Source organism: Phreatobacter sp. (assembly GCF_027532945.1).
Lineage (GTDB): Bacteria > Pseudomonadota > Alphaproteobacteria > Rhizobiales > Phreatobacteraceae > Phreatobacter.
The window spans coordinates 57,672-114,059 of the sequence record NZ_JAPZTZ010000015.1 but is presented as its reverse complement, the minus strand read 5'-3'; the positions used below and the strand labels follow the sequence as shown (position 1 = coordinate 114,059).

At 69.4% G+C, this 56,388-nt stretch carries 54 protein-coding genes (2 of these 54 running past the window's edge); 28 read left to right on the top strand and 26 right to left on the bottom strand.

Translation table 11 applies throughout. The features are described 5' to 3' along the window. From O9344_RS12310 to O9344_RS12275, 8 genes are all read right to left on the bottom strand, one after another. Positions 1-2,950, bottom strand: partial view of a formate dehydrogenase subunit alpha gene (locus tag O9344_RS12310; RefSeq protein ID WP_298477382.1) — the 5' portion only. The gene continues 2 nt to the left of window position 1, outside the view; the window shows 2,950 of its 2,952 coding nt (coding positions 1-2,950); it begins with the start codon at positions 2,948-2,950; the stop codon is cut by the window's left edge — 1 of its three bases falls inside, at position 1. Between the two features lie 14 nt (positions 2,951-2,964). Beyond that, positions 2,965-3,186, bottom strand: a complete 222-nt coding sequence (locus tag O9344_RS12305) for a formate dehydrogenase (protein WP_298477379.1) — start codon at positions 3,184-3,186, stop codon at positions 2,965-2,967. A gap of 31 nt (positions 3,187-3,217) precedes the next feature. Next, positions 3,218-4,036 carry a Cro/CI family transcriptional regulator gene (locus tag O9344_RS12300; protein WP_298477377.1) on the bottom strand — a complete coding sequence of 273 codons (819 nt, stop codon included), beginning with the start codon at positions 4,034-4,036 and terminating at the stop codon, positions 3,218-3,220. A gap of 128 nt (positions 4,037-4,164) precedes the next feature. After that, complete coding sequence (locus O9344_RS12295) at positions 4,165-4,836, bottom strand: DUF3306 domain-containing protein (RefSeq protein WP_298477374.1); 672 nt, start codon at positions 4,834-4,836, stop codon at positions 4,165-4,167. Next, the gene (locus tag O9344_RS12290) at positions 4,833-5,351 is read right to left on the bottom strand and encodes a DUF3305 domain-containing protein (RefSeq protein WP_298477372.1); all 519 of its coding nucleotides are present in this window, start codon (positions 5,349-5,351) and stop codon (positions 4,833-4,835) included. Before O9344_RS12290 ends, O9344_RS12295 begins: the two co-directional genes overlap by 4 nt. A gap of 11 nt (positions 5,352-5,362) precedes the next feature. Further along, entirely contained in the window at positions 5,363-6,382 is a 1,020-nt protein-coding gene (locus tag O9344_RS12285; protein WP_298477485.1) for a DUF6352 family protein, read from the bottom strand. Between the two features lie 17 nt (positions 6,383-6,399). Then, positions 6,400-6,948, bottom strand: coding sequence for a DUF6505 family protein (locus tag O9344_RS12280; RefSeq protein WP_298477368.1), 549 nt, complete (start codon positions 6,946-6,948; stop codon positions 6,400-6,402). Then, complete coding sequence (locus O9344_RS12275; RefSeq protein ID WP_298477365.1) at positions 6,948-7,697, bottom strand: biotin/lipoate--protein ligase family protein; 750 nt, start codon at positions 7,695-7,697, stop codon at positions 6,948-6,950. The genes O9344_RS12280 and O9344_RS12275 overlap by 1 nt, the downstream gene beginning before the upstream one ends. 109 nt (positions 7,698-7,806) lie before the next feature. Between O9344_RS12275 and O9344_RS12270 the strand changes: the two genes are divergently transcribed. After that, positions 7,807-9,831 (top strand): 4Fe-4S binding protein, encoded by a 2,025-nt coding sequence (locus O9344_RS12270; RefSeq protein WP_298477361.1) that lies wholly within the window; start codon positions 7,807-7,809, stop codon positions 9,829-9,831. A 6-nt stretch (positions 9,832-9,837) separates the two neighbouring features. On the opposite strand, the gene O9344_RS12265 is transcribed toward O9344_RS12270, so the two are convergent. Then, positions 9,838-11,145 (bottom strand): c-type cytochrome, encoded by a 1,308-nt coding sequence (locus O9344_RS12265; protein ID WP_298477358.1) that lies wholly within the window; start codon positions 11,143-11,145, stop codon positions 9,838-9,840. A gap of 146 nt (positions 11,146-11,291) precedes the next feature. Between O9344_RS12265 and O9344_RS12260 the strand changes: the two genes are divergently transcribed. Beyond that, entirely contained in the window at positions 11,292-12,917 is a 1,626-nt protein-coding gene (locus O9344_RS12260) for a GMC family oxidoreductase N-terminal domain-containing protein (RefSeq protein WP_298477355.1), read from the top strand. A gap of 310 nt (positions 12,918-13,227) precedes the next feature. On the opposite strand, the gene O9344_RS12255 is transcribed toward O9344_RS12260, so the two are convergent. The 5 genes from O9344_RS12255 to O9344_RS12235 all read right to left on the bottom strand — a co-directional run bounded on the left by O9344_RS12255 (position 13,228) and on the right by O9344_RS12235 (position 19,281). Further along, a complete protein-coding gene (locus O9344_RS12255) occupies positions 13,228-14,214 on the bottom strand; it encodes a Gfo/Idh/MocA family oxidoreductase (protein WP_298477352.1) in 987 nt (328 codons plus the stop codon). 10 nt (positions 14,215-14,224) lie between these two features. Next, complete coding sequence (locus O9344_RS12250; protein ID WP_298477350.1) at positions 14,225-15,391, bottom strand: M20 aminoacylase family protein; 1,167 nt, start codon at positions 15,389-15,391, stop codon at positions 14,225-14,227. A gap of 306 nt (positions 15,392-15,697) precedes the next feature. Further along, positions 15,698-16,864, bottom strand: coding sequence for a M20 aminoacylase family protein (locus tag O9344_RS12245; RefSeq protein ID WP_298477347.1), 1,167 nt, complete (start codon positions 16,862-16,864; stop codon positions 15,698-15,700). Positions 16,865-16,923: 59 nt separating this feature from the next. Further along, positions 16,924-18,090, bottom strand: coding sequence for a M20 aminoacylase family protein (locus O9344_RS12240; protein WP_298477343.1), 1,167 nt, complete (start codon positions 18,088-18,090; stop codon positions 16,924-16,926). Positions 18,091-18,117: 27 nt separating this feature from the next. Further along, positions 18,118-19,281 carry a M20 aminoacylase family protein gene (locus tag O9344_RS12235; protein WP_298477340.1) on the bottom strand — a complete coding sequence of 388 codons (1,164 nt, stop codon included), beginning with the start codon at positions 19,279-19,281 and terminating at the stop codon, positions 18,118-18,120. A 116-nt stretch (positions 19,282-19,397) separates the two neighbouring features. Between O9344_RS12235 and argE the strand changes: the two genes are divergently transcribed. Then, positions 19,398-20,561, top strand: coding sequence for an acetylornithine deacetylase (argE, locus tag O9344_RS12230; RefSeq protein WP_298477337.1), 1,164 nt, complete (start codon positions 19,398-19,400; stop codon positions 20,559-20,561). 72 nt (positions 20,562-20,633) lie between these two features. Here argE and O9344_RS12225 read toward each other — a convergent pair whose 3' ends face one another. Beyond that, positions 20,634-21,005, bottom strand: a complete 372-nt coding sequence (locus O9344_RS12225) for a helix-hairpin-helix domain-containing protein (protein ID WP_298477334.1) — start codon at positions 21,003-21,005, stop codon at positions 20,634-20,636. Positions 21,006-21,255: 250 nt separating this feature from the next. Here O9344_RS12225 and O9344_RS12220 point away from each other — a divergent pair, with 250 nt between their 5' ends. The 3 genes from O9344_RS12220 to O9344_RS12210 are packed head-to-tail and all read left to right on the top strand — an operon-like array spanning position 21,256 to position 26,227. Beyond that, a complete protein-coding gene (locus O9344_RS12220) occupies positions 21,256-21,882 on the top strand; it encodes a TetR/AcrR family transcriptional regulator (RefSeq protein WP_298477331.1) in 627 nt (208 codons plus the stop codon). Continuing rightward, positions 21,879-23,042, top strand: coding sequence for an efflux RND transporter periplasmic adaptor subunit (locus tag O9344_RS12215; RefSeq protein ID WP_298477328.1), 1,164 nt, complete (start codon positions 21,879-21,881; stop codon positions 23,040-23,042). Before O9344_RS12220 ends, O9344_RS12215 begins: the two co-directional genes overlap by 4 nt. A gap of 11 nt (positions 23,043-23,053) precedes the next feature. Continuing rightward, the gene (locus O9344_RS12210) at positions 23,054-26,227 is read left to right on the top strand and encodes an efflux RND transporter permease subunit (protein WP_298477324.1); all 3,174 of its coding nucleotides are present in this window, start codon (positions 23,054-23,056) and stop codon (positions 26,225-26,227) included. A 117-nt stretch (positions 26,228-26,344) separates the two neighbouring features. Here O9344_RS12210 and O9344_RS12205 read toward each other — a convergent pair whose 3' ends face one another. After that, the gene (locus tag O9344_RS12205) at positions 26,345-27,232 is read right to left on the bottom strand and encodes a LysR family transcriptional regulator (protein ID WP_298477321.1); all 888 of its coding nucleotides are present in this window, start codon (positions 27,230-27,232) and stop codon (positions 26,345-26,347) included. Between the two features lie 122 nt (positions 27,233-27,354). Between O9344_RS12205 and O9344_RS12200 the strand changes: the two genes are divergently transcribed. Then, positions 27,355-28,851, top strand: coding sequence for a CoA-acylating methylmalonate-semialdehyde dehydrogenase (locus tag O9344_RS12200; RefSeq protein ID WP_298477318.1), 1,497 nt, complete (start codon positions 27,355-27,357; stop codon positions 28,849-28,851). A 55-nt stretch (positions 28,852-28,906) separates the two neighbouring features. Here O9344_RS12200 and O9344_RS12195 read toward each other — a convergent pair whose 3' ends face one another. Together O9344_RS12195 and O9344_RS12190 are read right to left on the bottom strand one after the other, a co-directional pair. Then, entirely contained in the window at positions 28,907-29,308 is a 402-nt protein-coding gene (locus O9344_RS12195) for a type II toxin-antitoxin system VapC family toxin (protein WP_298477315.1), read from the bottom strand. Beyond that, positions 29,305-29,547: an Arc family DNA-binding protein gene (locus O9344_RS12190; RefSeq protein ID WP_298477312.1), complete on the bottom strand. Its 243-nt coding sequence runs from the start codon at positions 29,545-29,547 to the stop codon at positions 29,305-29,307. Before O9344_RS12190 ends, O9344_RS12195 begins: the two co-directional genes overlap by 4 nt. Before the next feature lie 182 nt (positions 29,548-29,729). On the opposite strand from O9344_RS12190, the gene O9344_RS12185 reads away from it, so the two are divergent. Beyond that, entirely contained in the window at positions 29,730-31,217 is a 1,488-nt protein-coding gene (locus tag O9344_RS12185) for a M81 family metallopeptidase (protein ID WP_298477309.1), read from the top strand. Between the two features lie 18 nt (positions 31,218-31,235). On the opposite strand, the gene O9344_RS12180 is transcribed toward O9344_RS12185, so the two are convergent. Continuing rightward, on the bottom strand, positions 31,236-32,228 hold the full coding sequence (locus O9344_RS12180) for a 2-dehydropantoate 2-reductase (protein WP_298477306.1): 993 nt from the start codon (positions 32,226-32,228) through the stop codon (positions 31,236-31,238). A 14-nt stretch (positions 32,229-32,242) separates the two neighbouring features. Further along, positions 32,243-33,415 carry an FAD-binding oxidoreductase gene (locus O9344_RS12175; RefSeq protein ID WP_298477304.1) on the bottom strand — a complete coding sequence of 391 codons (1,173 nt, stop codon included), beginning with the start codon at positions 33,413-33,415 and terminating at the stop codon, positions 32,243-32,245. A 112-nt stretch (positions 33,416-33,527) separates the two neighbouring features. On the opposite strand from O9344_RS12175, the gene O9344_RS12170 reads away from it, so the two are divergent. From O9344_RS12170 to O9344_RS12135, 8 genes are all read left to right on the top strand, one after another. Beyond that, positions 33,528-34,412: a CoA ester lyase gene (locus O9344_RS12170; RefSeq protein ID WP_298477300.1), complete on the top strand. Its 885-nt coding sequence runs from the start codon at positions 33,528-33,530 to the stop codon at positions 34,410-34,412. 56 nt (positions 34,413-34,468) lie between these two features. Then, on the top strand, positions 34,469-35,074 hold the full coding sequence (locus O9344_RS12165; RefSeq protein WP_298477298.1) for a shikimate kinase: 606 nt from the start codon (positions 34,469-34,471) through the stop codon (positions 35,072-35,074). Next, positions 35,071-36,201: a 3-dehydroquinate synthase gene (aroB, locus tag O9344_RS12160; protein ID WP_298477296.1), complete on the top strand. Its 1,131-nt coding sequence runs from the start codon at positions 35,071-35,073 to the stop codon at positions 36,199-36,201. The genes O9344_RS12165 and aroB overlap by 4 nt, the downstream gene beginning before the upstream one ends. Positions 36,202-36,209: 8 nt before the next feature. After that, entirely contained in the window at positions 36,210-36,689 is a 480-nt protein-coding gene (locus O9344_RS12155; RefSeq protein ID WP_298477293.1) for a GNAT family N-acetyltransferase, read from the top strand. Positions 36,690-36,784: 95 nt separating this feature from the next. Continuing rightward, complete coding sequence (locus tag O9344_RS12150; RefSeq protein ID WP_298477290.1) at positions 36,785-38,068, top strand: HlyC/CorC family transporter; 1,284 nt, start codon at positions 36,785-36,787, stop codon at positions 38,066-38,068. A 149-nt stretch (positions 38,069-38,217) separates the two neighbouring features. Further along, the gene (locus tag O9344_RS12145; protein WP_298477287.1) at positions 38,218-39,360 is read left to right on the top strand and encodes a glycosyltransferase family 1 protein; all 1,143 of its coding nucleotides are present in this window, start codon (positions 38,218-38,220) and stop codon (positions 39,358-39,360) included. A 21-nt stretch (positions 39,361-39,381) separates the two neighbouring features. Further along, positions 39,382-40,608, top strand: coding sequence for a glycosyltransferase family 2 protein (locus O9344_RS12140; RefSeq protein ID WP_298477286.1), 1,227 nt, complete (start codon positions 39,382-39,384; stop codon positions 40,606-40,608). A 5-nt stretch (positions 40,609-40,613) separates the two neighbouring features. Beyond that, the gene (locus O9344_RS12135) at positions 40,614-40,985 is read left to right on the top strand and encodes a methylglyoxal synthase (protein WP_298477482.1); all 372 of its coding nucleotides are present in this window, start codon (positions 40,614-40,616) and stop codon (positions 40,983-40,985) included. Between the two features lie 3 nt (positions 40,986-40,988). Here O9344_RS12135 and O9344_RS12130 read toward each other — a convergent pair whose 3' ends face one another. Beyond that, positions 40,989-41,255: a BolA family protein gene (locus tag O9344_RS12130; protein ID WP_298477283.1), complete on the bottom strand. Its 267-nt coding sequence runs from the start codon at positions 41,253-41,255 to the stop codon at positions 40,989-40,991. Positions 41,256-41,385: 130 nt separating this feature from the next. On the opposite strand from O9344_RS12130, the gene leuD reads away from it, so the two are divergent. Beyond that, positions 41,386-41,991, top strand: coding sequence for a 3-isopropylmalate dehydratase small subunit (gene leuD, locus O9344_RS12125; protein WP_298477280.1), 606 nt, complete (start codon positions 41,386-41,388; stop codon positions 41,989-41,991). An 85-nt stretch (positions 41,992-42,076) separates the two neighbouring features. On the opposite strand, the gene O9344_RS12120 is transcribed toward leuD, so the two are convergent. Next, the gene (locus O9344_RS12120) at positions 42,077-42,640 is read right to left on the bottom strand and encodes a hypothetical protein (RefSeq protein WP_298477277.1); all 564 of its coding nucleotides are present in this window, start codon (positions 42,638-42,640) and stop codon (positions 42,077-42,079) included. Positions 42,641-42,775: 135 nt separating this feature from the next. On the opposite strand from O9344_RS12120, the gene O9344_RS12115 reads away from it, so the two are divergent. The 8 genes from O9344_RS12115 to O9344_RS12080 all read left to right on the top strand — a co-directional run bounded on the left by O9344_RS12115 (position 42,776) and on the right by O9344_RS12080 (position 49,787). Beyond that, positions 42,776-44,416: a HAMP domain-containing sensor histidine kinase gene (locus O9344_RS12115; protein WP_298477274.1), complete on the top strand. Its 1,641-nt coding sequence runs from the start codon at positions 42,776-42,778 to the stop codon at positions 44,414-44,416. Further along, positions 44,413-45,135: a response regulator transcription factor gene (locus O9344_RS12110; RefSeq protein ID WP_298477272.1), complete on the top strand. Its 723-nt coding sequence runs from the start codon at positions 44,413-44,415 to the stop codon at positions 45,133-45,135. The genes O9344_RS12115 and O9344_RS12110 overlap by 4 nt, the downstream gene beginning before the upstream one ends. A gap of 121 nt (positions 45,136-45,256) precedes the next feature. After that, positions 45,257-45,667 (top strand): RidA family protein, encoded by a 411-nt coding sequence (locus tag O9344_RS12105; RefSeq protein WP_298477269.1) that lies wholly within the window; start codon positions 45,257-45,259, stop codon positions 45,665-45,667. A 30-nt stretch (positions 45,668-45,697) separates the two neighbouring features. Beyond that, a complete protein-coding gene (locus tag O9344_RS12100; protein WP_298477266.1) occupies positions 45,698-46,495 on the top strand; it encodes a chorismate mutase in 798 nt (265 codons plus the stop codon). Between the two features lie 39 nt (positions 46,496-46,534). After that, entirely contained in the window at positions 46,535-47,638 is a 1,104-nt protein-coding gene (hisC, locus tag O9344_RS12095; protein ID WP_298477264.1) for a histidinol-phosphate transaminase, read from the top strand. Beyond that, positions 47,635-48,555: a prephenate/arogenate dehydrogenase family protein gene (locus O9344_RS12090; protein ID WP_298477261.1), complete on the top strand. Its 921-nt coding sequence runs from the start codon at positions 47,635-47,637 to the stop codon at positions 48,553-48,555. The genes hisC and O9344_RS12090 overlap by 4 nt, the downstream gene beginning before the upstream one ends. Positions 48,556-48,559: 4 nt before the next feature. Next, a complete protein-coding gene (locus tag O9344_RS12085; protein WP_298477256.1) occupies positions 48,560-49,000 on the top strand; it encodes a cupin domain-containing protein in 441 nt (146 codons plus the stop codon). A 25-nt stretch (positions 49,001-49,025) separates the two neighbouring features. Then, the gene (locus O9344_RS12080; protein ID WP_298477253.1) at positions 49,026-49,787 is read left to right on the top strand and encodes a GNAT family N-acetyltransferase; all 762 of its coding nucleotides are present in this window, start codon (positions 49,026-49,028) and stop codon (positions 49,785-49,787) included. A 225-nt stretch (positions 49,788-50,012) separates the two neighbouring features. Here O9344_RS12080 and O9344_RS12075 read toward each other — a convergent pair whose 3' ends face one another. After that, a complete protein-coding gene (locus O9344_RS12075) occupies positions 50,013-50,927 on the bottom strand; it encodes a DMT family transporter (protein ID WP_298477251.1) in 915 nt (304 codons plus the stop codon). A gap of 93 nt (positions 50,928-51,020) precedes the next feature. Further along, positions 51,021-51,305: a translation initiation factor IF-1 gene (gene infA, locus O9344_RS12070; RefSeq protein WP_106750684.1), complete on the bottom strand. Its 285-nt coding sequence runs from the start codon at positions 51,303-51,305 to the stop codon at positions 51,021-51,023. A gap of 444 nt (positions 51,306-51,749) precedes the next feature. On the opposite strand from infA, the gene O9344_RS12065 reads away from it, so the two are divergent. Then, positions 51,750-53,936, top strand: a complete 2,187-nt coding sequence (locus tag O9344_RS12065) for an ATP-dependent RecD-like DNA helicase (protein WP_298477247.1) — start codon at positions 51,750-51,752, stop codon at positions 53,934-53,936. Between the two features lie 34 nt (positions 53,937-53,970). Here O9344_RS12065 and O9344_RS12060 read toward each other — a convergent pair whose 3' ends face one another. Beyond that, positions 53,971-54,705, bottom strand: coding sequence for a sulfite exporter TauE/SafE family protein (locus O9344_RS12060; protein ID WP_298477245.1), 735 nt, complete (start codon positions 54,703-54,705; stop codon positions 53,971-53,973). A 158-nt stretch (positions 54,706-54,863) separates the two neighbouring features. Between O9344_RS12060 and O9344_RS12055 the strand changes: the two genes are divergently transcribed. Both O9344_RS12055 and O9344_RS12050 read left to right on the top strand, forming a co-directional pair. Then, positions 54,864-55,586, top strand: coding sequence for a winged helix-turn-helix domain-containing protein (locus O9344_RS12055; protein WP_298477479.1), 723 nt, complete (start codon positions 54,864-54,866; stop codon positions 55,584-55,586). An 81-nt stretch (positions 55,587-55,667) separates the two neighbouring features. Next, complete coding sequence (locus tag O9344_RS12050; protein ID WP_298477243.1) at positions 55,668-56,267, top strand: hypothetical protein; 600 nt, start codon at positions 55,668-55,670, stop codon at positions 56,265-56,267. A 6-nt stretch (positions 56,268-56,273) separates the two neighbouring features. Here the strand turns inward: O9344_RS12050 and O9344_RS12045 are convergent, their stop codons facing one another. Then, positions 56,274-56,388, bottom strand: partial view of a DUF3772 domain-containing protein gene (locus O9344_RS12045; protein WP_298477241.1) — the 3' end only. It continues 2,315 nt past the right edge of the window; the window shows 115 of its 2,430 coding nt (coding positions 2,316-2,430); the start codon falls outside the window, past its right edge; it ends in the stop codon at positions 56,274-56,276.

Here is a 56,388-nt window from a genome sequence, read left to right as displayed (position 1 = left end):
ACGCCGCCTGGATCTGGCAGAGCGTGGCCTTGCCTTCGTGCATGCCCGTCACCGGGTCATAGCCATAGGTGGTCACGGTGTTGACGCTCTCGCCGAGGACGATCGGATCGGTCCCCTGCGGGTAGTTCTTGCGCTGGTCTTCGCCCTGGTACCAGCCACCGAAGTGGAACGGCATCCAGGCGACACCCGGTCCGACGCGCTCGGTGACGAGCGCCTTCATGCGGGCACGGCCACCCTCGGGACCGGCAACCCAGACCCAACCGCCATCGGCGATGTTGCGCTGGGCCGCGTCACGCGGGTTGATCTCGACGAACATGTCCTGCTGCAGCTCGGCGAGCCACTTGTTGGACCGCGTCTCCTCGCCGCCGCCTTCGTACTCCACGAGACGACCGGAGGTGAGGATGATCGGGAACTGCCGTGCAATGCCCTTGTCCACCGCGCCCTTCTGGTAGGTCGTGTGGAGGTTGGGCATGCGCAGCGTGCGCTCGTCGGCGCGGGCCGGATACTTGGCCACGAGGTCGACGCGCGGCGTGTAGATCGGCTCGCGATGGACCGGAACCGGATCAGGCAGGTTCCAGGCGATGGCGCGGGCCTTGCCGTTGCCGTAGGGGCAGACGTTCTTCTCGAGGCAGACGCGCTGGATGCCGCCCGACAGGTCGGTAGCCCAGGAGATCGCGCCCGGATTGGCACCGCCGATCCGCTCGATCGTCGCCTTCTCGGCCGGCGTCAGGTCGGCGTCCCAGCCAAGGCGCTGGAACATCGCATAGGTGAACTCCGGATAGCCGTCCTGGATCATGGAGTCCTTGCTCCAGGAACCCTGCGCCAGCAGCGTCTCGCCGTTGCGCTCCAGACCGAAGCGCGGGCGGAAGGTGCCGCCGCCGTCCATCATCCGCTCATTGGTGTTGTAGAGGATGTGGGTGCCGGGGTGGCGGAGCTCCGGGGTGCCCCAGCACGGCCAGGGCAGGCCGTAGAAGTCGCCGCCGACGCCCGCCACGTCCTTCGAGGCGCGCAGCGTCACGATGTCGAACTTGTCCTGGTTCGCCATGTGGGCCTTGATGCGCTCCGGCGACTGGCCGGTATAGCCGGTCGACCAGCCACCGCGATTGATCTCGCGCAGGATCGACTCGGCCTCCGGCTCGTCACCGAACTTGCCCTTCACCATCTTGATGTTCTTGAACATCTCGTTGGCGAAGCCGAGCTTCTGGGCGAACTTGTAGATGATCCAGTAGTCGGTGGCCGACTCGAAGATCGGCTCGACCACCTTCTCACCCCACTGGATGGAGCGGTTGGAGGCCGTGCGCGAGCCGTCGCACTCGAAGTTGGTGCAGGCCGGCAGCACATAGGTTCCGTCACGCCGGTTGTGCAGCGAGACGAAGTTGGTCGGATGCGGGTCGACCACGACCAGGAGGTCGAGCTTGCCGAGGCCCTCGACCGCACCGGGCACGCGCGGGATCGTGTTGCCGCCATGGCCCATGACGAACATGGCCTTGACGTTGTCCTTCTGGTCCACCTGCTCGTTCGGCAGCAGGGCCGCGTCGAACCAGCGGGTCGACGGGATGCCCGAGACCTCCATGTTCTGGCGGGCCGTGCGGGCGGCGCGGCCGCCCTTGGCCGGAACCTCGTCGAAGCGCGACACGAAGTAGTCGTAGGGGACCTCCCAGACGCGCGACCAATGGCGCCAGGCGCCCTCGACCAGGCCGTAATAAAGCGGCAGGTTGCCGACATCGAGGCCCATGTCGGTCGCGCCCTGCACGTTGGTGTGGCCGCGGAAGATGTTGGCGCCGGTGCCGGGCGCACCGACGTTACCGGTGAGCAGCAGCAGGTTGCAGTAGGCACGCACGTTGGCGGTGCCGACCGTGTGCTGGGTGGCGCCCATGCACCAGATCAGCGTCGAGGGCTTCTCGGTGGCGAAGAGCTTGGCGACCTTCTCGAGCTGGGCGCCGGGAACGCCCGACACGTCCTCGACGGTCTTCGGATCCCACTTCTCGACTTCCTTCAGCACCTCGTTCATGCCGTAGACGCGCTGGGCGAGGAATTCCTTGTCCTCCCAGCCGTTCTTCACGATGTGCCACATGATGCCCCACATCACCGGAATGTCGGTGCCGGAGCGGATGCGGACATATTCGGTGGCATGAGCCGCAGTGCGGGTCATGCGCGGGTCGATGACGATCAGGTTGGCGCGGTTCAGTTCCTTGCCGCTGAGCACGTGCTGCAGCGACACGGGGTGCGCCTCCGCCGGGTTGCCGCCCATGATGATCATGGTCTTGGCGACGCGGATGTCATTGTAGGAGTTGGTCTGGGCGCCGTAGCCCCAGGTGTTGGCGACGCCGGCCACGGTGGTGGAGTGGCAGATGCGGGCCTGGTGGTCGACGTTGTTGGTGCCCCAGAAGGCGCCGAACTTGCGGAACAGGTAGGCCGCCTCGTTGGTGAACTTCGCCGAGCCGAGCATGTAGACGCTGTCGGCGCCCGACTTGGCGCGGATCTCCAGCATCTTGTCGCCGATCTCGTTGAAGGCCTGCTCCCACGTGATGCGGCGCCACTGGCCGCCGACCAGCTTCATCGGGTACTTCACGCGGCGCTCGCCGAACACCAGCTCACGCGAGGAAGCGCCCTTGGCGCAGTGGGTGCCGCGGTTGATCGGGCTCTCCCAGGCCGGCTCCTGACCGGTCCAGACGCCGTTCTGCACCTCGGCGATGACGGTGCAGCCCACCGAACAGTGGGTGCACATGTTCTTCTTGACGACGGTGGCGATGCCCGGCTGCGGGGCGGCGACCGCCTCGGCCTTGCGCACCGCGCCGAGCGTCAGCGAGCCGACGGCGATGGCGCCGGCGGCGGTGAGGCCGGACCGGGCGAGGAAGGTACGGCGATCCATCACGCCGGAGGTGAGTCCACCGGCGAGGCCGGCGAGCCGCGTGCGGGCGGCGTCCTGGGACTTGCGCTTGATCAACATGGGGGCGCGCTCTCTCAGTAGCGATTGGTGCGGTAGAAAGCCTGGACATTCGCCGAATTGGCCTGATAGCGGGCCTTCGTGCGCTCGTTCCGGTTCTCGCGGCCGGCCGTCTGGGCTTCGGCAGCATCGGCGCCGACCACGACAGCGGCTGCGGCAGCCGAGGTGCCGGCCATGGCTTTCAGGAAGTCACGGCGAGCCGTCACAGTGGCGTTCTCTTGGTCTTTGGCGCTGGACATGGGTCCCGTCCTCCAATCTTCTCCCCGACGCTCAGGCGTCGAAGGAGAAAGCCTCTTCCTCGATGGTCACGAACAGGCGCCCGACCGCGCCGACAGCGGCGTAGAACGGGCGACCCTGCGTCGCTTCCAGGTCTGCGAAGAACCGGCCTGCCCAAGGCTTCAGATGCGCCTCGAAGAAAGCCTTCTCCGTCTCGTAGCCCTCGCCGATGGACTTCAGGGCCATGTTGGCCATGACGTCGCAGAGGAGGGCGATGTGGTCTTCCGGCTCGCGCGTGTCGTCGGAGCGCAGGATGCCGTGATCGACATAGGCCTGGCGCACGGCGGCAAGCGGCCGCTCGTGCAGGAAGCCCGTCAGATAATAGGAGGCGTAGGGCAGGAGTTCGCCGCGGCCGACCCCGACGAAGAGGTCGAAGAACTCGCGGTTGACCTGCTCGAGCGAGATCTCGCGGGCCGCCTGGGCGAGGGCCAGATGCGCCATGCCGAGCGGCGAGGCATCGCCCTTAAGCTCGCCGACCTGCTTCAGCACCTCGGCGGTCGGCACCTTGAACAGCAGCAGCGCCAGCATGCCGTATTCGGCCGCGCGCAGGTGGTCCATCTCGTCGATCTCGTCAGCCCCGAGTTTGGCCTGCGCGGCCTCCATGGCGATCGCGATGGAGGACCGGGCTTCCGGATAGAGGTCGGGCCGGAGGATGTGGCGGCCGATGCCGGAGACCTTCTCGACGGCGATCACGCGCTCGGACGGCACGCGGTTCCAGCTGGACACCGACGGCTGTGAAATGCCGAGAGCGCGGGCGAGTGCACCGACGCCGCCCACCGCTTTGATGGCCTCTTCCAGTCCCCGTTCGCGCACGATTGCGACTGCTTTCCTCTCAATGGGGCGGTGCCTGTTCCGGCACTTGGCAGCCCATAGGCCGACCCTCATTTGCTTTAGAATAGGTACAAGCTATGACCCGGCAAGGCAAGCAGGGAAAGAGACTTTCAAGCCGGCAAAGCCCCGCCATTGCGCCGCTTGGGCGGTGCCAAGTGCTTATCGGATCGTGAATCATTGTGCGCTGCAGCAACGGCGGGCCCGGACGGCGCCGTGGCGTCTTCGCATTCTGCAGGGGGATTGCGTGTTTCTACCGCTTCAGCGTCCGCAGAGACAGGGACAACATGCTGCGACGCAGCATCGTCCGTGCTCTCGGCTTGCGACACTATGTCGTTAGCAGACTGTGGATCATTCCCGGCATCCACCCGCGACAGGGCGCGATCGAACAGCTCGGCGACCTCCCGGACCATGTCCTTGGTCGTCTCGATCGGCCCGAATCCCGGTGCGGCGCCCGGCGTGTTGTAGTCATAGGCATAGTCGAGCGCCGGGCTGACATAGTCGCGGATCGCCGGGTCGAGCAGCCACATCCGCTGGAGCGCCGCGTTGCGCAGTGGGGTCGGCACCCAGGGCTGCATGAAGGCGGAGACGCTCTGGCCGGGCACGAGGTCCTCGACCTTCGGCAGTTCGGCGATGAGGTCGTCGAGTGTCCGGCCCTCGGGCAAGGCGGGCTCGGTTGCGGCCGGCGGCGCCGGCTCGACGGGGGCGGGTTCCGGCTCGCGCTTCAGCCGCGACCATCGGGAGAGGAAGCCTTCGCCCTGCGGCGGCGGGACGGCGCGTCTCATGACCGCTTCCCCCGCTCGGTGAGCGCCGGATGGCCGATGCCGAAATCCGGCTCGGCATTCGGGTCCTTGCGGTCGCGCTTGCGCTTGAAGAAGGGCTGGTCGACATGGTGGGCGTCGACGAAGGCCTGGAGTTCCACGGCCACCTCGTGCGGCATCGGCACGGCCTCGACCTTGTCGGTGACCACGTCGACGAAGGCCTCGCCCTCATAGGGGTCGATGGTCGCGCCGGCGACGCCCCAGCTGCCGTCCTGGCCTTCGCGCAGCGCCACCCAGACCGCGGGGCGTCCCGAGGCGAGGTTGTCGCGGTAATGGGACGTCTCGCCGGAATGGAAGGTGAGTTCGGCGGGGCCGAGATACCAGCGCTCGACGCTGCCCTCGGCGCCGATCCGCGATCCTGCCGGAACCTCCGGCAGGCCCGGCAGAACGGCCTCGGGCATCCATTCGAAATCGACCCAGGGATTGGAGAGCTTGCGCTTCACCGCGACGATGCCGACGGTCAGGTGGCGAACGGGCATGGCGTCCTCCGTCAGGCAGCGAGCCGGCCGGCCAGCGGCAGGCCGACAATGAGGTTCTGCGGCTTGATCCGGAGGACCATGTCCTCGGTCAGGGCCATGAGGAGATAGACCGGCTTGCCCGCGAGCTTCGGATCGACGCGGCTCGCATCGGTGAAATCGAGGCGGAAGAGCCCGCAGATGCGGCTCTGCTCGCCGGGGTCCACGGCCTCGCCGCGCCACAGCCGGTTGCCGATGGCGGTCGCCTCGGCGTCGAGGCCGACGAACCAGCGCCAGTCCGCATCCTCCACCCGCTCGACCGCGGCGATGGTGGTCTCGATGCCGAGCATGTGGAGGATCCAGGTCTCGAGAACCCGGCACAGGGCCTCGCGGGAGCGCGGGTCGCCGCCGAGATTGAGCACCATGGTGAAAGCATCCGAGCGCGACCAGTAGCTCTCCGCCGTCTCATCGGTCATCACGTCGAGTTCGGCGGTGGCATCCTTGCCCATCATGGCGGCGAGCGGCGAGGTGGTCATGAGGCTCTGCCGCTCGGCCTCCAGTTCCTCCACCAGCTCGTGGTCGGCGAGCAGCAGCGCGCCGTCCTTCAGGCTGCCCTTCTGGGCGCGGAACAGGAGTTCGGCGGCGCGCAGCACGAAGGGGTCCTCGCAGCCGTCCAGCGCATTGCGCAGGATCAGGTGCACGAGCTGGTTGAGGAAGAGCGGCGGGATGCCCTTGGCGCCCGCCCGGACGATGGCGAGATAGGCCGCCTCGATGCTGCCATGGGCGATGAGCTTGTCGCGGAAGCCGATCATGAACTGCCAGTTCTCGCGGGCATCCTCGTCGGCGATGGCGCCGATCATTGCGGCGGTCACCGGCCGGCGCGGCTCGGCGAGGAGCAGCGCGTGGAGGTCGCGCTCGGCGTCGCAGGCCTCCGGCGGCGGCACCAGTTCCGGGCGCGCCAGATAGGCGAGGATCATCTCGTCGGTGACGGCAAGGCCGCCGCCCTCCGTGCGGCTGGTCATGTGGTGCCCGGAGGACACCCAGAATTCCTTCACCGTGCGCGTCGCGAGGGTCATCGGCGGGTCGCCATCATGTCGATCAGGTCCACCCGCTCCTCGGGCATATCGTCCACCTCCTCGTGGAAGGTGAAGGCGCGGGCATGGGCGTGCAGGCTGTCGGCGCCTTCGGTGCGCTCGCGCCGCTGCAGCACGCGGTATTGCTCGCGGATCTCGCCATCGTCCTCGCCGCGGTGGAGGGCGACGAGCGTGCCCTCACCGTGTTCGGCGAGCGATGCGGCAAAGGCGATCTCCTCCTCGGCGGCGGCGCGGGCCGCATCGAGGGACGGGGCGCCGAGCCTGTCGACGAGATGCGCGGCGAGCGCCTCGACGGCCGCCGTGCGCTCCTCTGGCTTGATGGGCTGGCACACGACCAGCGTCGAGAAGCCGAGCGAGTCGACGCCGACAAAGCCGGAGCGGAATGCGGCGCGCTCCTTGCCGGCCAGCGCGGCGACCTCGCGGCCCCAGAACAGGAAGGAGCCGGTGACGGCCCACTCCCCGGGTTCGGCTGCCACCGGAAAGACAAACGTGTCCGAAGGGTCGAGGCGGATGGTGCGCAGCATCATCACAGGCGCGGCCCTCCGGCGTCGCGGTCGAGCCAGGCGACGGCCTTCAGTCCGTCGAGCAGCGACACGGTGCGGCCGAAGCCGCCGGCCGCGGGCGTGACGACGAGGTCGCCGGCCCCGGAGAGCGCAAGGCTGTCGCCCGGCCGCTCCTTGTCGAGCCGCTTCACATAGTCCTTGAGGACGCGGTCCGGGCCCTCGTTCTCCCAGATGTCGACGAAGCGCATGAGGAAGCGGGCGAAGGCCTCCACCAGCATGGCCGGCCCGACGCCCTCGAAGCCCTCTTCGTCGAGGGCGGTGGCATTGGGCACCTTGCCCGGCTCCATCAGCCCGGCGAACGAAACACGCACGCAGGCCGAGAAGACCAGCCAGTCCGGCACCTCCTCCTCGCCGCAGCGCTTCGGCCAACCGAGACGGCCGCCGCCGACGAGGCCGCCGTCGAAGCGGATCGTGTCGGGGAAGGCGATGCCGACGCTGCGCTCCGGCGGGCAGAGCGAGGCAATGGCATCCGCCGTCGCCGCCATGCCCATGAAGAAGGCCTTGCGCGCCTCGGCGAGCGGTTCCGCCGGCTCCAGAACGACGGCGAACTCGGCCATGTCGAAACGTCGCACCCAGACGAGCGTGCCGGCGCCCTCCTCGCCAGCCGTTCGGCAGGCATGGGCGAAAGCATCGCCGGATTCGCGCAGGGCCACCGTCCGGAAGCCCGGCGGCAGGTCGAGGGTCGAGGGCGTGCTCAGCGTGACGAGGGCCATGGCACCTTCTGGAGAAGCGACCCTTATCACGGGCCGGTCTGGTTCTTTGGACTGCTTCCAATATATGAAGACCCCAAGCGGCGGGAAGAGCCGCGGGTCGGAGAGTGAAATGACGGCAGCCACCACATTCCTCTGCTCCTGCGAGGAGACCATGCCGCTGCATGGGGAGACGGTGGCCAAGGCCTGCCGCACCAAGGTGCGCACCGCCGACCAGCTCTGCCGCAAGGAACTCGATTTCTTCAAGGCGGTGCTGGCGCAGGAGGGCGACGTGCTCGTCGCCTGCACCCAAGAAGCCCCGCTCTTCACCGAGACCGCCGAGGACATGGGCTTTGCCGGCCGTCTCGCCTTCGCCAATGTGCGCGAGCAGGCGGGCTGGTCGACGGGCGCCCGCGAGGCCGGTCCGAAGACCGCCGCCCTCCTCGCCGCGGCCTCCGAGGAGATGCCGCCGATCCAGGCGGTGACGCTGGAATCGAAGGGCGTCGCGCTGGTCTATGGCCGCGACGAGGTCGCCATCGAGGCCGCCCGCCGCCTCTCCGAAACCCTCGACGTTACCGTGCTGCTGACCAGGCCCGGGGCGGTTACGCCGCCCTCCGCCACTGATTTTCCGGTAGTGAAGGGCACGATTTCCGTCGCCCGCGGCCATCTCGGCGCCTTCGAGTTGATGGTCGACGACTATGCGCTGCCCTCGCCCGCCTCGCGCCGCGCCTATGCCTGGCAGACGCCTCGCAACGGCGCCTCCTCGACCTCCGACATTGTCATCGACCTCTCCGGGGGGATGCCGCTTTTCCCCGCCGCCGAGCTCCGCCCCGGCTACCTGCGCGCCGATCCGCGCGACCCCGCGGCAGTGGAGCGGCTCATCGGCGAGGCGTCGGGCCTCGTCGGCACCTTCGACAAGCCGCGCTTCGTCCAGTTCGACGCCTCGCTCTGCGCCCATTCGCGCTCCAAGATCACCGGCTGCACCCGTTGCCTCGATCTTTGCCCGACCGGCGCCATCACCCCCGACGGCGACCATGTCGCCATCGACCCGGCCATCTGCGCCGGCTGCGGCCAGTGCGCCGCCGCCTGCCCGACGGGGGCTGCCGCCTATGCCCTACCGCCCGTCGATGCGCTGATGCGCCGCATGCGCGCGCTGCTCACCACCTACCAGGCGGCGGGCGGCACCGGCGCGGTGCTGCTCCTTCATGACGGCGACCACGGCCTGCCGCTCATCGACATGCTCGCCCGCCACGGCGACGGCCTGCCTGCCCATGTCCTGCCGCTTCAGGTGAACGAGGTGACGCAGGTCGGCCCCGAACTGCTGGCGGGCGCCTTCGCCTATGGCGTTGCCGGCATCGCCGTGCTCACCCGCGCCAAGCCGAAGCACGACATTCTCGGCCTGCAGCGCACGCTGGCCACCACCCGCACCATCCTCGCCGCGCTCGGCTATGGCGCCGACGTGCTGCGCCTTGTCGAGACGGACGATCCCGATGCGCTGGCCGCGGATCTCGCCGTGCCCTTCGCCGGCACGCCGACGGCGAAGCCCGCGAGCTTCCTGCCCATGGGCGCCAAGCGCGGCCTGCTCGAACTCTCCTTCCTCGAGCTCCACGCTGCCGCCCCCGCGCCGGTCGACGTCATCGCGCTGGAAAAGGGCGCGCCCTTCGGCAACGCCGAGGTCAATGTCGAGGCCTGCACGCTCTGCCTGTCCTGCGTCTCCGCCTGCCCGACCGGCGCCCTCTCGGACAATCCCGACAAGCCGATGCTGCGCTTCGCGGAGAGCCTCTGCGTCCAGTGCGGCCTGTGCGAACAGACCTGCCCGGAGGATGCCATCGACCTCGTCGCCCAGCTCGACTTCGTCGCCTGGCGCGAGCCGAAGAAGCTGGTGAAGGAGGAGGAGCCCTTCCACTGCACCCAGTGCAACAAGGCCTTCGGCACCCGCTCCACGATCGAGCGCATCGCCTCGAAGCTCGAGGGGCACTGGATGTTCTCGGGCGCCAATGCGGCGCGCCGCGAGGCCCTGTTCATGTGCGAGGATTGCCGCGTCGAGCGCGTCGTCAACGAGAGCTTCGACCCCTATGGCGCGCCGGAGCGGCCGCGGGTGCGGACCGCCGAGGACTATCTGGCCGAGGTCAAGGCGGGCAAGGACGGGCTCAACTGAGCCGGCTCACTCGGCCCCGGTCGCCTTGGCGATGAAGTCGACGAGGTCCTTGAGATCCTCCGGATCCGTCACCCGCTGCTCCGGCATCTTGGTGCCGGGCGTGTAGGCCGTCGGGCCGATCTCGAAGAGCCGGGCGATGGTCTCTTTCGTCCAGATGATGTCCATGCCGCGCAGCGCCGGCGAAAAGTCGTAGCCCGCCGCCGTGCCGATGCGCCGGCCGATGACGCCGTACAGCGTCGGCCCGGCGCGGTTGCCGCCATCCGGATCGAGCGTGTGGCAGGCGGAGCAGGCGCGAAAGACCTCGGCGCCCGGATGGTCGGCAAGCCGCGTCAGCGCGTCGGACGGCTTCGCCAGGATGACCGCGCCGAGATGCTCGCCGGTCGTCGCCAGCCAGCGGCGCACGAGCCGGTCGCCGCCGCCGGTCAGCAGTTCCTCCGTCCCCGGCCGGAAGGCGAGGGACCAGACCGGCAGCCCGGGACCGACCAGCACCCGCTCCACGGCAAGGCTCCGCCGGTTGATGATGGCGACCGAGCCGCGGATGCCGGCCGCGGCGATGCGCGTCCCGTCCGGCGACAGCCCCACCGCGACGATGGGCGTCTCGGCGGCGCGGATCTCGCCGCGCGGCACGCCATTGCCCGAGAAGACGATGACGCGGCCATCGGCGAGGCCGGCGGCGATCTCGCCATCGCCGGCAACCGCCAGTGCATTCACCGGCAGGCCGAGCTCGACCACACGCTCCGTGCCGCCGTCGAGGGGCACGATGCGCAGCGCGCCGTCATGGCCGCCGGTGACGATGCTGCGCCCGTCCGCCGTGAAGCCGACGGCGTTGAGCGGCCCGCGCTGCGTGGTGGCAACCCGCGCCTCGCCGCCGGCGAGCGGCACGATGCGCGCCGTGCCGTCCCAGGAGGCCGTGGCGAGGCTCCGGCGGTCGGGAGAGATCGCCAGCGCCGCGACCGGCGCCTCGTGGGTGACGGGCCGCGCCTCCGGCTCCGCCCGGCCGGGCCGCCAGAGCAGCACGCGCCCGTCCTCCCCGGCGGTGACGAACCTCCCGTCGGCGAGGGCCGCCACTGCATTGACCGAGCTGTCATGGCCGCGCAGCACGCTGACAGCGAGGCCCTGCTCGATGTCCCAGAGGATGGCGGAGGAATCGAAGGAGCCGGAAATGGCGAGGCTCCCATCGGGCGCGACGGCGAGCGCCCGCACCGGGCCGCCATGGCCGCGCATCTCCTGCGCCACAGCGGGAGCGACGAGGAGGGCAAGGCAGGCCGCGAGGGCGATTGTCAGACAGGAGAGCAGGCGGGGGATCGAGAACATGCCCGACATCTAACGCCGCCATCGGCCAAGGCAATCCTGTCGTTGCGGCCCTTCGCGCCGACCGGCCAATTGACCTTGGGCCGCGCACGCGCGATGGATCGCCGCAAGGGCCAGGACCGAGAGCCCGCCAGTGCCGGAGGGGAGCCATGGCCCGCACCATACAGGGTGAGTGGGATTACATCGTCTGCGGAGCCGGCACGGCCGGCTGCCTCATGGCGAACCGCCTCTCCGCCAATCCGAAGAACCGCGTCATGCTGCTGGAGGCCGGCACCAAGGACGACTGGATCTGGTTCCACATCCCCGTCGGCTATCTCTTCGCCATCAACAATCCGCGCGCCGACTGGATGTTCAGGACCGAGGCCGAGCCCGGCCTCAACAGCCGCTCGCTGATCTATCCGCGCGGCAAGGTGATCGGCGGCTCCTCCGCCATCAATGCCATGATCACCATGCGCGGCCAGAGCGCCGACTACGACCATTGGCGCCAGCTCGGCCTCACCGGCTGGGGCTGGGACGACGTGAAGCCGCTCTTCGTCGGGTTGGAGGACCATTTCCTCGGGACAAGCGAGCATCACGGCACCGGCGGCAACTGGCGCGTCGAGGCGCCGCGGGTGCGCTGGGACCTGCTCGACCGGGTGCGCGAGGCGGCGGTGCAGATGGGCGTGCGCCCGCTCGACGACTTCAACACCGGTGACAACGAGGGCGCGGCCTATTTCCACGTCAACCAGAAGAAAGGCCTGCGCTGGTCGGCGGCGCGCGGCTTCATCAAGCCGATCATCGACAAGCGCGACAATCTCGACCTGATCTCGGGCGTGCAGGTGGAGAAGGTGATCGTCGAGGAGGGCCGCGCGAGGGCCGTGCAGATCCGCCAGGGCGGCGAGAGCGTCATCCTGCGCTGCCGCGGCGAGGTGGTGCTCACCGCTGGCTCCATCGGCTCGACGCAGATCCTCGAACTCTCCGGCATCGGCCATGGCGACGTGCTGTCGCGTCACGGCATCCCAGTGGTGAAGGACAAGCCCGGCGTCGGCGGCAACCTGCAGGACCACCTGCAGATCCGCGCCATCTACAAGGTCCAGGGCATCAAGACGCTGAACGAGACCTACCACAACCTCGTCAAGCGCGGCCTGATGGGGCTCGAATATCTCGTCCGCCGCACCGGCCCCCTGACTATGGCGCCGAGCCAGCTCGGCATCTTCACCCGTTCCGATCCCTCCCAGGAGCGGGCCAATATCCAGTTCCACGTCCAGCCGCTGTCGCTCGACAAGTTCGGCGACCCGTTGCATCGCTTCCCCGCCGTGACGGTGGCGCCCTGCAACCTCCGCCCGACCTCGCGCGGATCGGTGCATATCCGCTCCGCCGATCCGACGGACAAGCCGATCATCGCGCCGAACTATCTCGCCACTGACGAGGACCGGAAGGTGGCGGCGGATTCGCTGCGCGTCACCCGCCGCCTGATGAGCCAGCCGGCGCTGGCCCCCTACCGCCCCGAGGAGTTCCTGCCCGGCCCGGTCATCGGCGACGATGCCGAGAGCCTCGCCAGGGCCGCCGGCGACATCGGCACGACCATCTTCCATCCCGTCGGCACGGCGAAGATGGGCCTTGCCTCGGATCCGATGGCCGTGGTGGACGAGCGCCTTCGGGTGATAGGAGTGGACGGTCTGCGGGTGGCCGACGCGTCCGTCATGCCGACCATCACCTCCGGCAACACCAACACGCCGACGCTGATGATCGCCGAGAAGGGCGCGAAGATGATTCTGGAGGACGCGCGCGGTTGAGAGCGTCTTGCGCCGGGAAACGTCGCCCTGCACTGCGGAAGTGCGTCCTTCGAGGCTCGGCCAGCGGCCGATGCTGACGCATCGCCGCGGTCCTCGCACCTCAGGATGAGGTGGGTTGAGCCCTGCATTGAGACCGTGGCTCCCGATGCGTCCACCGATCTGCCGGACACTACCGTCCTCATCCTGAGGTGCGAGCGCATAGCGAGAGGCGAACGCATCTCGCGTTCGCTCGATGCTATAGCGCGCCTCTACGGACGCACTTGCCCGATGCAGGGCGGCAGGTGATCGGACTGACTGGGGCGCCCCAACCTCACCCCTTCAGGATCGCCTCGACCGTCTCCTGCACCTCCAGCGCCTCCGCCAGGGTCGCCAGGTGAAACGCCTCGCCGCGCACCAGCGCCGCGACACCCTCAAGCTGCCGGCGCAGCACCAGCGGCCGGATCTTCTCATTGGGCAGCGCCTCCGGATCGGGCTGCCAGGCGCCCTCCGGCGTCCGCCGCTCGGCGAAGGACCAGTCGCGCAGCCGGATCGCGCCGGCCGTGCCCTCGAGCGTCCAGGTGTTGTGGTCGTCCTTGGCCGTCGTGCCGACGCTTCCCGCCAGCGTCACCGGCAGGGCGCCGGCCGTCAGCGTTCCGGCGATCTTGCGCTCGGACTTGCCGGCCTCCGGGAACTCCACCGTCGCCTTGAGGCCGGTCAGCGGCCCGCCGAGCCGGCGCGACAGGAAGAGGAAATGCGAGACCACCTCGCGGGTGAAGCCGCCCTCGGCCGGCCCGTCGAGCCAGGCGGCGGCATCGCGCTGCCAGGAGCGCGGCCAGGTCGCAAAGGCCACCTCGATGGCAATGCGCTGCGGCGTGCCGATCACGCCTTCCGCGATCCAGCGCTGGAGCGTCGCCACTGCGAAGGAGGAGGCGAAGGGGAAGTTCACCGCCCCGCGTCCGCCGGCCTCCGCCACGAAGGCGCGGGCATCGCCAAGGTCCACCGCCAGCGGTTTCTCGCAGAACACCGCCTTGCCGAGTGCCAGCGCCGTGCGGGCATGGGCGAGGTGCGATGAGGGGGGCGAGGCGACATAGAGGCAGTCGCTCGCCGCTGCCACGGCCTCGGGGCCGGCAAGACGCGGCACGTGCGGATGGGCCGCGGCGATGCGCGCCATCGCCGCCTCCGAAGGGTCCCAGATTCCGGCGATGCGGACGACATCCGCCGCATGGGCGAGGGCCGCGCCAAGAAGGCGCTCGCCCATAATCCCCGCGCCGACGATGCCCAGCGAAACCGGGCCCGGCGCAACCTTCTGCTGTGTCACGGGATCCGCCTCAGGCCGGCATCGCCGTCTCGACGATCTTGGCGAGATAGCTCGTGCCCGTCGGGATGGCGTTGTCGTCGAAATTATAGGCGGGGTGGTGGCAGGCGGCGGTGTCGCCATTGCCGAGGAAGATGTAGCAGCCCGGCCGCTCGTTGAGCATGTAGGAGAAGTCCTCCGCGCCCATCAGCGGCGGCGTCTCGGCGTCGACCTTGTCAGCGCCGACGACGGACTGGGCGACCTTCACCGCGAAGTCGGTCTGGTCGGCATGGTTGAAGGTGACGGGATAGCCGCGCATGTAGTCGCAGGTGGCGACGCAGCCCATGCCCTTGGCGACGTTCTCGACCAGCTCCTTCATCCGCGCCTCGACGAGATCCTGGATCTCCGGCTTGAAGGTGCGCACCGTGCCGAGCATGCGCAGGGTCTGCGGGATGACGTTGAAGGCCTCGCCCGCCTTCACCGAGGTGATGGAGATCACCGCGCTCTCGATCGGGTCGACATTGCGCGAGACGATGGTCTGCATGGCAAGCCCGATGGCAAAGCCCGCCTGGACCGGATCGACGCAGAGATGCGGCATGGCGCCGTGGCCGCCCTTGCCCTCGATGTCGATGACGAAGCGGTCGGCCGCGGCCATGAGCGGGCCCTTGCGCACCGCGAAGCTGCCGAGCGGGATCCCCGGCATATTGTGCAGGCCATAGACCTCCTGGACGCCCCAGCGGGTCATCAGGCCGTCCTTGACCATGGCGTCGCCGCCGCCGCCGCCCTCTTCCGCTGGCTGGAAGATCATGATGGCGGTGCCGTCGAAATTGCGGGTTTCGGCCAGGTACTTGGCGGCGCCGAGCAGCATGGCGGTGTGCCCGTCATGGCCGCAGGCGTGCATCTTGCCCGGCACCTTGGACTTGTAGGGCAGGTCGGTCGCCTCCTCGATCGGCAGCGCGTCCATGTCGGCGCGCACGCCCACCACCTTGCCCGAGGCGGTCTTGCGGCCCTTGATCACCGCCACGACGCCGGTCTGGCCGATGCCGGAGACCACCTCGTCGCAGCCGAATTCCTTCAGCTTCTCGGCGACGATGCCGGCGGTGCGGTGCACGTCGTAGAGCAGCTCCGGGTTCTCGTGGAAGTCACGCCGCCAGGCGGTGATTTCGTCGTGGAGGTCGGCGACGCGGTTGATGATCGGCATGGAAGGCTCCGGAACGGCGATGCGAAAACGGGAGGCTAGCGCGGCAGCAGCGCAGAGGCGAGGGGGAAGGTGGGAGGCGGGGATGCGGCGACGAAGGCCTTCATGCCCTGCATTCCGGGAAGTGCGTCCTTCGAGGCTCGCCTTTCAGGCTCGCACCTCAGGATGAGGGAGGTGGTGTGTGGCAGTCCGCAACGCCGCCGCAGATGTCTACCTGCAAGGCCCAACCACCCTCATCCTGAGGTGCGAGCCTGAAAGGCGAGCCTCGAAGGACGCACTTCGGTTCCGCAGTCCGAACGCAAGCCCGCCTCACGCCGGCATGCGGCTTTCGACCAGCTTCGCCCAGTAGCTCATCCCCAGCGGGATGATCTCGTCGTTGAAGTCGTAAGCGGGGTGATGCACCGAGGCGGTGTCGCCCTGGCCGATCATGATGAAGGCGCCGGGGCGGGCCTCCAGCATGTAGGAGAAATCCTCGCCGCCCATGATCTGCGGCGCCTCGGGGTTCACCGCCCGCTCGCCGACCACGGCGGCGGCCGCCGCCACCGCATGGGGCGTATGGGCGGGATCGTTCACCGTCACTGGGACCACCCGCTCGTGCTCAAGGCGGGCGGTGGCGCCGAAGACCGCGGCGGTCGCCTCCACCACCTCGCGCAGCCGCGTCTCGATATAGTCGCGCACAGAGCCGTCGAGGGTGCGCACCGTGCCACGCAGCTTCGCCGTCTGCGGGATGACATTGTTGGTGAAGCCGGCATTGAAGGCGCAGATCGAGATCACGGCGTTCTTCAGCGGGTCGATGTTGCGCGCGACGATCGACTGCACCGCGGTGGCGATGTGCGCGGCGACGAGGATCGTGTCGATCGACTGGTGGGGGCGCGCGGCATGGCCGCCCTTGCCCTCCACATGGATGCGGAAATTGTCCACCGCCGCCAGCATCGGGCCGGGACGGATGGCGAACTGGCCGACGGGAAGGCCCGGCGCATTGTGCATGCCATAGACCTCCTGGATGCCGAAGCGCTCCATCATCCCGTCGAGCACCATGGCCTCGCCGCCCTTCTCGCCCTCTTCCGCTGGCTGGAAGATGACCGCGACCGTGCCGTCGAAATTGCGGGTTTCGGCGAGGTATTTCGCGGCGCCCAGCAGCATGGCGGTGTGGCCGTCATGGCCGCAGGCGTGCATCTTGCCCGGCACCTTGGAGGCGTGCGGCAGGCCGGTGATCTCGGTCAGCGGCAGCGCGTCCATGTCGGCGCGCAGGCCCACTACCTTGCCCGAGCCATTGGCCCGGCCGCGGATGATCCCGACGACGCCGGTGCGGCCGATGCCGGTGACCACCTCGTCGCAGCCGAATTCGCGCAGCTTGTCGGCGACGATGCCGGCGGTGCGGTGCACGTCGAACTGCAGCTCCGGATATTCGTGGATGTCGCGGCGCCAGGCGGTGACCTCCTCGTGGAGGGCGGCGATGCGGTTGACGATGGGCATGGGCGTGGTCCTGCGGATGGGATGGCGGCCGGCGCGGCATGGCCGCGCCGGATCAGGCGTCAGGCGGCAAGGCGGCTCTCGACGAGCTTCGCCCAGTAGCTCATGCCGATCGGAATGATGTCGTCGTTGAAGTCATAGGCCGGGTGGTGGACCGAGGCCGTGTCGCCCTGGCCGATGAAGATGAAGGCGCCGGGGCGGGCCTCCAGCATGAAGGAGAAGTCCTCGCCGCCCATCACCGGGACGGTGTCGCGGTTCACCCCGTCCTCGCCCACCACCGAGGCCGCCGCGTCGCCGGCGAAGATGGCGTTGTCGGCATGGTTCCGGGTGACCGGATAGTCGCGGAAATAGGTGAGCTTCGCCGTGCCGCCATACATGGCCGCGGTGCCCTCGACGATCTGGTGCAGGCGCTTCTCCACGAGATCGCGCATCTCGGGGGTCAGCGTGCGCACCGTGCCGAGCAGCGTCGCCGTCTGCGGGATGACATTGTCGGTGAAGCCGGCATTGAAGGCGCAGATGGAGACCACCGCATTGCCGAGCGGATCGACATTGCGCGAGACGATCGACTGGACGTTGGTGACGATCTGCGAGGCGATGAGGATCGTGTCGACGGCGAGATGCGGCTTGGCGGCATGGCCGCCCTTGCCCTCGACGTCGATCTGGATGCGATCGGCGGCGGCCATGAGCGGGCCGGCGCGCAGCGCGAACTTGCCCACGGGAAGGCCCGGCGCATTGTGCATGCCATAGACCTCCTGGATGCCGAAGCGGTCCATCATGCCGTCATTGACCATTTCGCGGCCGCCGCCGCCGCCCTCTTCCGCCGGCTGGAAGATGACCGCCACCGTGCCGTCGAAATTGCGGGTCTCGGCGAGATATTTGGCAGCGCCCAGCAGCATGGCGGTGTGGCCGTCATGGCCGCAGGCATGCATCTTTCCCGGCACCTTTGAGGCGTGCGGCAGCCCGGTGATCTCGGTCAGCGGCAGCGCGTCCATGTCGGCGCGAAGCCCGATCACCTTGCCCGAGCCGGTGTTGCGGCCCTTGATGATGCCGACGACGCCGGTCTTGCCGATGCCGCCGACCACCTCGTCGCAGCCGAACTCCTTGAGCCTCTCGGCGACGACGCCGGCCGTGCGGTGCACGTCGAACATCAGTTCAGGATGCTCGTGCAGGTCACGGCGCCAGGCGGTGACCTCGTCGTGCAGGGAGGCGATGCGATTGTTGATGGGCATGATCTGTCTCCGGATCGAGGGTGCCGCTCAGGCGGGCATGCGGGTTTCGACGAGCCTTGCCCAGTAGCTCATGCCGATGGGCAGGATCTCGTCGTTGAAGTCGTAAGCGGGGTGGTGGACGCCGAAGTCGCCGCCCTGGCCAATGCCGATCATGCAGCCGGGCCGCTCCTCCAGCATGAAGGAGAAGTCCTCCGAGCCCATGGAGGGCGGCTTGTCGCGGCGCACCGCGCTCTCGCCGACGACCTCGGCTGCGACCGCGGCCGCGTAGTCGGCTTCCGCTGCGTGGTTCACCACGGCCGGGCAGCCGCGGGTATAGGTCAGCTCGGCCCTGGCGCCGAAGAGCGCGGCGGTGCCCTCCGCGATCTCCTTCAGGCGGCGCTCGACCATGTCCTGGATGGCCGGATCGAAGGTGCGCACCGTACCCCTGAGCTCGGCCGTCTGCGGGATGACATTGTTGGTGAAACCGGCATTGAAGGCGCAGATGGAGACGACCGCCTGCCCGAGAGGATCGACATTGCGCGAGGCCACCGACTGGATGGCCACGACGATATGGGCGGCGACGAGGATCGTGTCGACCGCGAGATGCGGCTTCGCGGCATGGCCGCCCTTGCCCTCGACGACGATGCGGACGAGGTCGGCAGCGGCGCTGGTCGGCCCGGTGCGCACCGCGAAAGTGCCGACCGGGTCGAGGCCGTTGTGCATCCCATAGACTTCCTGGACGCCGAAGCGTTCCATCAGCCCGTCGGCGACCATCTCGCGGGCGCCGCCGCCGCCCTCTTCCGCCGGCTGGAAGATGAGCACGGCCGTGCCGTCGAAATTGCGCGTCTCGGCAAGATATTTGCCAGCGCCCAGCAGCATGGCCATGTGGCCGTCATGGCCGCAGGCATGCATCTTCCCCGGCACGGTGGAGGCCCAGGGGGCGCCGGTGATCTCGGTGAGCGGCAGTGCGTCCATGTCGGAGCGCAGGCCGACGACGCGGCCGGAGCCGGTGGCCTTGCCGCGGATCACGCCGACGACGCCGGTGCGGCCGATCCCCGTCACCACCTCGTCGCAGCCGAATGCGCGCAGCTTGTCGGCGACGATGGCCGAGGTGCGCGGCAGGTCGAACTGGAGCTCGGGGTGCTGGTGGAAATCACGACGCCATGCCGTGGCCTCCTCGTGAAGCCCGGCAATGCGATTGACGATAGGCATGGGGTAGTCTCGAAGGGAGAAAGGCCGACAGAACCGGAACCCGGTGGGCCGGTCAACAGGCTGCCATGCGATGGCCTCCCCTTGACGCGCATGGCTGCCATCGGCTCCTTCGGCACATGACCCAGACCAGCCTCCAGCTCCTCGAGCGCCTCGTCGGCTTCCCCACCGTATCCGACGCCAGCAATCTCGACCTCATCGACTACATCCGCGACTACCTGGCGGGCTATGGCGTCGCCTGCGAGATCGTGCCGATGCCGGATGGCCGCAACGCCAATATCTGGGCGACGATCGGCCCGAAGGTTGATGGCGGCATCGTCCTGTCCGGCCATCTCGACGTGGTGCCGGTGGAGGGCCAGCCCTGGACCACCGACCCCTTCACCCTGACGGCCAAGGGCGACCGGCTCTATGGCCGCGGCGCCTGCGACATGAAGGGCTTCGACGCCTGCGTGCTGGCGGCCGTGCCGGCCATGGTCGCCGCCGACCTGAAGCGCCCCATCCACATCTGCCTCACGGCCGATGAGGAGATCCGCATGGACGGCGCCCGCGCCCTCATCGCGCGCCTCGGCAAGGACTGGACGCGCCCCTCCGCCTGCATCGTCGGCGAGCCGAGCCGCATGAAGGTGGTCACCGGTCACAAGGGCTATATCCGCATCGACACCCATGTGCGTGGCCACGAGGTCCATTCCTCCCAGCGCTACAACGGCGTCTCGGCAGTCTTCGTCGCGGCCCGTCTCGTCAGCTGGATGGAGGACCGCGACCTCCGCAACAAGGCCGAGGCCGAGGCCAATGGCGGCGTGCCCTATTTCGATCCCGGCTGGACCATGCTGCATGTCGGCACGATCCAGGGCGGCACGGCGCACAACATCACCGCCCTCGACGCTCATTTCGTCACCGGCATCCGCGTCGTGCCGGGCGACGACGGAGAAAAGTATGTCCGCGAGTACGAGGATTTCGTCCGCCGCGAGATCGAGCCGGCCATGAAGGCCGTGCATCCCGATGCGGGCGTCAAGATCATCTGGCGCGTCGGCGGCCAGCCGCTGGTGCGCGAGGAGGATGGCGATGCCGAGCGCATCGCTCGCCGCCTCACCGGCGACAACGGCATCCAGGTCGTGCCCTATGGCGCCGAGGCAGGCCTGTTCCAGACCGCCGGCATTTCCACCGTCATCTGCGGGCCGGGCGACATCGCCCAGGCGCACCAGCCCGACGAGTGGATCGAGGTCGCCGAACTCCACCGCTGCGACGCCTTCATCGCCGGGCTCATCCGCGAGTGCAGCCGCTGAGGGCGGTGCCCTGATGAAACGCAAAAGCCCTCCCCGCCGGAGCGGGGAGGGCCATATGGCGGGCGTCACGCCTCAGCGCTGGCGGGCGACGATCCGGGCCTGGATGCTGTCATAGACACCCTGGGTGAGGATGTTCTTGCGGACGAGCTCGTCCTTGCCGCGATAGGGGCGGCCGGCGATGATCGCCTTGGCGCGCGCCTCGCCGATGCCCGGCAGCACACGCAGCTCGGCCTCGGTCGCCGAGTTGATGTCGATGAGCTGGGCGGCCGGGGCGGTCGCAGCGGGAGCGGGCGTGGCCGCCGGAGCCGGAGCCGGAGCCGCGGTCGCCGGCGCGGTCGGCGCGGGACGCGTGGTCGGGGTCGTCGCGGGCTGGGTGGCGGTCTGGGCCATCGCGGCGGTGCCGGCGAGGCCGAGGGCGGCGGCGAGCATCAGGGTCTTCAGCATGGCGTGTCCTTCCGGTGCAGCCGACGGGCTCGCTTGAGCGAACCACCTGATCGGCTGGTGGGATCAGAACACCACTGGTTCTTGTCGCTGAAAAGACCGGTTTCTGCTCGCGGGGTGGCGGATCGCTGAACGGCAGACAACAAAGGAGGGGGGTGCGACGGCGGGCCGCAGTCGAAAATGAATGTTCATTCTCTTTTCAATTGCGTCGTCTCCTGTCTCATCGTAAGGCTGCGGGCACTGAAGGAGTCCCATGCCCCGCATTGCCGAGACCCAGCGCACCGACCGCAAGGCCGCGATCCTCGATGCGGCCGAGCGCTGCTTCGTGCGCTCCGGCTTCCACGGCGCCTCGATGGCGGAGATCTGCGCCGAAGCCGGCATGAGCCCTGGCAATCTCTACCGCTACTTCCCCTCCAAGGAGGCGATGATCGAGGGCCTGTGCGAGCGCGACTTCGACGAGATCGGCGAAGGCTTCGCCGCCCTCTCCCACGCGCCCGACATCTGGGGAGCCTTCGAGGTCCTCGCGCGTCATCACATGGTCGAGGAACCGCGCGAGAGCTGCATGCTCTGGGTGGAGATCATGTCCGAAGTGTCGCGCAATCCGCAGATCGGTGCCCTGCGTAGGAGGATCGACGCGTTCATCGCGGAGAACATCCGCTTCGCCCTCACGGTGGCGCGCGACCGTGGCCAGACGGCCGCCAATGCCGATCTGGAGCGTGCCGTGCAGTTCCTCATCACCTTCGGGGATGGCCTGATGCTGCGCCGTGCCCGCGACCCAGCCTTCGATCCCCGCCCCCATGTGGCGATCATGTTCGACCTTTTGCGCGACATGCTGCTGCCACCCGCCACACCGACCGCTGCTAAGGCCTCTCCCCCATGATGTCCCTCGCGAACCGCATGACGCTGCCCCAGGGAGCGGTTCTGGCCGCGGTTCTGGTCGCCCTCGCCGGCGCCGCCACCGCCCAGACCGCCGCGCCCTCCGTGACGGTTGCCACCGCCACCCGCCAGGAACTGCGCGAGACCGTCATCGCCTCCGGCTCCTTCGTGGCGCGCGAGGAGATCCTCGTTGCCCCCGAGGTCGACGGTCTCACCGTCGTCGAGATCCTCGCCGAGGAGGGCGACCGCGTCGTCGCCGGCCAGGTCCTCGCCCGCCTCAACCGCGAGATGCTCGACGTGCAGCTCGCCCAGAACGCCGCGCAGATCAGCCGCGCCCAGGCCGCCGTCGCCCAGGCGACGTCGCAGATCGCCGAGACCACCGCCTCGCTGACCCTCGCCCAGCAGCAGCTGGAGCGCACCCAGCAGCTCCAGCGCACCGGCTCCGCCACCAACGACGTGCTCGACCAGCGCGTCACCGCCGCCCGCACCGCCGGCGCCCGGCGCGAATCCGCCACCAACGCCCTCGCCCTCGCCGAGGCCGACCTCGTCCTCGCCCGCGCCCAGCGCCGCGACATCGAGCTCAGGATCTCCCGCACCGAAATCAAGGCAAAGGTCGCCGGCACCGTGTCGCGCCGCACCGCCCGCCTCGGCGCGCTCGCCGCCGCCGCGGGCGACCCGCTCTTCCGCATCATCGCCAACAGCGAGGTCGAGCTTGAGGCCGATGTGCCGGAGACGACGCTCGCCCGCACGCGTCCCGGCCAGCCCGCCGAGATCGACGCGGCCGGCTATGCCGCTCCGCTCCCCGGCCGCGTCCGCCTCGTCGCGCCGGAGGTGAACCGCACCAACCGCCTCGGCCGCATCCGCGTGACGCTCACCGGCACCGACCGGCCGCCGCTCGGCGCCTTCGGTCGCGCCACGGTCGAGGTCGCCCGCTCCTCGGGCGTCACCGTGCCGCTCTCGGCCGTCCTGTTCGGCCAGAAGACCACGGTCCAGGTGGTGAAGGACGGCGTGGTCGAGACGCGCGAGGTCGTCACCGGCCTTCGCGCGCAGGGCCAGGTCGAGATCCGTGAGGGACTGAACGAGGGCGAGCAGGTTGTCGCCGTCTCCGGCAGCTTCGTGCGCAACGGTGACCGGGTCGCCCCGGTCGCGGCCGTCCGGCGCTGAGGGAGGGACCGATGGCCTTGAACATCTCCGCCGCCTCGATCCGCCAGCCGGTCCCCTCGATCGTCCTGTTCGTGGTGCTCTGCTTCCTCGGCTGGATGAGCTACCTCAACCTGCCGATCACCCGCTTCCCGAATATCGACGTGCCGCTGGTTCAGGTCCGCATCGTCCAGGCCGGCGCTGCGCCGGCCGAGCTCGAGAGCCAGATCACCAAGCGGGTCGAGGACGCCGTCGCCAACATCACCGGCGTCAAGAACGTCATCTCGAACCTCACCGACGGCATGTCCTCGACCGTGGTCGAGTTCCGCCTCGAGGTGAACACCGACCGGGCGCTGAACGACGTCAAGGACGCCATCGCCAAGATCCGCGCCGACCTGCCGCGCAACATCGACGAGCCGATCATCGAGCGGCTCGACATCGAGAACCAGGCCATCCTGACCGTCGCGGTCGCGGCCCCGGCCATGACCATCGAGCAGCTCTCCTGGTTCGTCGACGATACGGTGAAGCGCGAGCTTCAGGGCCTGCGCGGCATCGGCCGCATCAGCCGCAACGGCGGCGTGCTGCGCGAGATCCGCGTCGCCCTTGACCCTAACCGCCTCATGGCGCTCGGCATCACCGCCGGCGAGGTCAACCGCCAGCTGCGCGCCACCAATGTCGACCTGGCCGGCGGCCAGGGCGATATCGGCGGCCAGCAGCAGTCGATCCGCACGCTGGCCGGCGCGACGAGCGTCGAGGAGCTCGCCTCGACCCGCATCGTCCTGTCGGGCGGCCGCGAGGTGCGCCTGTCCGACCTCGGCTCGGTCACCGATCTCTACGAGGAGCCGAAGAGCTTCACCCGCCTCAACGGCGAGACGCCGACGGTCGCCTTCCAGGTCTTCCGCTCGAAGGGCGCATCCGACGTGCGCGTCGCGGCGCTGGCCCGCGACAAGATCGAGGAACTGCGCCGGGCCAATCCGGCGATCAGCTTCTCCGAGATCGACAACTCCGTGAACTACACGGCCGGCAACCACAAGTCGGCCATGACCATGCTGCTGGAAGGCGCCGGCCTCACCGTCATCGTGGTCTTCCTGTTCCTGCGCGACTTCCGCGCCACGCTCATCTCCGCCGTCGCCCTGCCGCTCTCCATCATCCCGACCTTCTGGGCCATGGAGATGCTGGGCTTTTCGATGAACCTCGTCTCGCTGCTGGCGATCATCCTCGTCACCGGCATCCTCGTCGATGATGCCATCGTGGAGATCGAGAACATCGTCCGGCACATGAAGATGGGCAAATCGCCCTACCGCGCCTCGATGGAGGCGGCGGACGAGATCGGCCTCGCGGTCATCGCCATCTCGCTGACCATCGTCGCGGTCTTCGCCCCCGTCTCCTTCATGGGCGGCGTCGCCGGCCAGTACTTCAAGCAGTTCGGCCTGGTCGTCGCCATCGCCGTGCTCTTCTCGCTCCTGGTGGCGCGCCTCATCACACCCATGCTGGCGGCCTATTTCCTGAGGCCGCATGAGCACAAGGAGCCGAAGGACGGCGTAATGATGCGCGCCTACCTGCGCTTCCTCTCCGTCACCATCCGCTTCCGCTATGTGACGCTGCTCGCCGGCATCGCCGTCTTCGCCGTGTCGATCTGGGCGATCCGCTTCCTGCCCACCGGCTTCATTCCCTTCCCCGACGAGGCCCGCTTCGTCGTCTCCATGGAGCTGCCGCCGGGCTCGACGCTGGAGGACACCCGCGAGCGCTCCGACCAGCTCGCCAAGCTCATCCGCAAGACCATTCCGGAAGTGGAATCGGTGCTGGTCATCGGCGGCTCGAACCCCATCGGCACGCTGGAGATCCGCCGCGCCACCGTCATCGTCCGCCTCATCCACAAGACCAAGCGCGAGCGCACCCAGCGGCAGATCCAGGCGGCGACCTCGCCGCTCTTCACGCAGATCCCCGATATCCGCGCCTGGTACGTCAATGATCGCAGCGAGCGCGAGCTCTCCATCATCGTCCGCGGCCTCGATGCGCAGAACCTGTCGCTCGCCGTCGCCAATCTCGAATCCGAGATGCGGCAGATCCCCGGCTTCGTGAACGTCGCTGCCTCGGCCGGTCTCGAGCGACCGGAGATCCGCGTCATGCCGAAGAGCGACGAGGCGGCGCGCTACGGCATCACCACCGATCAGATCTCGGAGGCCGTGCGCGTGGCGACCATCGGCGACATCGCCGCCAATCTCGCCAAGTTCAACGCCGGTGACCGGCTCATCCCGATCCGTGTCCAGCTCGACACCGACGCGCGCGCCCAGCTCGACATCCTCTCCTCGCTCACCGTCGTCTCGGCGACGGGCCAGCAGGTGCCGCTGACCGCCGTGGCCGATGTCACCTTCGGCCAGGGCCCCTCGTCGATCGAACGCTACAACCGGGTCCGCCGCGTCAATATCGGCACCGACCTCACCGGCGGCATGGAGATCGGCCCGGCGCTGGAGAAGGTCTTCGCCCTGCCGGCGGCGCGCAACCTGCCGCCGACCGTCTCCTTCCAGCGCGGCGGCGATGCCGAGATCATGCAGGAGGTCTTCCAGGGCTTCGCCATGGCCATGGGCACCGGCCTGCTCATGGTGCTCGGCGTGCTGGTCCTGCTGTTCCACTCGGTGTTCCAGCCACTGACCATCCTGATGTCGCTGCCGCTCTCGCTCGGCGGCGTCATCCTCGCCCTGCTGCTCACCGGCAAGGCCGTGTCGATGCCGGTGGTGATCGGCGTCCTGATGCTCATGGGCATCGTCACCAAGAACGCCATCATGCTGGTGGACTTCGCGGTGGAGAAGGTGCGCGAGGGCATGGACCGCCGTGAGGCCATCCTCGATGCCGGTCGCAAGCGCGCGAGGCCCATCATCATGACCACGATCGCCATGGGTGCCGGCATGATCCCGCCGGCGCTGGGATCGGGCGACGGCGGCGAGTTCCGCGCGCCGATGGCCATCGCGGTGATTGGCGGCCTGATCGTCTCGACCGTGCTGAGCCTCGTCTTCGTGCCGTCCTTCTACACGGTCATGGACGATGCCGGCCGCTTCTTCAGCTGGGTCTTCGGCCGCTTCGTCGGCCCGGCCGACGAGCCCGGCGAGGGCGGCCACGGCGCGGTCTCGCAGGGAGCCCCGCCGCTCTTGCTGCCGGCCGATGCCTCCTCGCCCGGCGAGACGCGACCGATCCGCGTCGCAGCCGAATAACTTGCCGATACGCGCCGGTTCCCCCCGGACCGGCCGCGTGGGAGCCCGGTGTCCATGGGTCCGCCCCCAGGGACGCCGGGCTCTTCCCGTTGTCGTCGAAGCTCTTGCCGTACCGCCTCAGGCGAACAGCCCCTCGGCCGCCGCCACCTCCTCGACGACGAAGCGATAGGCCTCGTCGATCCGCGCGATGCGTCGCGTGTCGACATGGGCGACGAGGTGATAGGTGCGGCGGATCGCGAGGCCCGGCAGCACCCGGGCGAGCCCGCCCGCATCGCGCGCCGCATAGTCGTGGAGGATGCCGATGCCGGCGCCGGCCTTCACCGCCGCCATCTGGGCCAGCACGCTGGCGCATTCGAATCGCCGCTGCCCCGCATCGAAGGCCGGCGGGTAATAGGTCAGCGATTCCGAATAGTGCAGCTCCTGCACCGAGGTGACGAGGAGGTGGCGGCGCAGCGCCTCCGGGTCGGCGGGCGCGCCGTGGCGGTCGAGATAGGCGGGCGTCGCATAGAGGCCGAGGCCGTATTCGGTGAGCTTGCGGACGGTGAGCCGCCCGTCGGAGGGCGGGTCGATGACCACCGCGAGGTCGGCGTCGCGCTTCGACAGCGACATGGTCCGCTGCAGCGGCACGAGCTGGATGGTGAGCTCGGGGTGCCGCTCCGCGAGCTTACCCAGCCTGGGGCTGAGGAAGAGCGCGCCGAACCCCTCCGGCGCGCCGATGCGGATGGTGCCGGAGACGACCCGGTCGACCTGCGAGACATCGGCCTGCGCGTCCAGCCAGGCGGTCTCCATAGCTTCCGCCGCGGCGAGGAAGCTCTCGCCCGCCACCGTCAGCATGATCCCGGCCGTCGAGCGGGCGACAAGCTGCGTGCCGAGCTGCTCCTCCAAAAGCCCGATGCGGCGGGCGACGGTGGCATGGTCGAGCGACAGCGCCCGCGCCGCGGCGAGGAACTGGCCGGCGCGCGCCACGGCGAGGAAGACCCGGACATGATCCCAATTTGGCGTCATGCGCCTATCTTACGCCAAAACGCGCACAACGCATGCGCCATCTTACCCCTTGGACCTTGCACCGCTTCGCTCTAGTGCTGCTGCGGGGCCGCAACGGCCGAGACGTCCGAGGGAGACAGCCCATGCGCAATTACGGTCATTTCATCGGCGGCAAGCATGTCGCCGGCACGTCCGGCCGCACCGCCGACGTCTTCCAGCCGCTCGACGGCTCGGTCTTCGGCAAGGTGGCGCTGGCCTCCAAGGCCGAGGTCCGCGCCGCGGTGGAAAACGCCAAGGCGGCGCAGCCCGCCTGGGCCGCCACCAACCCGCAGCGCCGTGCCCGCGTGCTGATGAAGTTCCTCGAGCTCTGCGCCCGCGACAACGACAAGATGGCCGAGCTGCTGGCCCGCGAGCACGGCAAGACCATCCTCGACGCCAAGGGCGACATCCAGCGCGGCCTGGAAGTGGTCGAGTTCGCCATCGGCGCGCCGCAGATGATGAAGGGCGAGTACACCGAGGGCGCCGGCCCGGGCATCGACATCTATTCGATGCGCCAGCCGCTCGGCGTCTGCGCCGGTATCACCCCGTTCAACTTCCCCGCCATGATCCCGCTGTGGAAGGCTGGCCCCGCCATCGCCGCCGGCAACGCCTTCGTGCTGAAGCCCTCCGAGCGCGATCCGGGCGTGCCGCTCATGCTCGCCGAGCTCTTCCTCGAGGCCGGCCTGCCGCCGGGCATCTTCAACGTCGTCAACGGTGACAAGGAGGCGGTCGACGCCGTCCTCGATGATCCGGACATCAAGGCCGTCGGCTTCGTCGGCTCGACCTCCATCGCCGAATACGTCTATGCCCGCGGCTGCGCCAGCGGCAAGCGCGTCCAGTGCTTCGGCGGCGCCAAGAACCACATGATCATCATGCCCGACGCCGACATGGACCAGGCGGTCGATGCTCTCGTCGGCGCCGGCTACGGCTCGGCCGGCGAGCGCTGCATGGCCATCTCGGTCGCGGTGCCGGTGACCGAGGAAGCCGCCAACCGCCTGATGGAGAAGCTCGTCCCGCGGGTCGAGAGCCTGAAGATCGGCCCCTCCACCTCGCTCGATGCCGATTTCGGCCCGCTCGTCACCGCCCAGGCGCTGGAGCGCGTGAAGGGCTATGTCGATATCGGCGTGAAGGAAGGCGCCAAGCTCGTCGTCGACGGCCGCGGCTTCAAGATGCAGGGCTACGAAAACGGCTACTACATGGGCGGCTGTCTCTTCGACAACGTCACCAAGGACATGCGCATCTACAAGGAGGAGATCTTCGGTCCCGTCCTCTCCGTGGTGCGCGCCAAGACCTATGGCGAGGCCCTCGACCTCGCCAACGACCACGAATATGGCAACGGCGTCGCCATCTACACCCGCGACGGCGATGCGGCCCGCGACTTCGCCGCCAAGGTGCAGGTCGGCATGGTCGGCATCAACGTGCCGATCCCGGTGCCGCTGGCCTATTACACGTTCGGTGGCTGGAAGCGCTCGGCCATCGGCGACCTGAACCAGCACGGCCCGGACGCCTTCCGCTTCTACACCAAGACCAAGACGGTCACGTCCCGCTGGCCCTCGGGCATCAAGGACGGTGCCAGCTTCGTCATCCCCACCATGGGCTGAGCGAAGGCTCTTCTGACATCATCGACGCCGTCGCGGCTCCCGCGGCGGCGTTGTGCTATCCGGCGGCCGTCTCCAGCGTCCGGGCGTATTCCGGGAAGGCCTGCGCGAGGCGCCTGTCCGCCGTCACCAGCGGAGCGCCGAGGAAGCGGGCAAGGGCGACGAACTCGCCATCATAGGCGGAGCATCCGCTCTCGCTGGCAAGCGAAAGAACGTCCGCCGAGACCACGTCATACTCGTGGCCCCGCATAAGATCCTCGGCCTCGTCCTGAAGCTGAATGGCCTGATCGAGGGTCAGCACAGCGCGGCGCACATAGAGCGTGAGGACATTGCGGAACTCGCTGCGCCAGAGAATGGGTGCCACCCATTCCGGGTCACGCGCATAGACCCGCTCCGCCATGGCGGTGAACGGCGAGGGGATCAGCAGATAGGCAATGACATTGGCGTCGGCGACGATCACGGCCGGCCGTCGTCAATCGCGGCGATGAGGTCGTCATGCGCAACCGTCTGCGGATCGATCACCGGCCGCAGCGCGCGGATCCGCTGGATTCGCTCCTCCGGCGCGAGCCGCCGGGGCTGCAGCGCCTGCTCCAGGCAATGGATCATCTCGCCGTTGATCGAGCGCCGATGCGCAGCCGCGCGCTGTCGCAGCCGCTCATAGAGATCGTCGGGGATGTTCTTCAGCGTCAGGGTTGCCATGGCGCAACTCAGGGATGGAACCATTATGGTTCCATGTTACGTGCGCTTCAACTCGCCCGCCTCGTCAAGTCTCCCCATCGCGACCGCGTCATGTCGCTCGGGGACTGGCCGGGCTGACCGCTCTCGGCTTTGATCCCTTCCCTGAGGCCACCGCCCGGGGGCCCTTGCTCAGGACCACGCCCATGCGCATCGCCGTCGGCGGTTTCATGCACGAGACCAACACCTTCGTCCCGGAGCCGACGCCCTGGGCCATGTTCAACCAGGAGGGCGCCTGGCCGGGTTTCACCCGCGGTCCGGATCTCCTGACCAAGTTCCGCCCCTTCAACATCGCTTCGACCGGCTTCATGCGCATCGCCGAGGCGGCCGGCCACACGATGGTGCCGCTGTCGTGGTCCTTCGCCCAGCCATCCGGCCGCGTCGAGGATCGCGTCTTCGAGCGCGCCGTCTCCTACATCCTCGCCGACCTCGCCGATGCCGCCCCCGACGCCGTCTTCCTCGAGCTCCACGGCGCCATGACCACCGAGACCATCGAGGATGCCGAGGGCGAGCTTCTCGCCCGCGTGCGTCGCCTTGTCGGCCCCGACGTGCCGGTCCTCTCCTCGCTCGACCTCCACGCCAATGTCACGCGGCTGATGGTCGACAAGGCCAGCTTCATGTCGGCCTATCGCACCTATCCCCATATCGACTGGCTGCAGACCGGCGAGCGCGTCGCGCAGTGGCTGGACCGCGTCCTCGCCTGGGGGCCGCGCCCCGCCCGCGCCTTCCGGCAGGTGCCCTTCCTCATTCCCATCGCCTCGGGCTGCTCGATGATCGAGCCGATGAAGGGGCTCTATGCGCTGCTGGAGGCGATCGAGGCCGAGACCGGCGTGCATCTCTCGCTCTGCCCGGGCTTTCCCTCCGCCGACATTTTCGACATGGGCGCGACCGTGATCGGCTATGGCGCCGAGCAGGCCAGCGTCGATGCCGCCGTCGACCGGCTCTATCACGCGGTCCTGAGGTCCGAGGCCGCCTTCCTCGAACATCTCGCCAAGCCGCAGGACGAGGCGGTGGCGCTGGCCTTCCAGCGCGCCGGGATGGCGGGCAAGCCCGTCATCATCGCCGACACGCAGGACAATCCCGGCGCCGGCGGCTCCTCCATCACCACCGGCTTCCTGCGCGCCATGATCAATCGCGGCGCGCAGTCGACGCTGATGGCGCTGCATCACGAGCCGGTCATCGCCGCGGCGGCGCATCAGGCCGGCAAGGGCGCGACCATCGCGGTGACCTTCGCTGCCAACGGCACCGGCCCCGGCGAGGCGCCGCTGGCGACGACGGCCGAGGTGGTCGCCGTCTCCGACGGCCGCTTCATCGGCACCGGGCCGATGGTCGGCGGCCAGCCCATCAATATGGGGCCCTCGGCCTGGCTCAGGATCGGCGGCATCGATCTCGTCGTCGGCACGGTGCGCCAGCAGCCGCATTGCGTCGCGGTCTGCACCCATCTCGGCATCGACATTACGTCTTACAAGGTGGTGGTGCTGAAGAGCTCGGTGCATTTCCGCGGCGACTGGCAGCCTTATGCTGACAGCGTCGTGGTCGGCGCCTCGCCCGGCGCGGCGCTGGACGATACCGGCGTCATCCCGTTCCAGCACCTCCGGCCGAACGTCCGCCGGCGGCCCATGTCGAACCAGTGAGGGTAGGGGGGCGCTCCCTCACACCTTCACGGGCGCCTTGCTCACCGCCGCATCGAGCGCCCTGAGCAGCGGCAGCACCACGTCGATGGCCGGCGTCGGCACGCCCTGCGCACGGCCGAAGGCCTGCAACTGCCCGACAATGGCCTCGACCTCCATCGGGCGCCCCGCCTCGGCATCCTGCAGCATGGAGGGCTTGCCGCCGGGGCGGCCGGGCCGCGCCGGCAGCGCCGCGGCGGGATCGACCTCGGCCGTCAGGTCCCAGCCCAGCGCCTTCGCCACCGCCAGCATTTCCTCGATCATGCCGATGCCGAGTTCACCGATCCCCGGCACCTCGTGCCAGCGTCCCAGCGGCAGGCGGGAGAGGGCGCAGAGCGGGTTCGCCGCGATGTTGAGGGCGAGCTTCTCCCACATGGCCTTGCGGATGTCGGTCGTCACCTCGCCGCCGAGCCCGGCGCGCTTGAACACCTCCGCCGCAGCATCGGCCCGCGGCGAGGCGTCGCCGGTGGGCTCGCCGATGATCCAGCGGTTGCCGGCGGTGTGGGTGATGAGTCCCGGCTCGGTCACCGCATTGGCGGAATAGACGACGCCGCCGAGCACACTCTCCGGCCCGAGATCGCGCCAGAGCAGCCCCTGCGGGTCGAGGAGGGGCAGCGATCCCTCCTCCTCGTCGATGCCATGGTTCCACCACCACGGCACGCCGTTGGTGAAGAAGACGGCGGCCGCGCCCGGCGCCAGCAGCGCCTTGATCTGGCCGGCAATGGCGGGCAGCGAATGGGCCTTCAGCGTCACCACGACGAGGTCCTGCGGCGGCAGCGTCGCGGGATCGTCGGTCGCCGCATGGGGCTTGCCGCCGAGCGTTTCGCCGCCGGTATGCAGCGTCAGCCCCTTGTCGCGAATGGCGGCGAGATGGGCGCCGCGCGCCACCACCGAGATCTCGGCGTCGCGCGCCGCGATGAGCCGCGCCGCGGCGTTGCCGCCGACCGCGCCGGCGCCGAAGATGCAGACCTTCATGGAGGGCTTCCTGGTCAGATCACGTTGAGTTCGAGGACCGGCTCGTTCCGCAGGATGCGGTCGAAGCCGAAGACGGAGAGGTCGAGGCTGCGATAGCCGCCATGGACGATGAGCTCGGCCAGCGCCCGGCCGGCGGCGGGCGCCTGCTGCAGGCCGTGGCCGGAAAAGCCGTTGATGAACATGAGGCCTTCGACCGCCGGATGGGGGCCGAGGATGGCGTTGTGGTCGAGCGTGTTGAAGTCGTAATGCCCGGCCCAGGCGCGGATCTGGCGGAGCTGTTCCATGGCCGGGATGCGTGTCGCCCAGGCCGGCCAGACATGGGCCTCGAACTCGTCGTGGGCGGGAGTGAAGTCGCCATAGGCCGCAGGATCCGGATCGTCCTCGCCCGGCCCCCAGCCGCCGATGACGAGGTCGCGCTCGGGCCGCATCCAGACGCCCGACGGATCGACGATCAGCGGCATGTCGGGGAAGGTCTCCGGGCATTTCACCACGAAGACCGTGCGCTTGCGCGGCTCCACCGGCAGCGGCACGGCAATACCTTGGGCGAGCTTGCCCGCCCAGGCGCCGGCGGCGAGCACGAGCGTGCCCGAGGATCGCGCCGAGCCATCCGCCATCACCGCGCCGGTGACACGGTCGCCCGTCCGGGTGAGGCTCGCGACCTCGCCCTTCTCATAGGTCGCGCCGGCCTCCCGCGCCGCCTTGCGGAAGAGGTCGAGCAGCATGGCCGCATCGAACCAGCCTTCGCCGGTGCGGCCCCAGGCGCCAAGCGCGATGTCCTCGGTCGAGATCCAGGGGAAGCGGGCCTTCAACTCGGCAGCGCCGAGCAGCAGGATGTCGGCGCCCTCGGTCGTCTGCGTGCGCCAGTTGGCCTCGAGCACCGCGCGCCCGCCCTCCGAGGCGAGGATGAGATAGCCGCCCTCGCGGAAGCCGATATCGGCATCCGCGCCGAAGCGCTCCTTCAAGCCGCGGATCACCTCGATGCCGAAACGGCTCATGCGGATGTTCTCGGGCGTCGAGAATTGCTGGCGGATGGAGGCGGCCGAGAGCGTCGTCGAGGCCTCGGCATAGGTCGGGTCGCGCTCGATGACATGCACCGAGCCGGCAAAGCCCAGCTCCTTCTTGAGGAAATAAGCGGTGCAGGATCCCATGATCCCGCCGCCGACGATCAGCACATCAGCGTGTGTCACGCACTGTCTCTTGGGTCTGTCGGTCTCGTTCGGAAGGACGATGGCACGCATGCTGCGATGCAGCTAGCCTCACGCCGACATAGCCACTCCCCGGACCCAAAGACCTCCCGCCATGGCCATCCGCCCCCGCCGCTCCGTCCTCTATATGCCCGGCTCCAACGCCCGCGCGCTCGACAAGGCGCGCACGCTGCCCTGCGACGTCGTCATCCTCGACCTCGAGGATGCGGTGGCACCTGATGCCAAGCAGGTGGCGCGCGAGCAGGTCGCGGCCGCCGTCGCCCAAGGCGGCTTCGGCCACCGCGAGGTGGTGGTGCGCCTCAACGGCTTCGACACCGCCTGGGGCCATGACGATCTCGCAGCCCTCGCCCCCACCGGCGCCGATGTCATCCTCATTCCCAAGGTCAACGAGGGTGCGGACCTGATCGCCGCCGGCAAGGCCATTGCCGCGGCGAACGCGCCGGAGCGCACCGCCGTCTGGGCGATGATGGAGACGCCGCTCGCCATGCTCAACGCCGGTGGCATCGCGGCGGCCGCCAAGGACCGCTCCACCCGCCTCACCGGCTTCGTCATGGGCACCAATGATCTTGCCAAGGAGACCGGCGCCCGCATCGTGCCGGGCCGTGCCCCGATGAATGCCTGGCTGATGACCTCGCTCGCCGCCGCGCGCGCCCACGGCCTCGCCATCCTCGACGGCGTCTGGAACGAGATCGGCGACGAGGCCGGTTTCGCCCGCGAATGCGCCGAGGCCCGCGACATGGGCTTCGACGGCAAGACCCTCATCCACCCCAACCAGATCGGCCCCTGTAACGCCGCCTTCTCGCCCGCCGAGAAGGAGGTCGCCTGGGCGCGTACCATCATCGCCGCTTTCGATCTCCCTGAGAACGCGTCCAAGGGCGCCATCCAGATCGAGGGCCGCATGGTCGAGCGCCTCCATGCCGAGATGGCGCGCAAGCTCGTCGCCATTGCCGACGCCATCGCGGCGCGCGAGGCCGCCTGAGCCTCGCCCGATCCGCTCGGTTGCCCTGCCGCCCGATTCCGTGAGACACGGGCGTCATGGTGGGTGAGGCAACCTCGACGGCTACGGCCGCGATCGACGTGAAGCGGCTGCGCGAGGCGCTCGGCACGCGCACCATCGTGCTCGTCGGCCTCATGGGCGCCGGCAAGTCGACCATCGGCAAGCGGCTTGCGGCGAAGCTCAACCTGTCCTTCGTCGATGCCGACACCGAGATCGAGAAGGCCGCCGACCTCACCATCCCCGAGATCTTCGCCCGCCATGGCGAGGCCTATTTCCGCGCCGGCGAGGTCCGCGTCGTCGCCCGCATCCTCGAATCCGGGCCGCAGGTGCTGGCCACCGGCGGGGGCGCCTACATGAACCCCGAGACGCGCGCCCGCATTCGCGACCGCGGCATCTCGGTCTGGCTCAAGGCCGACCTCGACGTGCTGATGAAGCGGGTGCGCCGCCGCACCGACCGTCCCCTGCTCAAGACCGACGACCCCGAGGCGGTGCTGCGCCGCCTGATGGACGAGCGCTATCCCGTCTATGCCGAGGCGGCGCTCACCGTCATGTCCCGCGAGGCGGCGCATGACGAGATTGTCGACGACGTGCTGCGGGCGCTGTCCACCCTCCTCCTGCCGTCCGACGAGCGAGCCCAGCCGTGAGCACCGACGCCCCCGAGACCACCCGCGTCCCCGTGGCGCTGGGCGATCGCTCCTACGACATCCTCATCGGCTCCGGGCTGATCGCCTCGGCCGGCGCGACGCTCGCCGCGCGCTTTCCCGGCCGCGCCGTCGCCATCGTCACCGATCAGACCGTCGGCACCCTCCATGCGCCCGCGCTGGAAGCGGGACTTGCCGCCGCGGGCCTGCGCCATCACCGCATCACCGTGCCGCCGGGCGAGGCCACCAAGCGCTTCGCCATGCTCGAGGAGGTGGTCGACCAGATCCTTAGCCACCGGCTGGAACGCGGCGACATCGTCCTGGCCCTCGGCGGCGGTGTCGTCGGCGACCTCGCCGGTTTCGCGGCCGCCATCGTCCGCCGCGGCATGGGCTTCGTGCAGATGCCGACCTCGCTGCTCGCCCAGGTCGACAGCTCCGTCGGTGGCAAGACCGGCATCAATTCGCGCCACGGCAAGAACCTCATCGGCGCCTTCTACCAGCCGGGCCTCGTCCTCGCCGACACCGACGTGCTCGACACGCTCTCCACCCGCGAGTTCCGCGCCGGCTATGCCGAGGTGGCGAAATACGGCCTCATCGACGATCCCGGCTTCTTCGGCTGGCTGGAGGCGAACTGGCGCGGCGTCTTCCAGGGCGGCAAGGATCGCGTCCACGCCATCGCCACCTCCTGCCGCGCCAAGGCGGCCGTCGTCGCCCGCGACGAGACCGAGACCGGCGACCGCGCCCTGCTCAATCTCGGCCACACCTTCGGCCATGCGCTGGAGGCCGCCACGCGTTACGACGGCACGCGCCTGGTCCATGGCGAGGCGGTGGCCATCGGCATGTGCCAGGCCTTCCGCTTCTCGGCGAAGCTTGGGCTCTGCTCCGGCGACGCCGCCGAGCGCATGACGGCGCATCTCAAGACCGTCGGCCTGCCGACCGAGCTCGCCCATGTGCCGGGCGGCGTCGGCGACGTCGACGGGCTCATGGCCGCCATCGGCCAGGACAAGAAGGTGGCGCGCGGCAAGCTCACCTTCATCCTCGCCCGCGGCATCGGCCAAAGCTTCATCGCGAAGGACGTCGATCCGGCCGCGGTGCGCGCCTTCCTGGCCGAGGACCTCGCGAGAGGCTGAAACGCGCCATGGGTGAGATCCGGATCCGGCAGGCTGTGATCGACGATGCCGCGGCCATGGCGGACCTCCTCAACGCCATCATCGCGAAGGGCGGCACCACCGCCCATCGAACGCCCTTCGACATCGACCGGATGATCGCCGAATATGTCGCGCCGCCCCGCCTGATTGCCTGCCATGTCGCCGAGCGTGACGGCGCCATCCTCGGCTTCCAGTCGCTGGAATGGTCCGATCCGGACTGGGCCGGCGCCAATCCTCGTCCGGCGGACTGGGCGCTCGTCGCCACCTTCGTCGCCATCGAGGGGCAGGGCAGCGGCATCGGCCGGCGGCTCTTCGAGGCGACGCGTCAGGCGGCGCGTGCCGCCGGCGTCGTCATGATCGACGCCACCATCCGCCGCGAGAATGCCGGCGGCCTCGCCTATTACAGCCGCCAGGGTTTCGTGGACTATTGGTCCGACGACACGGTCATCGCCAAGTCGAGGGCTCCCTGACGCGCCCGCCTTGCCTCACCGCCGAAAGCCTTTAGGCATAGGCGACACCATCGCGCACTATCCACAGAGGCGCGGCCCGAGAGGCCCGGAGGATCATGGACGAGCTTGCGATCAACCCCTGGCTGGCGCTGGGCCTCATCGTCGCCTGCCTCCTGCTGTCGGCCTTTTTCTCCAGTGCCGAGACGGCCATGTCCGCCGCCTCCAAGGCGCGGATGCTGGCGCTGGAAGGCGCCGGCGACGCCCGCGCCGGCATCGTCAGCCGCCTCCTCGACACCCGCGAGCGGCTGATCGGCGCCATGCTGGTCGGCAACAATGTCGTCAATGTCGGCGTCTCCGCCTTCGCCACCACGCTCTTCGTCTCCGTGGTGGGCGCCGAGGGCGTCATCTACGCCACCGCCATCATGTCGGTGCTGATCATCGTCTTCGCCGAGGTGCTGCCGAAGACGGTGGCCATCACCCGCCCCGAACAGACGGCGCTTGCCTTCGCCCGGCCGGTCTCCGTGGTGGTCGCGCTGTTCGGCCCGGTCCTGCTCGCCGTCGAGGCCATCGTGCGCGGCGTGCTGCGGCTGTTCGGCATGCGCGTCAAGGAGAACCAGAACGTCCTCACCGGCGCCGAGGAACTGCGCGGCACCGTGGACCTCATGCACAAGGAGGGCTCCTTCGAGAAGCTCGACCGCGACATGCTCGGCGGCCTGCTCGACCTGCGCGACCTCACCGTGGAGGACGTCATGGTCCATCGCACCAAGATGGTGAGCATCGATGCCTCCGACGCGCCGGAGAAGATCGTCCGCGACGTCCTCGCCGCGCCCTATACCCGCATCCCGCTCTGGCGCGACACGCCGGAGAACATCATCGGCGTCCTGCACGGCAAGGACCTGCTGCGGGCCCTGGCGGCGGTCGGCGGCGATCTCTCCAAGATCGACCCGTCCGGCCTCGCGCTTCCCGCCTGGTTCGTGCCGGATTCGACCAGCCTGCAGGACCAGCTCAAGGCCTTCCTGCGCCGCAAGACGCATTTCGCCTTCGTGGTCGACGAATATGGGGAGGTGATGGGGCTCGTGACCCTCGAGGACATCATCGAGGAGATCGTCGGCGACATCAAGGATGAGCACGACGTGCAGGTGACCGGCGTGCGGCCCCAGGCCGACGGTTCCGTCAATGTCGATGGCTCGGTCCCCGTCCGCGACCTCAACCGCGCCATGGACTGGCGGTTGCCTGACGAGGAGGCCACCACCGTGGCAGGCCTGGTCATCCACGAGGCGCGCTCCATCCCCGAGACCGGCCAGACGTTCACCTTCCACGGTTTCCGCATCCAGGTCCTCAGGCGGCAACGAAACCGCATCACGGCAATCAAGATTACACCACTTGATCGCGTGAATTAGTCATATTTCGTAGCGTCACGGCTCCTTAATCTGTTTTTTAGCTCATTTTAGGATTATGGACGTAACGTCAATTTGTTCAAAGTCATTGGGTATGGCGTATGGCTCGGGTCGTTCTCGACGGCCACTTTTTCAGGACCCCCTGGACGGGCGTGGCCTATTACGCGTACGGCCTGCTGTCGGCGCTCGCCGAGGATGCCCGTGCCGCTGAGCTGACCGTGCTCGAGGGCACCCGTTCGCAGGACCTTTCCGCCTGGATCCGCCACGAGCGCGGCGGCCGTCGCCAGCCCGCCGGCGAGTCGGTCTCGCCGCGCCTCCATCGCCTCGTCCACCGCGTTCCCATGCTGCGCGGCGTCGCCCGCCGCACCCGCGCCATCCTGCACCGCATTCCCGTCTCGCGGATGCAGTTCGACCTCTTCCATGCGCTGAACTACATGCCGGTTACCGACGTGCGGGGCAATGTCCTCCCCGTGGTGCACGACATGTCCTGCATGACCAATCCCGACGACCATCCCGCCGAGCGCGTCCGCTTCTTCGAGGCCCAGCTCGCCCGGGTCTGCGCCGCCCCCGCGATTCACACCGTCTCGCAATTCTCCCGCAATGAAATCGTGCGCCTGCTCCACGTCGATCCGGCGCGTGTCCATGTCATCCCGCCGGGCGCCGACCATCAGTGCCTGGCCGCCCCGCTGGCCGGGGAGGGCGGTGCCGGCGACGTCGCACCTCTCGGCCTCACCAGCGGCCGCTATGTCGCCTCGGTGGCGACGCTGGAGCCACGCAAGAACCTGCGCACCCTGGTCGCCGCCCAGCTCGCGCTCGATCCGGCGCTCGCCCGCCGCCAGCCGCTGGTGCTGGCCGGCGCCAAGGGATGGGGCGATCTCCGGATGCCGGCCGGCCTCGACGCCGCGGTCGCCGACGGCCGCATCGTCCTCGCCGGCTATCTCGACCGGTCCACCCTCGTCGCCCTCACGCGCCACGCCCGCGCCGTCGCCTATCCCTCGACCTATGAGGGCTTCGGCCTGCCGGTGCTGGAGGCGCTGGCCTGCGGCACCTCCGCGGTCATCTCCGAAGGCACGGCCTGCGTCGAGGCGGGCCAGGGCGCCGCGCTGGCTTTGCCCGGCCTCGACATCGACGCCTGGGCCGCCTGCCTCGCCGACCTCGCCTCCGACCCCATCACCACGCCGCGGCGATCCGCTCTCAGGGACGCGGCCCTGGGGGCACCGACCTGGGAGGATGCCGCGGCGCAGACGCTGCAGCTTTACGAGGACCTCGGCAGGCGCCCTCTCGCCGTCCACTGACGAGCAGTCTAGAAAGCTTGTATGGAAGACCTCGACCGGCAGATCGCCGAGGCCTGCGCGCGCCTCGCCCCTCGCCTTGGGCCCGCCCCCATCGTCGCCGTCGCCTGCATTCGCGACGAGCAGGACGTGGTCGAGCGTTTCGTCCGCCATAACCTGTCGGTCGTCGATGCCCTGGTGGTGGTGAACCACCGCAGCCGCGATGCGACGCCCGCCATCCTCGACGCCCTGATGGCCGAGGGCCTGCCGCTTGCCGTCTGTCATGCGAGCCTGCCCGGCAAGCACCAGGCCGACTGGATGAGCCGCATGGCCCGCGCCGTCGCCCACCGGCTCTCCGCCCATCCGGTGGTGCCGCTCGACGCCGACGAGTTCCTCACCGGCTCCGACCCTGAGACCATGCGCGGCCTGCTGCGCGCCATACCGCGCGATGCGGTCGCGGCGCTGGAGTGGTTGAGCTATGTCCCGATGCCGGCAGATCCGCCGGACGAGGTCGATATCCTGAAGCGGGTCACCCACCGCCGGGCGCGCGAGGTGTCCCGCACCCTGAAGCTCGCCGCCGGTGGCGACCTCGCGGCGGATGCCGGCTTCCTCTGGAGCCATGGGTCGCATCGGGCGACCCTGGCCTTGCGCGATCTCGATCACCTGCCGCAGAGGCGCGATCTATCACTGGCCCATTTCCCCGTGCGCTCGGTCGACCAGCTGCGCGCCAAGGTGGCGAATTCCCGGCTGAGCAACGCGGTCCGCACCGGCCGCGCGGACTATCTGTGCTACGATTGGCTGGAAAACCTTGTGCCGCTCGTGCCGCACATGACCAGCGACGACCTCAGGAAGGCCGCGGCCAATTATCTGTGCGAGCGCGATTTCGGCGATGACGAGGTTGTCGCGGACCCCATCATCCCGCTTGGCGGGGCCCTCTGCCACACGACCGGTCAGGTTCCTGATGCGCTCGAACGCGTCATGTGGAATGCGATGGACCTCGCTCTCCTCTGCTCGGTCCGCCCCGACCTCACTTTGCCTGCCGTGCCCGATCCGGCGATCCAGGAGCGCTCCCTGGCAATGCGGGGGGCCCTCGACCGACTGCGCGACCCCACCGTCGGCGGCGAGGCCTCGCCGGACGCCCTTGTGTCGGCGTTCATCGCACGGCGACCGGCAATCAGCGAGATTCCCGCCCGAACGCTGGCCCGGGAACTCCTTTGGCGCATCCGGCGGCGCCTGCGATCCATGCTGGGCCTCACCAGGACGACATCATGACCGATATGCCCGACAGCCTCGTCGCCCTCATCGCCCATGACCAGAAGAAGCCGGACATGCTGGCCTGGGTCAGGCGGCATCACGCAGTGCTCCAGCGCCTGCCGCTGGTCGCCACCGGCACCACCGGCTCGCGGCTCAAGGCGGACATGCCCGATCTCGACATCCGCCTGATGAAGAGCGGCCCGCTCGGCGGTGACCAGCAGATCGGCGCGCTCATCGTCGAGGGGCGGATTGCGCTGCTGGTCTTCCTCGTCGATCCGCTCTCGCCGCATCCCCACGACGTCGACGTCAAGGCGCTGACGCGGCTCGCCGTGGTCTATGACGTGCCCATGGCCTGCAATCTCGCCACGGCGGATCGGCTGGTGGCGGGGCTTTGAGCCTCACTCCCCCGGCGCCCTGGTCTCCAGCGCCAGCGCATGGACGCGGCCCTTGAGCTCGGCGTCGAGCACCTGGTTGACGGCGCGGTGGCGGTCCACCCGCGACTTCCCGGCAAAGGCCGCCGAGACCATCTTCACGCGGAAATGCGTCTCGCCGCCCTCGCGCCAGCCGCCATGGCCCTGGTGATGGTGGCTCTCGTCGATCACCTCCAGCGTGGCCGGCGCGAAGGCGGCGGTGAGCTTTTCGGTGATGGTGTCGCGAACGGTCATGATCGTCTCCCGGACCTGCCATATCGGCCGGCCGGGCCGGCTCTGCAACCCCGCGGCCCGTTCGGCCGCCTTGCCCATGGCGCCGCGCCTCTGATACATCGCCGCCCAAGAGCCGAGGGGGACACGACCCATGCAGAAGTTCAATGTGCTGACCGGCGTCGCCGCGCCGATGCGGACGATCAATGTCGACACCGACATGATCATCCCGAAACAGTACCTGAAGACCATCAAGCGCACCGGCCTCGGCAAGGGCCTGTTCTCCGAGGCGCGCTACAAGGATGACGGCTCCGAGAACCCGGATTTCGTGCTGAACAAGCCGGCCTATCGCAACGCCCAGATCCTCGTGGCGGGCGACAATTTCGGCTGCGGCTCGTCGCGCGAGCACGCCCCCTGGGCGCTGCTCGACTTCGGCATCCGCTGCGTGATCTCCACCAGCTTCGCCGACATTTTCTACAATAACTGCTTCAAGAACGGCGTCCTGCCGATCACGGTGACGCCGGAAGAGCTGGAAAAGCTGTTCGAGGACGCCGACCGCGGCTCCAACGCCACGCTCACCGTCGACCTCGAGGCGCAGGAGATCCGCGGCCCCGACGGCGGCACGATCAAGTTCGACATCGACGCCTTCCGCAAGCACTGCCTCCTCAACGGCCTCGACGACATCGGCCTGACCATGGTCAAGGAGAAGTCGATCGGCAGCTTCGAGAAGACCGTCTCGACGGCGCGTCCCTGGCTCTGACGGAAAAGCCCGGCGCGAGGCGCGCCGGGCCATCCGGGGGAACGGATCCTCAAGAGAACGGGCGTGATGCGCCCGCCCAGCCTGCTCAGTTCGGCCGGTAGGGCAGCGACGAGTGGTGCACGACGATCCGCAGCTGGCCGGCGCTGTCCTTCACGAAGGTCCAGGTCTTGTCGACCGTCGTCACGGCGCCGTTCGGGCCGGTGATGGCGACATTGCCCATGGTCGAGGCGGAGGTGCCGGCGATGAAGATCGCGCTGTTGGTCGCCTCGCACTTCGTCCAGCCGCTCAGGGCGAAGCCCTTGTCGTTCGGGAAGGCCGAGTCGCCACCGACGAAATAGGCCAGCGCGCCGGCGCGGGTGGTGCGGAAGGTCTGCGGCGCCACGGTCAGGGTCGGTTTGAACAGGACGGCGCCCATCTGGTAGCCGTAGGCGGCATCGATGACGCGCTCGGCGAGGGCCTTGGCGGCGGGCTGACCCTGGGAGGCATGGGTCGTGCTGATGCTGACGAGGGCATCGCACCAGGCGCGCTGGGCCGCGACGACCTCGCGCTCGGTGATGGCCTGGTTGACGACGGTCTGTGCCGAGGCGGAGCCGGACACGGTGGCCAGCGCCAGGAAAGCGGCGGCAAGGGCGGGATGGCGGATGGTCATGAGGTCTCCTCGGGTTGTCTGGCGCCGGCGGGTGATGACGGTGTCGCCGCCAGCGCCGGTATCGGTGTAGGCTGCCGCCGCTGACGCCGGCTTGAACCGGGAATGAGCGGGCCCTGAACGGCGCATGAAAAACAGATGACGACCCCGACCCCGGCCCGGCCCTCCAACGTTTTCGGACGTCGCCTGTTGCTGGCGCTGGCCCTGCTGGGCTCGATCGCCGTGGTGCAGGGCATCGTGGCGCTGTGGGCCGTCGGCCAGGTCGAGCGCCATGTGCTGAGGGGCCGTGTGGCCGCCGACATCAAGCAGGGCTTCACCGAGCTCCGGTCGGACAAGCAGCAGCTGCGCACCTGGCTCGCCCAGCAGCAATTCGGCGCCGCCGCGGGCGACGCCCCGCGCGACGCCCTGCTCGAGCGCATGCGGCTCGTCCTCGCTGAGCTCAAGGGCCTCGCCGCCCAGGCCGTGCTGCTCGACGACAGCCCCGCGGCGCGGCAGCGCCAGGCCGAGCGCCGGGACGCGCTGCGGGTCCTGGAGGGGAGCCTCGCCCAGCTCGGCCGCGGCCTTGCCAGCCTCAATCCGGTCCCCGCCGGCACCGACGCCGCCCTGGCCTGGCGCCTCGCCAATGACCTCTTCGACCGCGCCGAGGGCCGCGACCTGCGCCTCCTCCTGTCCGAGAGCATCGAGCGCGAGGATACGGCCCTGCGCGAGAAGCGGGCCGACACCGATGCCGCCCTTGCCCTGCTCAGCCGCTCCTGGATCGGATCGACGGCGGCCCTCGTGCTGGTGGCGCTGCTGCTCGCCGCCTATTTCACCCGGGCGCTGCGCGGCCCGCTGCGCGGCCTCGCTGATGGCGCGGCGGCCTTGCGGCGGGGCGATCTCTCCCACCGCATTCCCGTCACCGGAACGGACGAGTTCGCCGATGTCGGGCGCAGCATGAATGCCATGGCGGAGGAGCTGGCGGAGCGCCGGCGGGTGGAATCTGCGGCCCGCTCGGCCCTCGAGGAGCAGGTGGCCGTGCGCACCTCCGAACTGCGCGCCGCGCTCGCGGCGCAGAGCGACGCGGAGGCCCGCCGCCGGCAGCTCTTCGCCGACATAAGCCACGAATTGCGCACGCCGACCACCGCCATCCGCGGCGAGGCGCAGGTCTCCCTGCGCGGTGCCGACAAGCCGGTCGAGGAATACCAGGCCTCGCTGCGGCGGATCGAGGACGCCTCCCGCCACCTCAGCCTCGCCATCGACGACCTGCTCACCATGGCGCGCAGCGATATCGACGCCCTGTCGCTGCGGCGCGTGCCGTTCGATCTCGTCACCATCCTCGACGATCTCATCTCCTCCGGCGAAGCCATAGCCCGGGCGGGCGGCGTCAGCCTCGACCATGAGCCCTGGCCCGCGGCCCTGCCGGTGATCGGCGATGCCGACCGTCTCAGGCAGTTGCTGCTGGCCGTGCTCGACAATGCCGTCCGCTATTCGCGCCCTGGCCAGGCGGTGCGGCTGGACGCGGTGCGGATGGAGGGCGACGCGCCGAGAGTCGAGATCCGAATCCATGACGCGGGGATCGGGATCGCCGCCGAGGAGCTGCCGCGGGTCTTCAACCGCAGCCATCGCGCCGCGAATGCGGTTCTCCACCGCGCCGATGGCAGCGGCCTCGGCCTGCCCATCGCCCGCGTGCTGGCCCGCGGCCATGGTGGCGAGATCACCCTGGCGAGCAGCCCCGGTCGCGGCACCACGGCCACGGTGACCCTGCCGCTGGCAGTCGAGGGAACGGCGGTTTCGGCATGAACATCCTGATCATCGAGGACGACCCGCGCATCGCGGATTTCCTGCAGCGGGGCCTGCGGGCGGAGGGCATGCGGGTGCAGGTCGCCCGCAGCGGCGCCGAGGGTCTCGACCAGGCCCGTGCCGCCTGGGACGACCACCGCGGCGGCGGCGAGACCACCCTCGTCATCCTCGACCTCATGCTCGGCGACATGAGCGGCCTCGACCTCTGCCAGACGCTGCGCGCCGGCCAGGTCGAGCTGCCCATCCTGATGCTGACCGCCCTGTCGACGGTCGAGGACCGCGTGACCGGGCTGCGCCTCGGCGCCGACGACTATCTCTGCAAGCCCTTCGACTTCGAGGAGCTGCTGGCCCGGATCGAGGCCCTCAGGCGGCGGGGCCGCGCCTTGCAGAGCCCGGCCCGCACCGTGCTCCGCGTTGCCGACCTGGAGCTCGACCGGGTGACGATGAAGGTCACGCGCGGCGGCAAGGTCCTGGCGCTGACGGCGCGGGAGATGGCGCTGCTCGAACTGCTGATGAGCGCTCCCGGCCGGCTGTTCAGCCGCGAGCGCATCCTCGCCAATGTCTGGGGCGTCAACGAGGACCCGCTCACCAACATCGTCGATGTCTATATCGGCCGGCTGCGCGGCAAGGTCGATGCCGGGCAGGCCCAGCCGCTGATCCACACCCAGCGGGGCCTTGGCTACCGCCTGGAGGTCGATCCGGCGGGCGCGTCCCGCTGAGCCGCCTCGGCGGCGGGACTTCCCGGGGAGATGGAAGGTCTCCTTCGCGCGGGGCGATCTGTTCTTGGCGTCGCGGACTGTGTAAACGTCGCGGCCCCCGCCTCGTCACCGGACCTGCGCCATGGAACGCCGCCTGATCTCCACCGGCTCGCCCTTCGAGAAGACGGCCGGCTATTCCCGCGCCGTGGTCCAGGGCGGCTTCGTCTTCGTCGCCGGCACCACCGGCTACGACTACGCCACCATGACCCTGCCCGCGACCGTCGAGGAGCAGACCCGCAACTGCTTCCGGACCATTGCCGCGACGCTGAAGGAGGCCGGCACCTCCATGGCCAATGTCGTGCGCGCCACCTACTACATCACGGATCCCGCCGATGCCGACAAGGTCTTCCCCATCTTCGGCGAGGTCTTCGGCGACATCCGCCCGGCCTCGACGCTGCTCGTCGTCGCCGGCCTCTACAAGCCCGAGATGAAGGTCGAGATCGAGGTCACCGCCGCCCTGCCGGGCGCCGCCGCCGACACGCTCTTCGCCTGATCGCTGTCTCTTTCGCGCAGGACTGATCCCATGCCCACCAAGCCCCCGCCGAGCCTTGCGGACCTGCGCGGCGAGATCGACCGCATCGACGCCGCCATGCACAGGCTGCTGATGGAGCGCGGCCAGATCATCGAGACGCTGATCGCGGTGAAGAAGACCGCCGAGACCGGCTCGGCCTTCCGCCCGGCGCGCGAGGCCGATGTCGTCCGCCGCCTGGTCGAGAACCATTCCGGCCGCCTGCCGGTGGAGCTCGTCGTGCAGATCTGGCGGCAGATCATCTCCACCTTCACCTATGTCCAGTCGCCCCATTCGGTGCACGTGGTCATGGGTCCGGAGCAGGAGAATGCCCGCGAGCTCGCCCGCTTCCATTTCGGCTTCGGCGTGCCGCTGGTGAAACATTCGAGCCCGGCCTCGGTCATCGCCGCCATCGGCCGTGACCGCGGCGACCTCGGCCTGATCGGCCTGGGCGCTGCCCGCGAGCCCTGGTGGGAGAAGCTCGGCCTCGCCGACCAGCCCATTGCCATGGCGACCGCCCCGGCGATCGCCCGCGCCGCGAGCCCGCGCCCGCCTCAGGCGCTCGTCATCGGCCATCCCTCCATCGACACGGCCGGTCTCGACACCCGCATCGTCGCGGTGACGCTGACGGGGAGGCCCCCCGTCGATGTCGACGCCGTCATCGCCAGTGCGGAGGAGGGCGGTCGCCACCACATCCTCGCCTGGGGCCCGCGCGAGGCCTCCGATGCGGAGATCGCGCAGGACGCCGCTTCCGGCATCACTGTTGAAGCCGCCCGCACGGTCGGCTACACCGCGAAGCCGATCGCCGCCTGAACCCGCCGGGTCGGGCCGCCCCTCGTTTCCGGTGCCGACATGACCCTCGAAGCCACGCGTCCCGTTCCCCGTCCCGGTGTGATGGCGATCGACGCCTATGTGCCCGGCAAGTCCGGCGCGCCGGGCGCGGCCAAGGTCTACAAGCTCTCGTCCAACGAGACGCCGCTCGGCGCCAGCCCCAAGGCCATCGAGGCCTATCGGAAGGGCGCCGAGAAACTCGAGCTCTATCCCGAGGGCACCTCGGCCGAGCTGCGCGAGGCGATCGCAGGCCTCTACGGCCTCGACGCCGACCGCATCCTCTGCGGCTCGGGCTCGGACGAGCTGCTGTCGCTGCTCACCAATGCCTATATCGGCCCCGGCGACGAGGGCCTGTTCACCGAGCACGGCTTCCTCGTCTACAAGATCGCCATCCTCGCGGCCGGCGGCACGCCCGTCGTCGTGAAGGAGAAGAACCTGACCACCGACGTGGACGCCATCCTCGCCGCGGTGACGCCGAAGACGAAGATCGTCTATCTCGCGAACCCGAACAATCCGACCGGCACCTACATCCCCTTCGACGAGGTGAAGCGGCTCCATGCCGGCCTGCCGAAGACCTGCCTGCTGATCCTCGACGCGGCTTACGCCGAATATGTCCGCCGCAACGATTACGAGAGCGGCCTGGAGCTGGTGGCCTCCAACGAGAACGTCGTGATGACGCGCACCTTCTCGAAGATCTATGGGCTTGCCGCGCTGCGCATCGGCTGGATGGTCGGCCCGGCCCATCTCATCGACGCGGTGAACCGCATCCGCGGGCCGTTTAACGTCAATGCCGCGGCGATCGCCGCCGGTGCTGCCGCCATTGCCGACCAGGCCTTCGTCCAGAAGGCCATCGAGCACAACGAGACCTGGCTTCCTTGGCTGACCGCCGAGATCGAGAAGCTCGGCCTGAAGGTCACGCCCTCGGTCGGCAACTTCCTGCTGCTGCATTTCCCGAAGGATGCCGGCAAGACCGCCGCCGAGGCCGACGCCTTCCTCGTGTCGAAGGGCCTCGTCCTGCGCCGGGTCGGCGCCTATGGCTTGCCCGATGCGCTGCGCCTCACCGTCGGCACCGAGGAGGCGAACCGCCACTTCGTCGCGACGCTTGCCGAGTTCATGAAGCGGTGACCGACGCTCCGCTGTTCGGCACGGTCACGCTGATCGGCATCGGCCTGATCGGCTCGTCCATCGCCCGCGCCCTGCGCCAGCTGCCGCTGGCGGGCCGCGTCATCGCCGCCGACCGCTCGGAGGCGGTGGTCGCTCGCGTGCGCGAGCTCGGCTTCGCCGACGAGGCGACGACCGACATGGCCGCCGCCGTCCGGGATGCCGACCTCGTCATCGCCTGCGTCCCCGTCGGCGCCATGGGCGCTGTGGCCGAAGTGATCGGCCCGCACCTGAAGCCCGGCGCCATCGTCTCCGATGTCGGCTCGACCAAGGGCTCCATCGTCGCGCAGATGGCGCCGCACATGCCGCCGGGCGTCCATCTCATCCCCGCCCATCCGGTGGCGGGCACCGAGCATTCCGGCCCCGATTCCGGCTTCCCCGAGCTGTTCCATGGCCGCTGGTGCATCCTCACCCCCGTGCCGGACACCGACCCCGCCGCCATCGAGACGCTCACCACCTTCTGGCAGGCGCTGGGCTCGAAGGTCGAGGTCATGGCGCCCGACCACCACGACCTCGTCCTCGCCATCACCAGCCACGTGCCGCACCTCATCGCCTACAACATCGTCGGTACCGCCTCGGACCTCGAGACCGTCACCGAGAGCGAGGTGATCAAGTTCTCGGCCGGCGGCTTCCGCGACTTCACCCGCATCGCCGCCTCCGACCCGACCATGTGGCGCGACGTCTTCCTCCACAACAAGGAGGCGGTGCTGGAGGTGCTGGGCCGCTTCACCGAGGACCTCATCGCCCTCCAGCGCAACATCCGCTGGGGCCAGGGCGACCAGCTCTTCGACCTCTTCACCCGCACCCGCGCCATCCGCCGCTCGATCATCGACCAGCGGCAGGACACGGCCGATCCGGATTTCGGCCGGAACCGCAAGTGACGTGATGACGGGGGACACGATGACGGCCGACGCGATCATCGCCTTGCTCGGGCTCCAGCCCCATCCCGAGGGCGGCTATTTCCGCGAGACCTTTCGCGACGCCCCCGGTGCGGATGGCCGCGCTGCCTCCACCGCCATCTATTTCCTGCTGAAGCGCGGCGAGCGCTCCCACTGGCACACGGTGGACGCGGTGGAGATCTGGCACTGGCATGCCGGCGCGCCGCTCAAGCTGTCGCTGGCGGCGACCGATGCCGGCCCGGTGACCGAACTCATCCTCGGCGCCGATCTCGGCAAGGGCGAGCGGCCGCAAGGCGTCGTGCCGCCGCATCACTGGCAGGCGGCCGAGACGCTCGGCGACTGGACGCTGGTTGGCTGCACCGTCGCCCCCGGTTTCGATTTTGCCGGGTTCCGGCTGGCGGCCCCCGGCTGGCATCCGGGCGCCTGATCCCTTTCATCACGGACCTTTTTCCATGACCGACATCGCCCTCGTCCGCACCATCGAGGAGCGGCTGTTCAACGCCTGGCCGGCCCTGCAGACGGTCTATTGCGACGGCTGGATGCTGCGCATGGCCGGCGGCCATACCAAGCGCTCCAATGCGGCGAGCCCGTTCTACCCCTCGTCCATCAGCGGCGAGGAGCTGATCCGCACGGTGAAGAGCCTCTACCGCCGGGCCGGCATCGAGCCGATGGTGCGCATCACCCCGCTCGCCGGCGAGGGCATCGATCAGGCCTTCGCGGAGGCCGGCTGGACCATCTACGACGAGACCGACGTGATGGTCGCCTCGCTCGCCGAGAGGGTGAAGATGGAGGGCGCGCGCGATGCCGCCGTGGTCCTGTCGGAGGAGCCCACCGAGGCCTGGGTCGAGGGCGCGGCGGAGGCCTATGAGCTCGCCGACTGGCAGCGCGACATGCTCGGCCGCATCGTCGGCTCGATCCGTGTCGAGACCGCCTTCGCCACCGTCTATATCGACCGCAAGGCGGTAGGCTTCGGCCTCGGCGTCTCCGATCGCGGCTATGTCGGGCTCTATGATCTCGCGGTGCACCCTGCCGCGCGCGGCTCGGGCGCTGGCCAGCGGATGATCGGCGCGCTCTTGCACTGGGGACGCTCCCACGGCGCCCGCAGCGCCTATCTCCAGGTGCGCCAGACCAATGTGAAGGCCCACGCCCTCTACGAGCGCCTCGGGTTCCAGGTGGCCTATGCCTATCACTGCCGGCGCATGCCGCAGGGGTGAGTTCTGCCTCGGCAGACCGGCATTCCGGGACGTGCGTCCTTCGAGGCTCGCCTTTCAGGCTCGCACCTCAGGATGAGGGAGATTGGTGGCTGGCAAATGGCTGGCCGGAACGCGACCTGCCCGTTGATGCCGCGCCGGATGCAGGTCTCACCATTCCTCATCCTGAGGTGCGAGAGAGCGTAGCGAGCGAGCCTCGAAGGACGCAGTTGCGCTTTGCAGGGCGCCCTACCGCCGCAGCATCTCCTTCGCGGCGACCACCGAGCCCAGAACGATCAGCGCGACCGCCAGCCCCAGTGACAGGCTCCCCGCGGCATGGCCGAAGGCCACCAGCGCCAGCGTCGAGATGACCGGCGCGGCATAGCTCGCCGCCCCCAGCACCTGGATGTCGCCGCGCTTCATGCCGCGGTCCCAGAGGTAGAAGGCCGCGCCCACCGGCCCGAGGCCTAGGGCGACGATGGCCAGCCATTCCCCCGCCGATGCCGGCCAGACCGTGACCTCGACTGCCAGATGGCAGACGAGCGCCAGCGCCGATGTGGCGAGGCAGAAGCCGGCCACCGCCTCCGTCGGCACGTCGGGCAGCAGCCGCGCCGTCACCGAATAGGCCGCCCAGGTGAACGCGCAGCCGAGCGCCGCCGCATAGCCGATGGCCGCAGTGCCGGACAAAGTCCCGCCCAGCCCGCCACGCCCCGCGATGAGCAATACGGTCCCAGCGAGGCCCAGCAGCGCGCCGAGCACGTGGTGCGCCCGCAGCCGGTGGCCCGGCAGCAACGCCGAGAAGACGACGATGAGCAGCGGCCAGAGATAGTTGAGGAGGTTCGCCTCCGCGGCCGGGGCAAAGCGAAGCGCGGTGAAATAGAGCGCGTGATAGCCGAAGAGCCCGGCGACGCCATGCAGCCAGACTGTCGGCGGCTGGGCGAGCAGACGCATGCCGCCGGGGCGGAAGGCCACCACGGCGAGGCCGATGGTCCCGCCGATGGCGAAGGTCATGGCGGTGAGCTGGAAGGGCGGCACCGTGCCGGAGGCGGCGGTGAAGAGGGCGAGCAGCCCCCACAGGCCAATGGCGCCAAACCCCGCCGCCGTGGCGGCGCGGGATGAAGCGGAGGCGGGCGCGCTGGAGGAGGGCGAACGTGACGATGACATGGACGACCCGTGTCGGAGCGGCGACGACAAGGCGTCGCGACCCGCCCGGAGGGCAGGCCGGTCAGGCGCGCGGGACGACCCCGCGCGACGCGATCAGCGACGGCGCTGAGGGCCGCCGGGACGGGCGCCACCGGGGCGCGGACCGGGAGGCGGAGCATCACCCTTGTGGCGGAAGACGAGACGGCCCTTGTCGAGATCGTAGGGCGTCATCTCCACCGTCACGCGGTCGCCGACCAGCGTCTTGATGCGGTTCTTCTTCATCTTGCCGGCCGTGTAGACGACGACCATGTGGCCGTTGTCCAGCTCCACCCGGAACCGGGCATCGGGCATGACTTCGGTGACTTTGCCTTCGAAATTGAGGACGTCTTCCTTCGCCATCAGCTTGGCTTCTCCGTCGATCTGCCGGCCCTCCCGGCGCACAAAACCCCGGCGAAGCGGCAAGGCCGCTCAATGCCAGGGTTCGCGTCATACAGAATTTGTCGACGCGGGACCACCCTCTTGCCGCCGTTACATCCGCGGTCGGCTGGATGAGGTGATCTCGCGTCCGGGCTGAAATGCTGCGCGGACCTTGCGGGCATCGTCGATGCCGGCCATGGGTCCGCGAGAACCGCCACACCCTGTCAACGCCGCGCTTCAAGGATGGTTCCGCGAACGGTACCCCCTGGATGCGGGCGGACGAGCGGGCCTCGTCAACCGGTAGGCTTGAGATGGGGGCTCGCCGCCGGATTGCAAGGGGGGAGGCTTCGGCGTGGACGCGGGCCACCCGGCGGTCTAGCCTCCGCCCGCTCCCGTTCAACCTTTCCATAGAGCGATTCGCACCTGATGCGCGCGAGCGCCGACCCGTCGCCGGACAGTCCGGCCGAGACCCTGACCGGCACGATCGAGCGGGTGACCTTCCACTCCCCCGCCACCGGCTTTGCCGTGCTCAAGGTGCGCGTGCGCGGCAAGCCGCAGCCCATCGCCGTGGTCGGCACGACGGCTGCCGTCGCCGCCGGCGAGATGATGACCGCCGAGGGCAGCTGGGTGAACGACCGCACCCACGGCCTGCAGTTCAAGGCCGCCCGCCTCGTCACAGCGCCGCCGGCCTCCAAGGACGGCATCGAAAAATATCTCGCCTCGGGGGCCATCAAGGGCATCGGCATCGCCACGGCCCACAAGATCGTCCAGGCCTTCGGCAAGCGCACCTTCGAGGTGCTGGATTCCGAGCCGCACCGCCTCAAGGAGATTGTCGGCCTCACCGATGCCCGCATCCGCCGCATCACCGAGAGCTGGGCGGAGGACCGCATCGTCCGCGACCTCGGCGTCTTCCTGCAGGAGCACGGCCTGGGCCTCGGCCAGGCGGCGCGGGTCTACCGGGCGCTCGGCACCGATGCCATCGGCCTCATCCGCCAGGACCCCTATCGCCTCGCCCGCGACGTGCGCGGCATTGGCTTCCTTACCGCCGACCAGGTGGCGGTGTCGCTCGGCCTTGCGCGCGATGCGCCGGAGCGCCTGCGCGCCGGAATCACCTATGCGTTGCAGGAGGCCCGCGACGACGGCCATACCGGCCTGCCGCGCGAGGAGGCGGTGGCGCTTGCCGCCCGCCTGCTGGAGGCCGACGAGACGCTGGTGGCCGAGGCCGCCAATGCCGAGGTCGCCGCCCGCAACCTCGTCGCGGATACGCTGCGCGGCGAGCCGCACCTCTTCCTGAAGGAGCTCCACCGCGCCGAGAAGATCATCGGCGAGCGGCTGCGCGACCTGTCGAAAGGCTCGCCGCCCTGGGGCAGGATCGACCTCGAAACGGAAGTGCCGCGCGTCGAGGCGCGGACAGGGAAGGCCCTCGCCCCCTCGCAGCGCGAGGCGCTCGCCACCATCCTCTCCGCCAAGGTTTCGGTCATCACCGGCGGGCCCGGCGTCGGCAAGACGACGCTGCTCGACACGATCCTCAAGCTGCTGACGCGGCAGGAGGTGAAGGTCACCCTCGTCGCCCCCACGGGACGGGCCGCCAAGCGCATGACCGAGCAGACGGGGCTGGAGGCCAAGACCATCCACCGCCTGCTCGAGATCGATCCGGAATTCGGCGCCTTCTCGCGCGGCCGCGAGAACCTCCTGGAATGCGACCTGCTGGTGGTCGACGAGACCTCCATGGTCGACATTCCGCTGATGCTCGCCCTCGTCGAGGCGCTGCCCGCCGATTCAGGCCTGTTGCTCGTCGGCGACGTCGACCAGCTTCCCCCCGTCGGCCCGGGCCAGGCGCTCGCCGACATCATCGCCTCGGGGCTGGTGCCGGTGGCGCGGCTGACGGAGGTGTTCCGCCAGGCCGAGGCGAGCCGCATCATTTCCACCGCCCACTCCATCAACCGCGGCGAGATGCCGGAAGCCGTCCCGGCCGGCGCCGAGAGCGACTTCTACTGGGTGGAAGCCGCGACGCCCGAGAGCGGCCTCGCCAAGATCATCGAGATGGTCAAGGAGCGCATCCCCCGCCGCTTCGGCCTTGATCCGATGCGCGACGTGCAGGTGCTGGCGCCGATGAACAAGGGCGTGCTCGGCGCCCGCAACCTCAATATCGAGCTGCAGAAGGTGCTGAACCCCCCGGCCGGCCGCTCCATCGAGCGTTTCGGCTGGACCTATGCGCCGGGCGACCGGATCATGCAGACCGCCAACGACTATGACCGCGACGTCTTCAACGGCGATCTCGGCCAGGTGCTGCGCATCGACCAGGAGGAGGGCGAGCTCGTCGCGCTCTTCGACGGACGGCAGGTCTCCTACTCGTTCGGCGACCTCGAAAACCTCATGCCGGCCTATGCGACCACCATCCACAAGAGCCAGGGCTCGGAATATCCGGCGGTGGTCATCCCGGTCACGACGCAGCACTACGCCATGCTGGCGAGGAACCTCATCTACACGGCGGTGACGCGCGGCCGGTCGCTGGTGGTGATGGTCGGCGAGACGCGGGCCCTGCGCATCGCCGTGGATGGCGGGCGGATGAAGCCGCGGGTCACCAAGCTCCGGGAATGGCTGGAGGGGTAGGGCGAAGGGAATTGTGCCCTGCAGCGCCACCCCCTCATAGCCAGGGCTTCAGCGCCAGATGCGCGCCGAGCACCAGAAGCCCGATCATGAACCAGGTCCGGAACGCCGCGGCGCTGATCCGCGCACGCACGACCTGGCCGAGCCACATCCCGACCAGCGCCGGCGCCAGCATGGCGAGCGAGGTGAGCGCCGCGCCGCCCGCCAGCACGCCTTGGGAGAACAGCCCGAAGCCGAGCGCCACCGTGGCGACGAGGAAGGTGATGCCGAGCGCCTGGACGAGGTCGTCCTTCTCCAGCCCCAGCGCCTGGAGATAGGGCACCGAGGGCATGACGAAGATGCCCGTCCCCGCCGAGACCACCCCCGTCAGCAGCCCGACGACCGGCGACAGGAAGGGCTCCGCCCCCGCCGGCACCCTTGGCCTGAACGGCGACAGCCCGAGGCCGGCATAGAGCATCAGCGTGACGCCGAGCGCTGCCGAGGCGAGGCCGGCGGAGGCCCCGGCGATGATGCCACCGCCCGCCCAGGTGCCGACGACGATTCCCGCCAGCAGGGTGGCGAGGCGCCGCGTCAGCGGCCAGAGGTTGGGACCTGCCGCCACCTGCCAGACATTAGTCAGCAGCGAGGGCACCAGCATCCAGGCCGCCGCCTGGGCCGGCGGCACGACGAGACTGAGGAGCCCGACCGCGATGGTCGGCAGTCCCAGGCCGATCACGCCCTTCACGAAGCCGGCAATGACGAAGACGATGGCGGCGGCGACGAGGGTGACCATGGCGTTCCCGGAGATGCGTGGCGATGGCCCGACACTGGCCGCCGCCGGCAGGACGACGGTTTGGCGCCGGCCGAAGCATCGCCGCCCCGATCGGTATAGTCTGCCAGGCGTTCGTCCCGCACTCCGTCATGAGGCTGCCCGCCAAGACCATGTCCGCCATGAAGGAAGGTCCCTCCATCGCCGGCCTCGCCGCGCTCATCGGCGATCCCGCCCGGTCCAACATGCTCGCCGCGCTGATGACCGGCCGGGCGCTGACCGCCGGCGAACTCGCCCGCGAGGCCGGCATCGCCGCGCCCACCGCCAGCGGCCATCTCGCCCGGCTGCGCGAGGCGGGGCTGGTTCTGGTGGAGGCGCAGGGCCGCCATCGCTATGTGCGCCTCGCCGGGCCCAAGGTCGCCGCCGTGCTGGAAGGGCTGATGGGCCTTGCCGCCCGCACCGGCCGGCTGCGCACCCGCCCGGGTCCCCGCGATCCGGCGCTCCGCACCGCCCGCGTCTGCTACGACCATCTCGCCGGCGAATGGGGCGTCAGGCTCTACGACGCCCTCCTCGCCGATGGACGGCTCGACGCCGCGGATGGCAGCCCCGTGCTCACCGCCCGTGGCCGCGGCTTCTTCGCGGCCGAGGGGATCGACCTTGCCTCGCTCGCCTTGTCCCGCCGGCCGCTCTGCCGCGCCTGCCTCGACTGGAGCGAGCGCCGGCCGCATCTGGCCGGCGCTCTCGGGCGGGCCATCCTCGACCATGCGCTGGCCCGCCACTGGCTGCGCCGCCTGCCGGAAAGCCGGGCGCTGGCCGTAACCCCGCCGGGCCTCTCGGCCCTTCGCGCCTGGACGGGCGCCGCCGATGCGCCGGCCGTAGAAACATACCGCTACGAAACTGGCTGACACCGCAACAATTCGGTCCGGATTGATGCCACAAACCGCAGGCCAATTCGGGGAACAGGTTGGCGTTGGACGGAGAGGTCCGTGGGCAAGATGGTTCTTTGGGTGGCGGCTGGCGGCCGCCGTCTGGCCGGGCAGGTCGTCGTCTCGATCGTCGCGACCGCGGCGGCTGCCTTCATCGTACCGCCGCTGGTCGATCTCGCGGCGCCCGGCCTCCTGACCAGCTCTCGCGAGAAGCTGGCGCCGCTCCCGGTCGCCACGCCCGTCGATTTCGAGGCCGCCTTCCTCTGGCCCGCCGCGGCCCCGCCGGCCCGCGCCCAGGATCTCGAGCCGCCGCAGGCGACCCTGCCCGCCATCGTGCCCGTGCCCTCGCGTCCGCAGCGCCAGGCCCAATCGCAAGCACAGGCCCAATCGCAAGCACAGGCACAAGTCCAGGCGCAGGCGGCCGCCGCCGCACGGCGCAGCGCCGCACCGCCGCAGCGTCCGGCCACGCCCATGCTGGCCACGTCCGTGCCGGCGACGCCGCCCGGTGCGCCGCTCGAGCTGGCCAGCATGATCGCGCCCAAGCCGCCGGCGCCGGAGAAGCGCACCCTGCTCGGCATCCCGGTGCCGCAGCTGCCCTATGAGCAGGCCGTCGCCGGCACCCTCGCGAAGGCGCGCGACGCGGTCCGCAGCCTCTTCTGAGGGGTCTCAGGCCGGCTTCGCGCCGTCCTTCGGATCGATCGGCACGCCGTTCTCCGGCTCCGGCGTCTGCACCCGCTGCACCGGCGGGGCGATGATGATGCCGTTCTTGCGGAAGCTGTTG

Bases quoted from the DNA above. Each gene is read 5' to 3' on its own strand.
- O9344_RS12305 (WP_298477379.1), bottom strand. From the start codon at position 3,186: ATGTCCAGCGCCAAAGACCAAGAGAACGCCACTGTGACGGCTCGCCGT.
- O9344_RS12295 (WP_298477374.1), bottom strand. From the start codon at position 4,836: ATGAGACGCGCCGTCCCGCCGCCGCAGGGCGAAGGCTTCCTCTCCCGA.
- O9344_RS12290 (WP_298477372.1), bottom strand. From the start codon at position 5,351: ATGCCCGTTCGCCACCTGACCGTCGGCATCGTCGCGGTGAAGCGCAAG.
- O9344_RS12280 (WP_298477368.1), bottom strand. From the start codon at position 6,948: ATGATGCTGCGCACCATCCGCCTCGACCCTTCGGACACGTTTGTCTTT.
- O9344_RS12275 (WP_298477365.1), bottom strand. From the start codon at position 7,697: ATGGCCCTCGTCACGCTGAGCACGCCCTCGACCCTCGACCTGCCGCCG.
- O9344_RS12270 (WP_298477361.1), top strand. From the start codon at position 7,807: ATGACGGCAGCCACCACATTCCTCTGCTCCTGCGAGGAGACCATGCCG.
- O9344_RS12265 (WP_298477358.1), bottom strand. From the start codon at position 11,145: ATGTTCTCGATCCCCCGCCTGCTCTCCTGTCTGACAATCGCCCTCGCG.
- O9344_RS12260 (WP_298477355.1), top strand. From the start codon at position 11,292: ATGGCCCGCACCATACAGGGTGAGTGGGATTACATCGTCTGCGGAGCC.
- O9344_RS12250 (WP_298477350.1), bottom strand. From the start codon at position 15,391: ATGCCGATCATCAACCGCGTCGCCGACCTCCACGACGAAATCACCGCC.
- O9344_RS12245 (WP_298477347.1), bottom strand. From the start codon at position 16,864: ATGCCCATCGTCAACCGCATCGCCGCCCTCCACGAGGAGGTCACCGCC.
- O9344_RS12240 (WP_298477343.1), bottom strand. From the start codon at position 18,090: ATGCCCATCAACAATCGCATCGCCTCCCTGCACGACGAGGTCACCGCC.
- O9344_RS12235 (WP_298477340.1), bottom strand. From the start codon at position 19,281: ATGCCTATCGTCAATCGCATTGCCGGGCTTCACGAGGAGGCCACGGCA.
- argE (WP_298477337.1), top strand. From the start codon at position 19,398: ATGACCCAGACCAGCCTCCAGCTCCTCGAGCGCCTCGTCGGCTTCCCC.
- O9344_RS12225 (WP_298477334.1), bottom strand. From the start codon at position 21,005: ATGCTGAAGACCCTGATGCTCGCCGCCGCCCTCGGCCTCGCCGGCACC.
- O9344_RS12220 (WP_298477331.1), top strand. From the start codon at position 21,256: ATGCCCCGCATTGCCGAGACCCAGCGCACCGACCGCAAGGCCGCGATC.
- O9344_RS12215 (WP_298477328.1), top strand. From the start codon at position 21,879: ATGATGTCCCTCGCGAACCGCATGACGCTGCCCCAGGGAGCGGTTCTG.
- O9344_RS12210 (WP_298477324.1), top strand. From the start codon at position 23,054: ATGGCCTTGAACATCTCCGCCGCCTCGATCCGCCAGCCGGTCCCCTCG.
- O9344_RS12205 (WP_298477321.1), bottom strand. From the start codon at position 27,232: ATGACGCCAAATTGGGATCATGTCCGGGTCTTCCTCGCCGTGGCGCGC.
- O9344_RS12200 (WP_298477318.1), top strand. From the start codon at position 27,355: ATGCGCAATTACGGTCATTTCATCGGCGGCAAGCATGTCGCCGGCACG.
- O9344_RS12190 (WP_298477312.1), bottom strand. From the start codon at position 29,547: ATGGCAACCCTGACGCTGAAGAACATCCCCGACGATCTCTATGAGCGG.
- O9344_RS12185 (WP_298477309.1), top strand. From the start codon at position 29,730: ATGCGCATCGCCGTCGGCGGTTTCATGCACGAGACCAACACCTTCGTC.
- O9344_RS12180 (WP_298477306.1), bottom strand. From the start codon at position 32,228: ATGAAGGTCTGCATCTTCGGCGCCGGCGCGGTCGGCGGCAACGCCGCG.
- O9344_RS12170 (WP_298477300.1), top strand. From the start codon at position 33,528: ATGGCCATCCGCCCCCGCCGCTCCGTCCTCTATATGCCCGGCTCCAAC.
- O9344_RS12165 (WP_298477298.1), top strand. From the start codon at position 34,469: ATGGTGGGTGAGGCAACCTCGACGGCTACGGCCGCGATCGACGTGAAG.
- O9344_RS12155 (WP_298477293.1), top strand. From the start codon at position 36,210: ATGGGTGAGATCCGGATCCGGCAGGCTGTGATCGACGATGCCGCGGCC.
- O9344_RS12150 (WP_298477290.1), top strand. From the start codon at position 36,785: ATGGACGAGCTTGCGATCAACCCCTGGCTGGCGCTGGGCCTCATCGTC.
- O9344_RS12140 (WP_298477286.1), top strand. From the start codon at position 39,382: ATGGAAGACCTCGACCGGCAGATCGCCGAGGCCTGCGCGCGCCTCGCC.
- O9344_RS12135 (WP_298477482.1), top strand. From the start codon at position 40,614: ATGCCCGACAGCCTCGTCGCCCTCATCGCCCATGACCAGAAGAAGCCG.
- O9344_RS12130 (WP_298477283.1), bottom strand. From the start codon at position 41,255: ATGACCGTTCGCGACACCATCACCGAAAAGCTCACCGCCGCCTTCGCG.
- leuD (WP_298477280.1), top strand. From the start codon at position 41,386: ATGCAGAAGTTCAATGTGCTGACCGGCGTCGCCGCGCCGATGCGGACG.
- O9344_RS12120 (WP_298477277.1), bottom strand. From the start codon at position 42,640: ATGACCATCCGCCATCCCGCCCTTGCCGCCGCTTTCCTGGCGCTGGCC.
- O9344_RS12115 (WP_298477274.1), top strand. From the start codon at position 42,776: ATGACGACCCCGACCCCGGCCCGGCCCTCCAACGTTTTCGGACGTCGC.
- O9344_RS12110 (WP_298477272.1), top strand. From the start codon at position 44,413: ATGAACATCCTGATCATCGAGGACGACCCGCGCATCGCGGATTTCCTG.
- O9344_RS12105 (WP_298477269.1), top strand. From the start codon at position 45,257: ATGGAACGCCGCCTGATCTCCACCGGCTCGCCCTTCGAGAAGACGGCC.
- O9344_RS12100 (WP_298477266.1), top strand. From the start codon at position 45,698: ATGCCCACCAAGCCCCCGCCGAGCCTTGCGGACCTGCGCGGCGAGATC.
- hisC (WP_298477264.1), top strand. From the start codon at position 46,535: ATGACCCTCGAAGCCACGCGTCCCGTTCCCCGTCCCGGTGTGATGGCG.
- O9344_RS12085 (WP_298477256.1), top strand. From the start codon at position 48,560: ATGACGGGGGACACGATGACGGCCGACGCGATCATCGCCTTGCTCGGG.
- O9344_RS12080 (WP_298477253.1), top strand. From the start codon at position 49,026: ATGACCGACATCGCCCTCGTCCGCACCATCGAGGAGCGGCTGTTCAAC.
- O9344_RS12075 (WP_298477251.1), bottom strand. From the start codon at position 50,927: ATGTCATCGTCACGTTCGCCCTCCTCCAGCGCGCCCGCCTCCGCTTCA.
- infA (WP_106750684.1), bottom strand. From the start codon at position 51,305: ATGGCGAAGGAAGACGTCCTCAATTTCGAAGGCAAAGTCACCGAAGTC.
- O9344_RS12065 (WP_298477247.1), top strand. From the start codon at position 51,750: ATGCGCGCGAGCGCCGACCCGTCGCCGGACAGTCCGGCCGAGACCCTG.
- O9344_RS12060 (WP_298477245.1), bottom strand. From the start codon at position 54,705: ATGGTCACCCTCGTCGCCGCCGCCATCGTCTTCGTCATTGCCGGCTTC.
- O9344_RS12055 (WP_298477479.1), top strand. From the start codon at position 54,864: ATGAAGGAAGGTCCCTCCATCGCCGGCCTCGCCGCGCTCATCGGCGAT.